Origin of the sequence: Motilimonas sp. 1_MG-2023 (genome assembly GCF_030547455.1) — a bacterium.
GTDB lineage: Bacteria > Pseudomonadota > Gammaproteobacteria > Enterobacterales > CBDFNC01 > Motilimonas.
The window spans coordinates 1-57,671 of the sequence record NZ_JAUOPX010000005.1; the positions used below are offsets into that span (position 1 = coordinate 1).

Genomic DNA, 57,671 nt, shown 5'->3' on the forward strand with positions numbered 1-57,671 from the left:
TCAATAACACGGCTCGCAAAAGAGGTACTAAGGCGGCGGGACCACCGAAGAAGTAGCGCGGATATAGAGTGGGCAATCTACGAATACATACGGGGATCCATCAAACAGCGATGCTTAAATTATGAGGGGATCCGTCAGCGCCGCAATAAGCGGACAAAAATAGAGGGTTAAAATGTGTAGCGAAGGTAAGCGTAACAAACTGTTTTTGTTCAGTTTAAATGCCTTGTTAGCAGCTTGATGCAATCGCAGTGACAAGCTTTTTAATGCGTTTATAAGAGTTTGGTAAATTTTGATTACTAAGCTCTCGAAGTGTATCGAGCATTTTATCTAATTTTTTTGCAGCCTTGTTCCTTTCTTCAAGGATAAACTGTCTATTGCTTTGCTGATCTGTAAGGCTCAAAAGTTCAGACATTTTCTCGACAGCTTTATCCGAGCATAGTAAGTCCATTTCTAAATTGTATTTCATACAAACTAGGTTGTTTTTTTCGAATACGTCTAGCGCTTTACTGTGGTTTGACTTCATGCAACTTAGAATTGTGTCTCTGTCACTTTTAGCTGGTATCAACTCTTTTAAGATAATTCCAGATTTATACTCGTATCGATACTTGGGTAGCCCCTGACCATCTCTACTAAGATTAAGCTCATCGTTCAAATAAGGTATGAAATAATCTTTGTCAAGAATGGCCAAGTAGGGAATTTCTAGTTTTTTCACTATATGGAATGGATAAGATAGATTTCTTACCCCGTCAATATTAATCAAGCTAATCCCATATAGGTCTAAATCAATTCCTGCACGTTCAGCAAGAACCTTAACAACCTCGGCATCATTTTTACTTTCCACGAAAATTACATGATTCGCATAGAAAAAATCACTATTCCGATATAAGTGAAACTGATAGTACTTGAACTCTTCTAAGTCATAGTCTTCAAAAAAAGTCGAAGGTAATTTAAGTAATTTTGATTTAAATCCCCTCGTGGAATCGGGCACTTTTCGTACTAATGCAATATTCAAGTGATCAATATTGTCAATTAGAACCGTAGAATGTGTGGTTAGAATTACCTGAGCCACATCATCATCATCTGATGATCGGCTAATGGAGTTAATAAGTTCACGCTGAGCTTGAGGGTGTAAATTAGTTTCAGGCTCTTCCAAACCAAGTATGATATTTTGGTGTCTAAGATTTGCTAGAACTCTATGGAGAGCGATAATAGTTAGACTTTGCAACCCTGTGCCACAATCGTCTAAATAATGATCAAGCCCCAATTCATCGATGTGCATCTCAATGCCATTTAAGAATGACATAAAATTCGAATTCTGATTAAAACTTAGGGAAAAGTTAAATGTATGCCGAAGCGAGTAGTAACCTTCAACTTCTTTGGCGATTCTCTTTAAAGCACCATTTTCAAGATACTCAGCTGCTTTTCTGAATTTTGGAGTTAGTGTGTCTCTTCTGTGTGTTTCTGCTTTGAGATATTCTTCAACTAGGTTTTTAATTAGTGCGTTTTCTTCCCACTTCAGCTGATCAGGATTTCTATTTGGCGGGATATATATAAACGCTATATTTTCTTTTATCTGCTGGATTAACTCGTCAGGTGCAGCAATAAACTTGCCTTCGCTACGATATTTGTAAGATATCCTTCGATTTGAAGACGAATAGGTTTGCTGGACTTCAAGAACATCACCATCTCTGTAAGGTTCAAACTTATCTCCTAGGCTTCCAAAGGTTACTGCAATTTTGGGGATGGACTTAGTGGTATACGCATGCTTTCCTTGAATGTATGAATGCTCCTCACTCTCAGGGTTAAAAAATGCATTTAACGCACGAATTACTGCAGATTTACCACTATTATTTTGTCCTACTACAGCATTAATATCGCTGAAACACATCGAACATTGATCGATTGACCTAAATTTCTTTATATCAATTTTTGTAATTTCCAAATTCCATACATCCTTACTGTAAAGTAGTTGTGGCTGCTAACAGCTTATTAGATCCCAAAGTGGGGTGATAAAACGCCCCAAAACGGCGGATAAAACATATCCACAATATTCACATATAGTAAACGAGAGATTATTAACCTTGTTGTGATCTCGCGGTTATTCTCCGACAAAACGGCGAGTAATAATGTTATGCGACAGGCGTAAATGGTTGCTTTTATGCCCAGTCAAATTTAGAGCAAATAATGTCATCAACCAACACAGATATTAGCTTGTTGTTTGTTAATGTATTCGTTTAAGAAAGCACCACTAAACGCTCAAAAAATATTCATGGGTTTGCCCTGATTATTAAGCAGGGCCCTCATGGATATGAATTAATAATAATTCAGCGAGTAAATGAATATGACGGAGGTTATAAATAACCTCAATTCTGTTTATGTCTCACACAGCTAAATAAAGTATGTTTTACGGCAAAATTTCGTTTTCAAGGATGAAAACGCAAAGCGTATAGGGACATATTCACCGCGTTTTTGCTGGAAAGCATACTATTTTCGCTTATCCAAGATTCGGGTTAAATAGCGCCAGACGGCAGCCAAAGTACATATTATATGGGTGTGAAATCCGCCTAGTTGTGCGTTAACAAAATACAGACTGAAACACGGTATTAAAACGCCTTCGATAACCCCTTAAGCTTAACGGTATACGATTCGCCATCCTCTCGCCCGGCGATTTGCACAAAATAACTTAGGCTTGGTTTCGTTCCAGCAAGCCAAATGTCGATCGGTGTGCTGTCGGTTATGTCTAATCGGTAGTGTTGGGTTTCGATTGTAGTTTGGTTGATGCTGTGGGCTTCAGTACCGATGAATTGAATGTTGGCACTGAATAACGTCATGTTTTCTGTATCAAATATATTCATTTTTTTAGGCAAACTATAGGCATGTTGCTGCCAATAATAGGGTAAAGCCGCAAAGCTGGAGTCAAAGTCACTCTTACTTAAGCGACTATTTTTAGCGACATTGTTTTGCTCTGCTAATAAGACTTCGCCTAGCATAATGACGTGCCCAGCATTAGGTACTAACGTTGTTACGGCTTGCTTGACTATTTCAACGGCTTCCGCTTCTTCTTTTTGTTGTTCGGTGGTGACCTCGGAGTGAATGGCGAGGTATTCGTTGTTGGATAGTTCAATTTTTGTCCATACCGTTTCGTCGTTATGTCTGAGATGGTTATCTGATTTAATCAAGGTGCCATCAAGTTGATAGTTTTCTGATAGGGTGCTTCGTATATTGTCATCTGCCCAAAGGCCTGAAGTTGTTATTTCTGACTGTTGTTTTAATCGATAGCCGTTTTGTTCTGCCTGAAATGTCGACTTCATACTGCCGACCAACTTCTCTCCTAGTGTTATTTCATAGTTCCATTGCTGGGTTGGCTGTGTTAGCTGAGTTTGGGGCGTCACGTTGTGACTATAAACCGTTAGCGTAAAGATAGTAACCAAGCTGAGTTTGCGACTTTTGTAGTGGTTGGCGTTGCCCATTTTTGTGCAGCCCTTTTGATGTAGTATGGTTTTGGTTGCGCGTTGCTGTATTTTAGATCTTGGCAAAACCGGAGTGGTTAAACGTGTCCCAAATTGCTCAACGTGGCCGTGCTCACTGGATTGTAATGGCGCTCTCGGCAATACTGATGCCATATCTATGGTGATAGGCAGGCATCTTTGGCTGATTAATTAATGCATTTTTACAAGCTAAAACTCGACTTAGTCATTGCCCTTACTCTTTTCAGGGTTGGGCTCAGTGGGGGCTATGTTAGACTGGGCAAAAATTTCTTAGGAGCAACATCATGATGGATCAATTTGGCCATATTTCAGTGCCTGAAACCGCAGAAAAAATTAAACAAGGTGAGGTGGTCATTGCTGACATTCGCGATCCTGAATCGTTTAAAAGCGGCCACATTGAAGGCGCGTTTCACTTAACTAATGAGCGCTTAGGTGCTTTTGTTGAGCAGGTTGATTTTGAAACCCCAGTGATAGTGGTTTGTTATCATGGCAATTCAAGCCAAGGTGCGGCGCAATTTTTACTGAATCAAGGCTATGATGAAGTGTATAGCATGGATGGTGGTATGGACATTTGGCGTCGTAGCTTTGATGTTGTAGCCGAGTAATTGCATTAGGCATGTAAAATAGCACTGGTTACGAATGTCTTTTTAACTTGAGTTAGAACTAAGGTGGCTCAATGTTCTGTACATTGGCTGGTGTATAAAAATCATGATTGAGGAGTCTCTTTGATAGAGCTGATTGTATTAGACAACGCGCGTTTGGCTCAAGCCTACGTTGATTACATGCAAACTCAAGGGGTTGCTTGCCAATTGCGTAAAGATGAAACCTCGGTGGCGATTGATGTTGCTGAGGATGACTATGAAGCTGCGCTGGCAGAGCTCCGCTTGTTTGTACAAAACCCTACCGCGGATAAATATTTAAAAGCCAGTTGGGAAGTAGGGCAAGCCGATAACCAAGATTTGGGTTACCAAGGCGGCGGGTTATTAATTTTGCGTGATTTTTTGTTTCACGCAGGCCCGTTTACTTTGCTTATTTTTGCTCTGTGTACTTTAGTATATGTCCTGACGATGACGGGATTTTTTCGTCCAGTCTATGAGTCGTTACAATTTTTCCGCCATACCAGCGATTTTCATTCCATGGAAATTTGGCGTTTCTTCAGCCCTAGCTTGCTGCACTTTAGCGTGCTACATATCGTATTTAACTTACTGTGGTGGTGGCATTTAGGTGGCTTGATAGAGAAAAATAAGGGCTCAGCTAAACTCTTGTTGTTATTTTTAGTGGCTTCTATCATTCCAAATAGTGTGCAATTTTTTCTAGACGGTCCCAATTTTGGCGGCTTATCGGGAGTGGTGTATGCACTGGCTGGTTACGTATGGCTAACGGGAGTACGCGATCCAAAAGGTGGCTTAGGTTTGCCGCAACCTTTGATGATTTTTATGATCGCATGGTTGGTGCTTGGCTTTTTCGATGTGCTAGGCCCACCCGTTGCTAATATGGTGCACTTTTTTGGTTTAGCGATTGGCTTGGCACAAGCGGCTTGGGATACACGAAACCGTAACATCTCAGCGGTACCGTAGATCCTTCCATAGTATTACTGATAAAAAGAGAAAGTTAGCTGCTTTCTCTTTTTTTATGTAAAAAATTAATCTAATCGACTTTTGATTTATTCCATGGTGGTACTATGTTTGGTCTACCCCCTTTAATTGGAGTATCTTCATGGCCCGTATCATCACCTTTGGTGAGATTTTAATTGATTGGATCCCTCTTGAATTCCGCCCCTTCGGTGGTTTGGATATTCCCGTCAAAGGTCAGTTTCCTGGTGGCGCACCGGCTAATGTTGCGGTGGCTGTGGCGCGTTTAGGCCAGATGGCTCAGTTTGTTGGCGCAGTTGGCCAAGATGACGCAGGTGAATTTCTCCGTCAGTCACTGCAAAAAATGGATGTGAATACCGACCATTTATTGACTGATCCTGAGCATGCGACGCCAATGGCCTTTGTTTCGTTAGATGAAAAGGGCGAACGTTCTTTTTCATTTGCACGCGAAAACACCGCTGATTTGAATTTTGATCCTGATTACTTTGCCCAAGGCGTGTTTACCGGCGAGGGTATTTTCCATATTTGTTCTAATACCTTAACCCATGAAGGTTTATTCCAAACGACATTGATGGGGTTGCAACAGGCGCAACAAGCTAATTTTCTGACCAGCTTTGATGTCAATTTGCGCTTGCCACTATGGCGCGATCCTTCACGGATTAAGGCGAGAGTGCTTGATTGTATTTCTTATTGCGACATTGTGAAGTTAAGCCAAGATGAGCTGGAATATTTAGCGGCTGAGGAGCCAACGCAAGCATTTATTGAAGACTTGCTTACTTTGGGGCCAAGCTTGGTTTTAGTCACCGATGCTGACAAACCAGTTTCTTTATACATGGCAGACAAAACCTTAACTCAAGTAACACCGAAAGTGACAGTAATGGACACCACGGGTGCCGGTGATGCGTTTATGGGGGCTTGGTTATATGCCATGTTGGCACAAAATGTGTGTAATCCCGCCGCATTAGAACAAGCGCTTAATCATGATGATGTCTGGCAATTTGCGCTGAAAACCGCGGTGACAGGAGGTGGCTTTGCGGTGACACACCAAGGAGCATGGAGCGCCTTACCTACTTTAAGTGATATTCAAGGGCTCTAATGAATCCATTTTTGGGGAATGATGAACATGACTATTCAGTTTCGCGATCCAAGTTTTATTCAGCAACACATTCAGCAGCTTACCAATTTTTATCAGCAGCATGCCATTGACCCGCAAGGGGGGTTTTATCAAACCTTATTGCCCAGTGGCGAGCATCAACAAGGGCCAGTAAAGCAGCTGGTCAGTTCAACCCGTTTAACCTGGGTATTTGCTACTTGTGGCAGTCAATTCAAGCAAGAAAGCTGGTTAGCTAGTGCGAAACATGGCTTAGATTATGTGAAAAACCAGCACTTTGATGCTGAGCGTGGCGCGTATAACTGGGTAATGGACGGCGCGGCTCCCATTGAGCAAGAGAACTATTGTTACGGCTTAGCGTTTGTGTTGCTAATGTATGCTGGTGCGCTCAAAGCGGGATTAGATGGAGCAAAGCAAGGGCTGAATGATACCTTTGAATTACTTGAGCAGCGCTTTTGGCAACCTGATAGCGGTTTGTATGCCGATCAAGCGAGTGCTGATTGGCAAAATTACAGCGATTACCGTGGTCAAAATGCCAATATGCACGCTTGTGAGGCGATGATTGCCGCCTTTGAGGCGTCTGGTGAGCAAAAGTATTTAGACCGCGCCTTATTAATTGCCGAGAATATTTGTATTCGTCAAACCCAAAGCACAGATGGCTTAATTTGGGAGCATTACAGTCAAAACTGGCAGGTGGATTGGCAGTATAATAAGGATGACCCAAAAAACTTGTACCGCCCTTGGGGATTCCAGCCGGGACACTTAACCGAGTGGGCTAAGTTATTGCTACTGATTTATCGCCACCAAGCTCAGCCTTGGCTGATGATCCGGGCTGAAGCGTTATTTAATGCGGCGTGGACCAAAGCATGGGATAAAGATCGCGGCGGTTTATATTATGGCTTTGATCCGCAAGGGAATATTTGCGACGACGATAAATATTTTTGGGTACAAGCGGAATCAATGGTGGCGGCCGCTCTGTTAGCTAAAACCACGGGTAAGGAAGTGTATTGGCAATGTTATGATCAGTTATGGCAGTACTGTTGGACCCACTTCTGCAATCAGCAGCATCAGCCTTGGTGGCGTTTACTGAGTGCCGATAATCAAGTGCTAGACCCAACTATCGCCCGGCCCGGTGCCAAAATTGACTACCATACCATTGGCGCTTGCTTAGAAATTTTGCATGTTTTAACTAGCGAGTAGGAGCAGAAGCCATGCTGCGATAAAGTCTCACGCTATCGATATGGTGAGGCTTTATCTTGTTATTTTGGGCCGGTGATTATTGGTAAAGGTATTTGGTAAAGATAATATTACTGACTCCTTTAATCCCCGCTTCTTGTACTAATAGCTTGTTTACCTCTTGTAGGCAGGCATCTCGAATTTCATTTCGACCGGTTAACGATTTAATTTTTTGCTCATCTTGACGACCAAAAATTTCGATCATGGCATCGCGCAGTAAGGGGTCATGGTGTTCGATAGCGGCTAAATCACTGGCGTGTTCGAGTTGGAATTCTACCGCCACACGTACATAGCCGATACGCTTGCCGGGTTTGATATAGTTAGTGATAATGTCAGGCTCAAAGGCGTAGTAGGCAATGCCATCACTCTTCTTGGCTTCTTCTTCAGCTAAGCTGGGGGCGCTCAAAAAAAGTAATACCAATAAGGAGATGAGTCCTTTTTTCATTATTAGATCCCAGTAGATATTTATAAAACAAATAGATGGCAGCAGTTTAGGGTAAAGTATTGCCGCTGTTAAGTATTAGCATAGAAGAATTTAGTTTCACGGGTTACAATTTGTTGTCATTACTGACAGATATTTTGATTTTGCCCTTATTTTATCAAGCGCGACAAGGATGCCTTTTGCCTGCACTATCTCATTTCCAGCATTTTCAACAGGCTTTTCCTTTAGGAGTGGATGCGAGCTGGCAGGTTGTTGAGCATCACCCTGAATTAGGCGGTAGCTTGCATTCTTGGTTAACTGACACCGGTTCGTTAACTGAGCGGCTAGTGGCCAGTTGTCAGCAATTTAGTGTGCGCTTGATCGGTCAAGACTTTTTACCTGTGAGTGAGGTAGAGCGACAAGCGTTAGCGGATTCAAAATACTTCAACCCTAGCGCTAACATTCAGTATTTAGTGCGAGAAGTGTTACTTTGTTGTGACCAACAGCCTTGGGTGTTTGCTCGTACTGTTATTCCTGCGTCGACTTTAACCGGAGAAGAGCGGCAATTGGCCGAGCTAGGCGAACAACCATTGGGCGCTACCTTGTTTAATGCAGCGAGCATGACACGGCAAAATTTAGTGGTGGCAGCATTTTCTAGTAGCACTCAGGTGTCACGCGTTGCTCAGCAAGGTTTTGATGACGCAGGCGTTACTACTCTTTGGGGGCGGCGTTCTTTATTTCATTTATCAAATAAACCTTTGCTGGTTCATGAAATTTTTTTACCTGCAGCGCAGGCTTATCAACAAAATGACTAAATCATGAGTATTTCCTTTCTTAGTGCTGAAAAACTTCAGTCTTATGCTCGGCTGACGCGCCTTGATCGTCCGATTGGCAGTTTATTATTATTATGGCCAACGGGTTGGGCGTTGTGGTCTGCTGCCCAGGGGATCCCAGATGGCTGGGTTCTAGCTGTATTTACACTTGGTGTATTTTTAATGCGCTCTGCAGGTTGTGTGATTAACGATTTCGCCGACCGTAAAGTGGACGGTCATGTGAGCCGAACTCAACATCGACCGATGCCGTCGGGCTTAGTCACCAGTAAAGAAGCCCTTACTTTGTTTGGTTTACTTGCTTTAACTGCCTTTGCGCTGGTACTTACGCTAAATACGAAAACGATATTGTTGTCGTTTGCGGCATTAACTTTGGCCTTTTGTTATCCGTTTATGAAGCGTTTCACTCACCTGCCACAATTGGTGCTGGGGTTAGCATTTAGCTGGGCGATTCCGATGGCTTATGCCGCGCAAACTAACGCTTTACCGGCTGAGCTTTGGTTGTTGTTTTTAGCCAATGTGACTTGGACCATTGCCTACGACACTATGTATGCCATGGTGGATCGGGAGGATGATTTAAAAATTGGCATTAAATCGACAGCGATCTTATTTGGTCGTTTCGACAAATTGATAACAGGATTGCTGCAAGTATCCACCTTGTTATTGCTGCTGGTTTTTGCACTTGTTACCCAAGCAGGAGCGAGTTTTTATTGGGGCTTGTTGGTAGCAGCGGCTTTGTTTGCCTATCAGCAACGTTTGATAAGTGGTCGCCAAGGGCCAGATTGCTTTCGCGCATTTTTAAACAACAATTACGTTGGCCTAGCTATTTTTGTCGGCATTGTGGTGGATTGGTTGCTGCGCTAATGTTGTCGTGGGTATCGGCTTAGTGCTGCAGATACGAAATTGAATCTCTTCATAAAATTTATGCTCTGGATAAGCAAGGGGGATAGGAATATATTCACGGTATTTTGGTCGTTGAATATATCCCTCGGCTGAGCCAGATTTCTATCAAACTAGTGGCATGGATCAGTTTGATCTTGATTGGCAATGGTGTCCTCTATCGTGCTCAACACTTCATCTGATAATAGGTTGCGAGTGAGCTGGTGTAGCTGATGCAAGGCTGGTTTATTTACCTGATCTTGGTGATCAATATATTGCTGCGATTGCAGCTGCTCGATAAATATTTGTAACACCTTTACATCGAAAAACTCGGGGGCACGAATGCCGTGCAGCTGAGCTAAGCGCTCTGCTATTTGCGTGCTTTGCTGCGCTAAGGTTTTCAATTCAACGGGTTGATCGCGTTGCAACAGTGTTAGCACGATATGATAGCGTTGAATGGTCTCATCGATAATGTTAGCGAGTAAACGGATCTGCGTTTTGTGCTGATTGACACTGAAGTAGCGTTCGGTATTTGCATTCATTTCACATTCCAACCAGCCTTGTTGCACTAAGTGCGCTAAATATTTCTGGCCTTGCTGCCACATTTCGTCTGCATCCCATGGTAGGAATAGCTCTGCTTTGATCAAAGGGTAGAGTTGTTTTAGGTCGCTTTCTAGCTGCTCTAATGTGGTGCCTTCATCATGTTGCACTAAGCTGGCAATCAGTGCCGGCAGGGCAAATAAATGAATAATATTATTTCGATAGAAGGTGAGCAGCATACTTTGATCGGGCTCAATACTAATGATTTCACCTAAACAATCCTGATAAACGCGGAACTTATCCATGCTGAGTGCTGCTTGTAATACCGACTCAGCATTCCCTTGTGGCAGGCTGACAAGCGGGCTGAATTCAACGTTGTTCAACAAAGATAAGTAGCTGGTTAGTTGCGTCAATAGCTGCTCGCGGCTTAGGGTATGTCTTTTACTGGCTAATAAAACTAAGCTACATAATGGCAATGCATTGACCGCGGCGGCGCGGTTAATTCCGGTCATGACTTCACGTCCGAGCTGATTAATGGTTGCGGGAAACAACGCGGACTCGGTGAGGTTATTCTCACCTCGCCAGTCTTGATGGGCGCGATCTAAAAACTGGTTAAGTAAAATCGGCTCGCCAAAGTTAACAAAGCCTTGGCCAAAATTACGCAACTTGTTGGTAATTGATAGCACCTGCCAGAACGATTCTTTTTGTTTTTTCTGCCCTTGCAGCTCTTTCATGTAAGTACTTACTTCCATGACATGGTCGTAACCTAAACAAACTGGGATCAAGGCAATCGGGCGATTAGGTGTGTTTTGCATCGCTTCGATCGTCATGCCCAGCATGCCCGTTTTGGCGGGTAACAATCGCCCTGTGCGGCTACGACCACCTTCGGTAAAGAACTCTAGTGAGTATCCCTTGCTGAATAGGTAACTTAAGTAAGCCTTAAATACGCTGGCATACAAAGGATTGCCTTTAAAAGTACGGCGGATAAAAAATGCGCCGCCACGGCGAAATATAGGCCCTGCAGGGAAAAAGTTTAAGTTCACGCCGGCAGCAATATGAGGCGGCGTCATGCCTTGCTGGTAAATAATTGACGACAGCAGTAGATAATCCATATGGCTACGATGGCAAGGTAAAAAGACAATCTCATAGCCTTTGTGCGCCAAGTTGCGCACGGTTTCGGCGTTGTTGACCATTATGCCTTGGTAAATTCTGTTCCATACCCAAGTGAGTACTTTGTCACCGAGCCGGACGAGTGGGTAGGAAAAATCTGATGCTATTTCATCAAGGTAGCGGGTGGCTTTCTTTTCGGCTTCAGCAAGAGAGATATTTTGCTCTTGGCTCGCTTTGACGATGGCTTGATGGATCACATCGGAGGCGAGTAAATCTTGGCGCATTTTGTTTCGTTGTGGCAATTTAGGCCCCTTGGCTGCCAGCTTCTGCCTTGTAAAATGGGTGTAAGCTATTTTTTCTAGCTTAGTGGCCAAGTTGGGATCATCGCCATAGTCGCGGTATAAACGCTGTAATGAAAGAGGCTTGCTAAAACGGATTAAGCTATCACGACCACGAAACAAAATAGTGAAGGCCTTATTTATCCAATTTGGTGAGCTAGCACGTAAAATAGAAAACCAAGGTTTGTGGCCTTCATAGCCAGGTGCGCGGCCCCAAAACAGAGTGACGGGCACTAGTTGTACGTCAATATCATCGTTGTTTTGATGTAGGTCGAGTAAGATTTTGAATTGGTCTTCATAAGCTTTGCGCGGCGTTTTAGAGAACAAGCGCTTGGGTTTATTTAAGCAAACATAACGGTTAATGTTTTGTTGGTTGATGGCTAACGGTGTTAGAGGGTCGGGCAAATTGAGCTTTTGGCAAGTTCGCTGCAGTGTCAGCAAGTCACTGGAAGAGAGGGTTTTCAATGCGTAAACAATGGGTTTATCTACATCTATTTGCAAGTCAGTTTGCGGGCAGCTAGGCACGGTTTTACTGGCAACCAGGTGCTTTAGAAAAAAGCGTTGTAAAAAATTCATCGAATGCCCTTAGCCTTAATTGCTGATTAATAGATAAATTGTTAGCACCTGTCGCTTGCTTGTCATATCTTATGGCCAAGCTACGCGAGTTAGATGGCGCTAAAATACACTAAAAGTAGCGGCAATTTATGAAAAAAAGGACATAAAAATGGAAAAAAATACCGGGTTAAAGCGAATTTTTATGGCAGGTATTTATTCTCTTCAGGGTTTTCAGCATGCTTTTAAACATGAGGCGGCATTTCGCCAAGAGTTGTTGTTAGCAGTGATATTTATTCCCCTTGCTTGTTGGTTGGATGTTGAACAAGTAGAGCGTATTTTAATGATTGCTTGTTTGCTGCTGGTGATCATTGTGGAATTGTTAAACTCAGCGGTTGAAGCTGTGGTTGACCGCGTTGGTTTAGAAAAGCACGAGCTAGCGGGACGTGCTAAAGACTTAGGCTCCGCAGCGGTGTTTGTGGCGTTAACGCTTACAGTATATGTATGGGCTGATATTTTACTGTTTTAATTATTGTATGTTGTTGATTTAACAATGGCTTTTCATTAATTCATTTTTAAAGCTCCAGGTCTGACCTATTGCCAGCCTGCTTTGACTACACTTGACGAGTACTTTATTGCTTCGGAGTCTCGTCATGCCACCTTCGCTTACCATTGTTATCCCCACTCATAATCGGCCCCAATTGTTACCTCAGGCTGTCGAAAGTGCTATTGGTAGCTACGCATCGCCAAGTGAAATTCTAGTTATTGATGATGCTTCAGAGCCCGCAGTAAATGAGGTGGCATTACAACAGCGCCTTGGCTCGCAGGTGAAAGTTCATCGCAATGAAACCAGTATTGGTATTTATCGCGTGCGTCAAAAAGGCTGTGAATTGGCATCAGGGCAGTACATTTACCAATTAGATGATGATGATCGTTTAGCTGCTGGTTCACTCGATATAGCAATGGCGGCCCTAAGAGCGCATAAACTGGATTTGTTGTATCTGAACGTAACAGGTTTTGGTGAGCGTGGTGACTACTTCAATCGTAATCAAGGGGTGGCACTTGAACGTTTTATGGCGCTAGCACAGCCAATGGAGCTGGCTCCTGAACTAGATTATTTAACAAATGCTTGCTCTGCATTGTTACAATTAGCCCCTTCCGCATTACAGCATCCGTTAGCTAAAAAACAACTGTGGTTAGAGGTCAACCATGTTCGAAACTTAGCGCACCAAGCAGCTTATGATGGTCGCGATACGATTGACTGTGCGCGCGAAGCTCGTTTGTTAGATGAGCTTAATGATTGTGAATTTGCTTTGTACGCTAGCTGTTTAGTAAAACTTGGGTTCCATCGGGCTCGGTCTTATCTCGCGCGGTGTGAAGGCCAGCGGTATTTTTCGAGTGGGCAGTCTAATCATCAACAACTTGAAGCCAATTTAATGCTTAAGAAGCGTTTTTATGGGATTTGTTGCAAGTTGTCGAGCCTCAAAGATGTCAGAAAACAAGCTAAGTCAGCATTAGCCCAAGTCTATTTTAATGCAGCTTGGGATGCTCTAAAGCAGCATGGAGACAAAAGTGCAGCATTTAACTATTTACTGTTAAGTGCTCAATTGGTACCACAGCTAAAGGTGTTTAAATTTGCCTTAACTATTTTTTGGTCGCCTAAACGCCGTAACAAAGCCAGGTTTTATGGTTAGTCGCTAAAAGAGCTCAGCACCGAATTACAAGGTAGGCTTGCCCGCTTTGATTTAACTGTATATACTCACAGTTAACTGTATATAAAAACAGGCTGTAATCATGAAACCATTAACACCGCGCCAAGCAGAAATTCTGGAATTAATTAAAGATAACATTGCCGATACTGGGCTGCCGCCAACGCGAGCGGAAATAGCCAAACAGTTAGGCTTTAAAAGTGCTAACTCAGCTGAAGAGCATTTGAAGGCCTTGGCCAAAAAAGGCGTGATTGAAATGATGCCTGGAACCTCTCGTGGTATTCGTTTGGTAGAAGCAGAGCCTGCTGCCAATGAAGATGAAGGGCTACCCCTTATTGGCCGAGTTGCTGCAGGTGAGCCCATATTGGCGCAAGAGCATGTTGAGTGTAATTACAAAGTGGATCCGAACTTATTTCACCCCAGTGCTGATTTCTTGTTACGCGTTAGTGGTATGAGTATGAAAGACATTGGGATTATGGACGGTGATTTACTTGCAGTGCATAAAACCAAAGATGTGCACAACGGCCAAGTGATCGTGGCTCGGGTTGAAGATGAAGTAACAGTAAAACGTTTTCAGCGTGATGGACGACAAGTGCTGCTACACCCCGAAAATGAAGAGTTCAATACCATTAAGGTTGATTTAGCCAGTGAGCATTTCGATGTTGAAGGTATCGCAGTTGGCGTTATTCGCAACGCAGATTGGATGTAACCTGTTGTTACCTAGTTAACCCGAATTCAAGCCGCCTTATTCAAGGCGGTCATTTTTTACTTCTTCGCCTGTTTGCTTTTTTCTGATTAGCCCCCTTTACAATAAATTTTTCTTGCCAACATTGGACGACTCTCATTTTACTGCTACGCGCTTAATTCTTACCACAAAAAATTAACATAAATTTTACAAATGGTTAAAAGCTGCTTTACTTGTCTTAGGTGAACGTAGCGGGGAGCTTAGCTTTACCTACTTGGGGAAGAGGCCAACTTTGTTGGCCTCGACCGTTGGCGGTGACAGAGGAGAGGTCATGTGAGCCAGCTAGATCGTTCAATGTTTAAAATTCTATTGTTCATCCGCTCAGTTTGTAAATGTTGTTGCTTGGTTTTAATAGTGAGCTTTTCAAACTCATTGTTAGCCAAATCAATGCCGTTTAACTTAACTGAAGGCGTGACCGATATCAGTCAGCAAGTTTACGACTTGCACATGACTATTTTTATTATCTGCTGTGTGATTGGCCTAGTGGTTTTTGCTGCAATGTTTTGGGCTATCTTTAATCACCGTAAAGATAAAGGCGCGCAAGCGGCGCAATTTCATGAGAATACCAAAGTCGAAATTATTTGGACCGCCATCCCTTTTGCGATCCTGATTGGTATGGCGATCCCTGCCACGAAAACCTTAATTGCGATGGAAGACCCCAGTGATGCGGATTTAACCATTCAAGTGACGGGCTCACAGTGGAAGTGGCACTATAAATATTTTGGCCACGATGTTGAATACTATAGTTTACTGGCCAGCCGCCAAGATCAAATTCATAACCAAAAACAAAAGCGCGAAAACTACCTACTTGAAGTGGACTATCCATTGGTTTTGCCTGTTGGCCAAAAGGTGCGCTTTTTGGTGACTTCAGAAGATGTGATTCATTCTTGGTGGGTGCCTGCCTTTGCCGTGAAAAAAGACGCTAATCCCGGCTTTATTAATGAAGCGTGGACTCGGATTAATGAGCCCGGCATTTATCGCGGTCAATGTGCTGAGTTGTGCGGAAAAGATCATGGGTTTATGCCTATTGTGGTGATCGCGAAACCCGTTGAAGAGTTTGAAGTTTGGTTAGCTGAGCAAGAACAAAAAGCTGTAGCAGCCAAAGCCGAAGAGCAAGCCATGTTGGCCATGAGTATGGACATGGATGAAATGATGCAACTAGGTGAGCAAGTTTATAACAAGCATTGCGCCGCATGCCATCAAGCGAGTGGTGAAGGTTTGGCTGGCGTATTTCCCTCCCTTAAAGGTAGTCAAATTGCTACCCAAGACATGTTAGGCCACATCAACATTGTGGTGCATGGTAAGCCAGGCACCGCGATGCAAGCGTTTGGTAAACAATTAACGTTAAAAGAATTAGCTGCCGTGATTGGCTACGAGCGAAATGCTTGGGGAAACAATACCGGCGACGTGATCCAACCCGCGCAAGTAAAAGCGGTGATGCAGCAGAAGGACCTATAACATGAGTACAGGATCCGCTTCTAACCCGCTCGTTTCAGATGCCGACGAGCATATTCATGAAGGGCACGACCATAAGCCTAAGGGTTTTTTAGCACGTTGGGTTTACACCACAAACCATAAAGACATTGGCAGCTTGTATCTGCTGTTTAGCTTTGCCATGTTTTTGACTGGCGGTGCGATGGCGATGGTGATCCGTGCTGAGCTATTTCAACCTGGATTGCAATTGCTTGAGCCAAATTTCTTTAATCAAATGACCACAGTGCACGGTTTAATTATGGTGTTTGGTGCGGTAATGCCAGCTTTCGTTGGTTTAGCCAACTGGATGATCCCGGTGATGATAGGCGCGCCAGACATGGCATTGCCACGAATGAATAACTGGAGTTTTTGGATTTTACCTTTTGCCTTTAGCTTAATGCTAATGACCTTATTTATGGAAGGTGGCGGTCCCAATTTTGGTTGGACTTTTTATGCCCCATTATCGACCAAATACAGCCCTGATAGCACCGCGTTATTCGTGTTTGCGGTTCATTTGATGGGGATTAGCTCAATTATGGGGGCCATTAATGTCATTGTTACCATAGTCAACTTACGTGCGCCGGGCATGACTATGATGAAGTTACCGCTATTTGTTTGGACGTGGTTGATCACTGCTTTCTTGTTGATTGCAGTCATGCCTGTGTTGGCTGGAGTGGTGACCATGGTGCTGACAGATAAATATTTTGGTACCAGCTTTTTTGATGCCGCCGGCGGCGGCGATCCGGTGATGTTTCAGCATATTTTTTGGTTTTTTGGTCACCCTGAAGTGTACATTATGATTTTGCCGTCATTTGGCATCATCTCAGCCATTGTCCCTACTTTTTCACGTAAGCCTTTGTTTGGTTACGCTTCTATGGTGTATGCCACCGCGTCTATCGCGGGATTAAGCTTTTTAGTGTGGGCCCATCACATGTTTACCACTGGGATGCCGGTCGCTGCTGAACTGTTCTTTATGTATTGCACTATGCTGATTTCCATTCCGACTGGGGTGAAGGTATTTAACTGGGTTGCAACGATGTGGCGCGGCTCTCTCACCTTTGAAGTGCCAATGCTGTTTGCCATTGCTTTTATTGTGCTGTTTACCATCGGTGGTTTTTCTGGGTTGATGTTGGCGATCACGCCAGTGGATTTTCAATATCACGATACCTATTTTGTGGTGGCACATTTTCATTATGTTTTAGTGTCGGGCGCGATTTTTTCCATTATGGCCGCGAGTTATTACTGGCTACCGAAATGGACGGGTTATATGTATGACGAAGGGTTAGCTAAGTGGCATTTTTGGTGCTCGTTAATTTCAGTCAATGTGCTGTTTTTCCCGATGCACTTTCTAGGCTTAGCGGGTATGCCAAGACGGATCCCCGATTATGCACTGCAGTTTGCTAATGTGAATGCGGTGGTTAGTCTCGGTGGCTTTGCCTTTGGTTTATCGCAACTGATTTTCTTAGTGGTGGTGATTAAGTGTATGCGTGGCAAAGGTGAGCGCGCCGCCGCCAAACCTTGGGAAGGCGCTGAAGGTTTAGAGTGGGAAATGCCTTCTCCTGCGCCTTATCATACTCATACCACACCACCTGAGATTAAATAACATGGCCAGCTCACGGCGTTTAGTTGGTGGATTATGCCTTGTCGTTTTTGGCATGTTTGGTTTTGGCTTTGCGTTGGTGCCTTTGTATCAGGTGTTTTGTGATTTAACTGGGCTGAACGGTAAAACCAGTAATATTGTGAATGCGCAAGCTCAAAGTAGCCAAGGCGTTGATCTTGAACGTATTGTCACAGTCGAGTTTGTCACTTACATCAGCAAGGGTATGCAATGGCAGCTCACGCCTAAGGTTGAGCAATTAAAAGTTAATCCCGGTCAGATGTACGAAATGGAATTTATCGCCACGAATCTCAGCTCGAAGGACCAAGTTGGACAAGCGGTGCCTTCGGTATCACCTGGGCAAGGCGCTAATTATTTAAATAAGACCGAGTGTTTTTGCTTTAATCAGCAACCCCTTGCTGCGGGCGAGACTGCCACTTTGCCGCTGCGGTTTTTTGTCGATACCGAGTTGCCGCAAGATATCAGCACTCTTACCTTGTCTTATACCTTATACGAACTGCCTCAGCCGCAGCAAAAAGGCTAAAGGAGCACGGTTATGTCTAGCACTTCTTCTGAGCAACATTCCACTGAAAAAACCGAAGCTTATTATGTGCCAAGCCAAAGTATTTGGCCGATTGTTGGGGCGGTTGGGTTGTTTTTGATGGCGTTCGGGGCCGCGCGCTGGATTGGCGGTGGTGGCGACCAATATAGTTGGGTGCTTTTCCTCGGCAGTGTGGTCATTATTTTCATGCTGTTTGGTTGGTTTGGTAATGTCATTACTGAGTCGATGTCGGGTATGTACAGTGCACAAATGGACCGCTCATTTCGTCAAGGCATGAGTTGGTTTATCTTTTCAGAAATCATGTTCTTTTTGGCTTTTTTTGGGGCCTTATTTTATGCTCGTACGATTGCTGTACCGTGGTTGGGCGGAGCAGGGAATAATGCCATGACACATGAAGTGCTTTGGCCGCAGTTTCAAGCTCACTGGCCGCTGGTTACTACCCCCGGCGGCATTACAACGACGGCGATGCCTTGGCAAGGGTTGCCATTAGCCAATACAATTATTCTATTAATTTCTTCAGTTACTTTGCATTTTGCTCATATCAATTTAGAGCGAGGCCTGCGCACGCAAGTGAAATTAGGACTTGGCCTCACGGTGTTATTAGGCTGCATTTTCTTGTTTTTACAAGCAGAAGAATACATTCATGCGTACCAAGAAATGGGCCTTACTTTAAGCTCAGGTTTATACGGTAATACCTTCTTTTTACTCACTGGATTTCATGGCCTACACGTTACCTTAGGTACCATTATTTTGTTTGTGCTGTTTTGTCGTGTACTCAAGGGGCACTTTACTCCGGCGCAGCATTTTGGCTTTCAGGCGGGCAGTTGGTATTGGCATTTTGTCGATGTGGTTTGGCTGTGTTTATTTGTCTTTGTTTATATTCTTTAAATTAAACTTGGCTTATTGCCAAGGGGCTGGGTTTGGTGTGATCAGCCCTAATGCGATGGCAATGAAGATAATCAATAACACCAAGGCTGAGCCGAACAAACGACGACCTAGGTAGCGAGTTAGCAGACTTTTATCGGGCTGCTTTAACAAAGTAGGTAAGGCTAATGCGAGATTAATCAGTACCGCAAGTACCACGCCAATAATCACAATTTTTATCACCATAGGGAGCCTTATGCGCTGGAGAAGGATCTCTTTCTTAGTTTTAAACTTGGCTCTAATTGGCTTAATGATCAAGGCGGGGTTTTGGCAATTGGATCGCGCCACGCAAAAACAGGCTATTTTAGATCGCGGAGCACAAACGCAAGCCTTGGCTGATACAGATGCGTTATGGCAGCAAAGTGCCGAAGAACTGAGCTTAAAAACGGTTCAGCTGATTGGCGAGTTAGATGTTTCGAAAATATGGCTGCTGGATAACAAAGTGCACCAAGGCGAGGTGGGCTACGAAGTGTTACTGGCGCTAACGCCAAGTGATAGTGAAAAGCGTGATAAGCGCATTTTGGTTAATTTGGGTTGGGTCTCTGGTTTGGGTGATCGCCAGCGCTGGCCTGATTTATCTCGATTAGAAGCTTGGCAGGGCACGGTGGCGGTTGCTGGGTTGTTACATCAACCAAATTTGGGTTTTCAGTTAGGTGATGAGCCATTAAGCGATACTTGGCCGCAGCGGTTACAAGGGCTAGATATGGATAAGTTAGCTGTGTTTTATCAGCAGCAAGGCTGGTCTTTGTCACCGGCGGTGTTACGGGTCGGCCCTGATCAAGATATTGGTTTTGTTAAAGAATGGCCCTTAATCACCATGACGCCAGCGAAACATATAGGTTATGCCTGGCAATGGTTTTTAATGGCTTTAGTGTCTACTGGATTGTTTTTCTGGTTTTATCAGCGAGGTGGTTTATATGAGAAAAAATAAAACCTTACTGCTGTTGTTATTAGTGTTTGTATTGCCTTTTGGCGTGGCGAAACTAGTACTTAATCAGCACTGGTATCAGGCGGGAAAGCTTAATAAAGGCGAGTTTTTACCTGAGCAAGTGATGTTGTTAGTGAGTGATAATCGCCAATGGTTACTGCTACACCCGAAAACCGATCAAGAGGCAAACTTATTACCTAAGTTAATCAGCTCATTAGGGCGTGAACAGCATCGTGTGCGTAGTGTTTCTATGGCGCAGCTTAGTGAATCAGAGCAAGCTAAATTGAGTACCGACTATTGGTATATTTGTGACCCTACCGGGCTGGTGTTACTGCGTTATGTGATCCCATCGCAGCAGAGTGAGCAATTACAGGTGGCTAAGGCATTGCAAACGGACTTACGCAAGTTATTGAAAATGTCTCGAGTGGGTTAAACGTTAGGCGAGAAGCATGGATGAGGGTGATTGATGGCCATTTTTAAGTTGAAATATCTTTCTATTATCGCGCTAGTGCTGGCTTTTTTGGTGGTTGGTATGGGCGCTTATACGCGTTTAACGGAAGCGGGTTTAGGTTGTCCTGATTGGCCCGGCTGCTATGGCCACCATAGTGTGCCTAATTCACCTGACGAAATAGCAAAGGCCGCTGCGGCTTTTCCTGACGTTCCCCTTGAGCCCCATAAAGCATGGAATGAAATGATCCATCGTTATTTAGCGGGAAGTTTAGGGTTACTCATCTTTGCTTTTGCATTACATGCCCTTTTTAGTCGGGTGGATCGCTTATTGTGTGTGAGCTTGTTATTGGCCGTTATTTTTCAAGCTGCGCTAGGGATGTGGACTGTGACCATGAATTTGATGCCTTTAATAGTGATGGGGCATTTGCTCGGTGGTTTCTTTATTCTGGCGTTGTTGTTTCTCTTCACCATTAAACAGTGGCCGATGCCAAGGACGAAAATTCAATGGCGGCAGGGCTTGTCTCGCTTTGCTTGGATAGGATTGGCCGTTCTTCTGTGTCAAATCGCTTTAGGTGGTTGGACTTCATCAAATTATGCGGCTGTGGTGTGCACGCAATTACCGCTATGTGAAGGCAACTGGTGGCAAAACTATAACCTAGCTGCTGCGCTTCACGTTCCAGAAGCTGACACTTATCAATATGGGGTATTAGATTATGGTGCGCGCACTACTATCCATGTTAGTCACCGCATTTGGGCGGCGGTGACCGCGCTGTGTTTAGTTGCGCTGGCCATTACTTGGCTATTACGTAGTCGAGACAGTTTAAGTCGAGGCTTGGCTTGGGGACTATTAGTGGCGGTGAGTGTTCAGTTTGCCTTAGGGATTAGTAATGTGGTGTTGCAATTACCTATTGCTATTGCGGTGGCACATAATTTAGTGGCGGCGTGTTTAGTGTTATTACTGGTGAGCTTGTTACTGCGCTTGTATCAAGCCAAGCAAGAGCAAGGAGGTCGACATGGCTAAATTATTAAGTGTTTCCGGTGCGTTAGACACATCTGTGAGCAGTACCTGGCGCAGCTATTATCAGCTAACGAAGCCAAAGGTTATTTATTTGTTGATGCTGACTGCGTTGGTGGGAATGTGTTTGGCTGTTGAAAGTTGGCTTCCTCCGCTGCAGGCGACTTTTTCACTACTGGGTATAGGTTTAGTTTGTGCGTCTGCTGCGGCGATTAATCAGATTTTAGATCGCAACATCGATGACAAAATGGCGCGCACTCAAGGTCGGCCTTTACCTAAGGGGCGCGTGTCGGTGCTTAATGCGAGTCTGTTCGCGGGTATATTAGCGCTAATGGGTTTTGTCATGCTGCTACTGGCCGCCAATTTATTAACAGCTATTTTAACCTTTGCTAGCATGTTAGGTTATGCGGTGGTCTATACCTTATTTTTAAAACGCGCCACACCGCAAAATATCGTGATAGGTGGTTTAGCGGGGGCAATGCCGCCATTATTGGGCTGGACAGCCATGACAGGGCAGTTTGATGGCAATGCGCTGTTGTTGGTGATGATTATTTTTACTTGGACACCGCCCCATTTTTGGGCGTTAGCTATTCATCGTCGTGATGATTATGCCAAAGCTAATATTCCTATGTTGCCGGTCACTCATGGCGTTGAATTTACCAAAACCTGCGTGTTGCTTTATACCTTGTTACTTTGTGCCGTTGCGCTATTACCTTGTTTAACTGGGTTGTCGTCATGGCTTTATGGGGTGGTAGTGATGGGGCTTAATCTGCGCTTTATGCAGCATGCTTGGCGATTAAAATTTAAGCCACAGCCCAATAGTGCAATAAATACCTTTAAATTTTCGATTGTTCACCTCATGATCCTGTTTTTAGCTTTGTTGTTGGATCATTGGTTGTTATGAAATCTAAATCATCATGGATATTGATTGCGCTGCTAGCCTTGCTGGCTGGAAGCTGGGCAGGGGTACAAATTATTAATCGCGCACCTGCAGTGAAAGCGGTGTATTACCAGCCGGCTAAGGTGTTAGCGGACTTTACTTTAGTGCGGGACCAAAGTGAGTTTACCAAAAAAGATTTACTCGGGCGTTGGAGTCTAGTGTTTATTGGCTATACCTTTTGCCCTGATATTTGTCCAACGACTCTCGCCGACTTAAATCGTATTTACCCTCAGCTTAAGGCTAACCCGGCAAAGGCTGATGTGCAGGTGGTGTTTTTATCGGTTGACCCTAACCGTGATACGCCAAAAAATTTGACCGAATATACTCACTATTTTAATGATGAGTTTGTTGGTGTAACAGCTGCTCATAAAGTGTTGTTTCCACTGACTCGTGCGCTAGGGATGGTTTATAGCATCGTCGAAGAGGGCACAGAAGGAGCGTATTTAGTTGATCACAGTGCATCGATTGCGTTACTTAATCCAGAAGGAGAGTTACAGGCGGTATTTCGGCCAGAGTTTGAGCCTGGTAGCATACCTGCTGTTGATATGGATCAGTTAGTGTCTGACTTTTATGTTATTTCTGACCGTTAGTTTAAGCAACCGTTCTTAATGTTAACGCTAGCAATAGTGATGCTTACTCAGAGGTTTTATCCTTCTCTGGCCTAGGCCATTTAGTTTGAACATATTTTGTTAGATCTATCAATATAGTCTAATATCGATTTAGGCGGTTAATTATACATCTTTGTTATTTTTAATTGATAGGTAGAGCAGCAACCCCTAGTTTGTTTCTTGGGTTTTGTTTTTCATCTAAGTCTAAGGTGAGCGAATGACTGAAAAGATCAGTTTGATGTTGGATACGCATTTTAATAGTTTTGTTGCGCGTCAAGTAGCGACAGGGCGTTATGCTTCTGAGAAAGATGTGATACTGGCAGGGCTAAAGGCATTAGAGCATGCTGAAGCAAAAGCCAATGCGCTGCGTTTTATGATGAATAATGGTTGTGAGAACGCCTTAATTGAATATTCATTTGAACAGTTGATTGCTGAATTTGACGATTTCGCTGCTTGATGGCGAGAAAGCGACACTCAGCAAGTTTTTTCTCTTCGATGCGTTTACCAGAGCCTGCTTTTACCTGCTTCATTCAAGTGAATGAAGCAGGTAATGTATTTTAAGGCACCTGAAATCTGCAATAGAATTTATTAAAGCTATTCCAACTCACTTTACGTTATTAACGGTTTAGTTTAACCGGGGTGATCATCGACACGGGGTTGAACTAGCATAGGCCCAAATTTTAATGTGAATATAGCGAAGGCAAAACACCATAAGCCACCAGCCAACCAAAGCAATTCATTCATCCATTGTGGCCAAAGTAAAACAGCAAAGGTGCGCACCAATGCTGCACTAGCGATGGCAAGAAAGGCCCAGGTCATATTCGGTCCTTGATAGATATTACGACCAGTATGGCCCATGGTAACCCGAGTGATCATAGCCAAAATAACCCCCGCAATACTGCCTATGGCGATTAAATGTAATGATACGTGCCAAAATCCCGGAAACAGATTAAGCCCCAGCACCAATAAACTAAGAGGAATAAAGGCATAGCCTAAATGTAATGACCACAGTAGGGGCTCGTGTAAGGTTTTAAGGCCTTGCCAGCGATATAGACGAATAAATTGAAAGGTGGCGGCAAACACGAATAAGGGCGGCGACCAGAGAGCATTTAAGCTTGGTATAAAGCTTAAAATAAAAAGCACAATGAATGGAATGTTCGCCGCGCTTTCTAGCCAAAAAAAGCTTCTGGGTTTGTCTATGCCTAGTTTTGTTGCGGTAAAGAAAGGAATCACTCGAGCACCCATGATTGATAATAATAAGGCAAACCACCAAATCATACTCTGCCACAGTGCTGAACTGGTAAATGACAATTGAAGCCCCAATATAGGTTGGCCGTTAATGCTGATGTAACTTAATGCATTAACCACTAAAGCAAGTAGCAACAGCGGCACGAAAAATAGGTTTTTCCAGCGTTTCATTTTTATCACACGTTTAGCTACTGCAATGGCGCAACTTAAGATAAATAGAGACTCAATGATTAAGATGATAATCAATGGTGTCGGGGTCCAAAATAATAGCCGCGGTAACAGCCATAGACTAAACAAACCCGCTAAAGCCCAACTGTGCGTACCTCGGATCCCAGTCCAGTTTTGCACCGCCGTTAATACAAAGCCCATCACTATCGCCATGGCAAAACCAAATAATAGTTCATGAACGTGCCACCATAGGGCGGGGACTACGAGTAGATCGGGTTGACCATGACTACGCAGCCATAGCCACACAGGAATACATAAAATTGCGTATAAGCTGGCAAATAGAAAGAATGGCCGAAAGCCAAGTCGAAATATTGGTAGTACTCTGTCTTCTTTCGCTCTATCGACAATATTAAGCATCAGGGCTCCTTGAATTATGAGATATGTTCTTGATGATAATCTGTACTCCCACCGCGATGCTTGCTTTACGTTAATAAGCGGCTAATTAAATACAATTTTACCCTTTATAGGTAGTGTTTAGCGGATGGTTTGTTACACTTCGCGCGAATTGTTCAAGGTGTAAAATGATGAAATCCCCCGTCTGGTTATCTGATCCTAGTTATCGTAAGCGTTTGTTTGCACTGGCGTTGCCGATGATGCTGTCAAATGTCACTGTTCCTCTGTTGGGCTTGGTGGATGCCGCTGTGCTAGGTCATCTCGATCATAGTTACTACCTAGCTGGCGTTTCGGTAGGGGCAATGCTGATCACCTTGGCATTTTGGTTGCTGGGTTTTTTACGCATGTCGACAACGGGGCTGGTGGCACAGGCTTTTGGGCGTAACGATGCCATGGCGATCAAACAAGTACTGCTGCAATCTTTGGTGTTGGCTGGGGCTTTGTCCGTGTTATTGCTAGTGCTGCAAAGTGTTATCTTAAACTTAGGGCTAATGTTGGCGGCGCCAAGTGAGCAAGTGGCGTTTTATGCACAGCAGTATTTTTCCATTCGCATTTGGAGTGCACCGGCAGCGTTAGCGAATTATGTCATCTTAGGTTGGCTACTCGGGATGCAAAATGCACGGGCGCCAATGTGGTTATTAATCATCACTAACCTCGTTAATATTTTGCTCGATCTATGGTTTGTTTTAGGTTTAGGTTGGCAAGTGCAAGGTGCGGCGGCAGCGTCAGTCATAGCTGATTATTTTGGTTTTGGGCTGGGCTTATATTTTGTGTTTCACGCCATTAAGCCACATTGGCAGCCAGGTGATTTGTCAGCATTAATGAAAAAGATTTGGGTCAAGGTAAACTTTTTCCGTCTGATTGCTCTCAACCGAGATATTTTTTTACGTACCTTATGTGTGCAAATTTGTTTCTCATTTATGACCTTTTACGGCGCGCGTTTAGGTGATGATATTGTGGCTGCCAATGCAGTGTTACTAAACTTCTTACTTTTTATTTCTTTTGCCCTAGACGGTTTAGCTTATGCCATTGAAGCGCAGATAGGTAAAGCGGTGGGACGACGTGACTCCGTTGAATTTAAGCGCTGCGTCAATGTGACTTTCTTTTACGCGTTACTATTTGCCATGTTGTTAATGGTTATTTTCGCTCTGTTTGGTGCCCATATTATCGCTTTAATTACCGATATTCCCAGCATTCAAACAACTGCAAATAATTACCTTATTTGGTTGGTATTTATTCCATTGACCTCAGTTTGGTGTTTTATTTTAGATGGTATTTTCATTGGTGCGACTCAAGCCAAAGCAATGCGAAACAGTATGGTGTTTGCAACACTGTGCTGTTTTTTTCCAGTGTGGTGGTTGGCAAAAGACTTTGGCAATCACAGCTTATGGATGGCAATGAATGCCTTTATGCTAGGTCGCGGGCTAAGTCTAGGTTATCTCTATTGTAGAATGCAGCGTAATAATCGTTTTTGGTCATTTAATGATATAGGTTGATTGAAATATCACTGATCTCCGTTACACTTGTGGTGATATTAATTTGACCTTGAGTGAAACTGTGAATGCGCTGAGAAAATGGCTCGGTTTAACTGGGCTAGCGGCAATATTAATAGGCTGTGGTAGCAAAGATATTGCTTATTATGAGACACACGTTGATGAAGCAAAGGGAAAACTGGTTGAGTGTAGTTATAATAATTTCTCCGCCAGTATGATACCGAGCGAACTTACTGACTTAATCTTCCAAGATAAAGAGTGTGAAGCGGCGAGAACAGCACGTCTTGCCGAAAAGCGTATTAAGCAGCAACAGTTACAACAACGAGATGATGGCCAGCGTCGCAATGAATACGAACTTCAAAAAGCTCAATTATTAGCGATGAGTTACTTGGCCTTTACTGAAATTGAAAGTACTTGTGGTTGGGCTGATGTGAGTCTGATTTGTCAAGTGGCTCGTGATCTCCAAGACGATATGTTAGCCAACGAAGTAGCACGCCTGAAGCAAACTTATAGTGGGGTTGCGTTAGTTCAATTTAAAGCGGATGCGTGTCGTGGCGGCGCAACTTATGTTCAGGCTGCATGTAATGTGGCTGAAATTGCCCTTGGTCAGCAGCAAACCCAGCGCGTGTCCTATTATTTAGCCAATCAATCTGCATTTAAACAAGAGTACAACGCTTGTAGAATTGAGTTATTAGCTAATGATGCTGACGCCATTGCGCAATATATGAATGGCGACCATCGATGTGCACTTGTTGCTAAAGCTGCTAACCTGATAGGTTTACATGATTTTTCACAGCCGCTTTAACCGTCGTTAAGTTAAACTGCGCCTGGATAACCTAGTTGACGCCAGCCTTCATAAACAAATACCGACACCGCATTAGATAAATTCATTGAGCGACTATTGGGGCTCATTGGGATCCGCAGCTTTTGCTCAACGGGTAAGCTATCTAAAATTTCAGGTGGTAGGCCACGGGTTTCAGGGCCAAATAATAAAATATCACCATCTTTAAACTCACTATCACTATGAAAAGTTGTGGTTTTGGTGGTGCATGCAAACAGGCGTTTGTTGCCAACATAAGCTAGAAAATCTTCGTAATTGGCATGACGTGTAACATGAGTCATCTCATGATAATCAAGACCAGCACGGCGAACCTTTTTATCATCAAGATCAAATCCCAGCGGCTCTATTAGGTGCAATTTACAGCCAGTGTTGGCGCATAAACGAATGATATTTCCAGTATTCGGCGGGATTTCTGGTTGGTACAGGGCGACTTCTAACATGATGGTTACTCAATCAAGAACGAAACCGCAAGCATATCAAATAAATTCTACTTTTGCGGTATGATAGCGGCTGGTATTTACTGGTGGGATAGATATGAAAGACTTTAAATGGGTAGCACCGATTGTTATTTTAGTGAGTGCACTACCAATTACCTTGAATTTTGTGATTAATGGCTATTTTGAAAAACTAGATAATAAGCTAGCGGCCGAGAAGAAGCAGCGTGAAATTGCGCAGTACTATGAAAAAAAGGCGCGTATTGAATCGCGCCGTTTTGCGGAAAATATGTTTCCCGGCCTGGTTACACCTGGTTTGCTCCATCTTGAGAGCGTTAACTAACCAAATGCATTGACTATCGGGGTTTTTAACCGAACAGTAGCCAAATGATAGTGCCCACCACCATAAGCTTAATTTTGGTTTTCCAGGAAGCCTTGTAGATCATTTGTGCCAAAGCAATCGGCATAAATAGTCCAATGAAAATATAATCTTTAGTGCTTAATTTAGTATCTTCTTCTGCTTCGGATTGTGGGTTTTGTTCTGGCGCACTTTCTGCGTATTCTTGCTCCACTGGGCCGGTGACTTTTCTCGCTTGTTTTTGCGCCGCTTGTTGCTTTGGTGTCAACTCGAGTACTGGTTCGGGTTTTTCTGCTGGTTGCCACCAGTTTTCTCTTGGTGCTTCACCTAAGCCTGCCTTCACGCGCATCAAGCGTTTATTTAACTGAGTCACCTTGCTGGAGCGCGTTTTAACGCCATATTTTCGTTTAATATGTACTAATTGCTTTTGTAACGGGATGCCTTTTTGAGCGTCCAGCATGGCAACAAAGTTGGCGTAGCCTTCTAAGCTAGGAAACAATGCCCCTGGGCCCCATGATTTACCCTCGGGCCCGTATAAGTCTATTTGGTGTAAAATGGCGCGAAAGCGTTTTAGAGTTTTGCGATCCACCGATGCTTTTTCATTAACCACGACACCAGTGACTTCCTGTTTTTGATGGCGGCGCATGACCTTAGTTTTATCTGGATGTAATAAAAACCCTTCACTTGTAACAATTTGTTTTACTCGCCATAGCAAAGACTGCACTTTATTTGGTTCGTCGCTGGAAAAACTGAGATCGTCGGCATATCGGGTATAGGCAAAGCCTAGTTTTTCTGCCATACCTGCTAGTCTAGCGTCCAAACGTCGGCACAAAATATTAGTGATGGCGGGGCTACAAGGCGCGCCTTGTGGCAAAGTTCTTGGCCCTTGGTCAATATGCCAAACTTGGCCGTCCATCGCCACCGCCTCGGTGTCCGGCTCGGTGGCCAATAAGGCAAACAGGGTGGCCAACTCTTCGCTGTATCCTTGTTTGCAAAATAGTCCCTTCACTCGAGCGTAACTGATACTAGGGAAAAAGTCTTTCAGGTCAAAGTTGACGACTACACCTTTGTTTATATGTGGTTGGGCATTGCTAAGTATGCTGCGCCCAGGTACAAAACCATGCGCGGCAGAGTGTAACTTGACGGGGGCGAGTACATTCTCTAGTAGCCAATATTGCGCTCGTTTTAGCCTAGGCATGGGGGCTGAAATATGCCGTTTACCACCTGTTTTCTTTTCAATGGCAAACTTTTTATAGTGGCTGGTTTGCGATACCTCTTTCTGGTAGCACAGAAACCTTAGCTCTCCGATACTGATACCCATTCCTTGGGCTAATGCTTGACTATCAGCAAAATAGGGCAGGCCTTGACTGGTTAATTTACTCTTATCGCTGATTTTTTCGCTTAAGCCCGCAGAAAATTTTTCACCCAAATAAGTAATTTCTTTTTGTTGTTTTTGATACCAATTGAGGGCATTTTCATAGCGAGTTTTATTTCTTGTCTGGCGCACTTGTTCGCGCTTTTCTAACGCGGCTTTTTTACGCTCTTGGTGTAGGTACGCCAGCGCTTTTTCTGGATCACTATATAATTCATCCTGTGAACTTAACTCTCTCAGCTGAGCCATTAACTGAGCGCGTTTTTCAACAAATTCCTGAGTTAAATTGGGCTGTTCTTCGTCATTACGCCAAAAGCCTAAGCGTTTCATTTCGTCAAGTATGTATTCTTCTTTACTCGACTTTCGTATTTTATCGTAAATTTCTTGGCGGGTTAATTTTGTGCTTGATTCAGACATTACAAAAGCCTCCGGCGCGACCAATTTGGCTTAAGCGCTGGGTAAAAACATAAATAAGAAGCATTGATAAGAAGGGAAATAGCAACGCGGTGAAAGTTTCCTTCGAAGAGTTCTCAGTGCTAAGGCAATCAACTCGATGCCGTACGCCCCCTATATCACTCATTGGCTTCTTTGAAGCCATACTGCAATAGTGATATAGGGGGCTGTACGGCCCAGTTAAGATTGCATTAGCTACGCGTGGGTAGTCTTTGTGCCAGAATGGCGAAACACCATTCGAGATGCAAGGTTCTACAACCGCGTTGCTATGTAAATTGATTATATCTTTCAATTGTTTATCAATACAATATAATCTTGTGATCCAGTGCATGCTTTGCATATCAAAGGCTCCCATTCGACGTTTGCTGTCTAAGGGCTAGCATATGTTCACAGGGACCTTGGCGTAGTTTATTGCGATGCCAAAAGTGACAGTTACATTGGCCATCAACCAGTCTGTGATCTAAGTCGAGAGAAATAAAACTTTGGTGCTCGACCGCATTATCTAACACCTGACCGGCGATGTAGCGGCCGTTCTCGTTGAATTGGTCTTTCTGGATACTCACTAGGCCCGCATTAACAAAATTCAACGCTTTTTCTTCCCGCTCATTGTTAAATCTTAATTGCTCAAGTGGAATCGGCTCGTGGCATAAGTGGCGGATGCGGTAAACATCGAGCTCCATATCGTAAAGCACCTGACCATGCTGGCTGTATTGCGCTAAGGCTGATTTCACGGTATTGAGATCTAAACCCAGTTGTAAGGCAAGGCGGTTAGCACTTTGCTGCTGGCTCTCAAATAAGGCTTGGTAGACCTTTGCGCTGGTTTGACTATCAACCTCTGCTCTACTTGCCAACAGGTCAAAGTTTGCCATTTTCGACCAATCGTTGGCGCTCCAACCTGATAACCCTAAGGTAAAGCTCATCCCCCCTAGATCGGCAATGTAAAAAGAAGGCATGCCATCACCTAATAGACAAACTTCGAAATGACTGGCGATGGGTAATAAACGCTCTAGAATATGTAGGCGTCTGCGCCCCCATACTCGGATACTTCTTGGTTCATCACCTTGATAAATGGAGCGTGGACAGAGTATTTCTTCCCCCCAAGGTTCCAATATTACTTTGATGGCTTGCCCCGGCGTCAATTCAAAGCGCATCGCTCTGGGGCCAACTCTTTCTTTTTTGGTGCGTAGTTTAAAGCAGATGTTGTACAAATCCATGGGTTGCATTTTAAGGCGTACCATAGGCAAGGTCATTGCTGAGCTAACTTGCAAAAAGCCTCTCACCCAAGAGTCGGGTAAGTCGATTTTTTTCTCAGCAAAATCTTGTTGACCAGACGTTGCTACTTTAAAGCCATCTGGATCTATTTTGAGTTGAGTGTCCCGGTAGTCGCGTATTTTTTGAAATTCGTTATACAGCCCCTCTGAATAGTCGATATTGGTGGTACCAAATTCAGTGTCACTGATGTTTTTAAATACCTCATAGCTGCAACTTAACTTGCCATAGCTGGACTCATCTTCAGAAAAACACTCAAAAAAAACTTGGTCAGGATGCACAGTGATCACTGGGTCTAACACATACCAAGCGTCGATGTCGTGCTTGTAAAGGTATTTAAAATATTGATTTTGAGCTTGGTAAAAAGGCGCCATGATTTTACTAGCCACTTTATTCATGGCCGCCAGCTCATCACGAACTTGGTTGAGTTGTTGTTTTACTTTGCCCTGCTTACTCACCAAATCAGCCAGTAGCGTTTGTTCTTGCTCGGTGAGCCAGCGCTGATATTCATCGCGATTTTTTGGTGTAAAGCGCATATCGGAAATCACCACTTGGTGCAGCGCAGACATGGCTTCACGGAACGCCAGCTTGTTTTTTAACTCGCCAACAAAAAATGTCGGCGGGCGTAGGGTGTCGGGTGAAAAAGACACTTGAGTATGTTGGCTATTGCTGGCTACCTGACTTGTGCCCATATAACGATAATTTACTTGCATTTTTTATCCTTAAACAGGCGAATTGGATGATGTGGTGACGGTATTACCAAGCACTGAGATAGGGAGTGCCAAGTTGGGGTCTATTTTTCTTAATTGCAGCATAGCTTTGAGCAGCACCGCTTTGTCTTTTTGTACTTGCGTCAACGATAAACGAGTGAAAAGCGTGGCGACCATATTTAATACCGCCGTCGAGCATTGCGCTTGCTGCTGCAAAAATGCCATTACTCTGTCTTTGGCCAAGCGTCCTCTGTTTACTCGGGTTAGCACACTGGTAAAGTAGGGCTGCAACTTGAGTAGGGTCGCCTCATCATTAGCGGCGTACTCGCTAAGTAAGTTGGTGACAAAAAGCTCTACGTTTTCACTCGGGTGCTGACTCAGTTTGATTAGGTAGTTTTTACCTTGGCTTTGCTCAAAAAAGGTCTGCAGTAGCTCTCGACCAAAAGTTTGAACCGATGGATTGTTGCTATCGCAGACGGTGACAATTAAATCTGGTGACCAATGGTTTTGGTCCATTTCATTGCGGCAAAATGCAAATATGAAGGCTTGTACTTCTGGCCAATTACTTTCCAATAGGCTTAGAAAGTCCCCTTGGCTAGTTAAAAGCAATGATTTGTGAACCGATAAGTAGTTAATACAATACTGACGTATTGCTTGAGTAGGGCTTTGTGCCAGTTGTAGCCATTGCTTTAAGTGGTATGGCCAAGGCGCTGAGTTTAAATCACGGCTGTTAAGAGCAGTGACGGCAAGTAATTGAGCTTGGCTTGATTTAGCATTGAGCAATAGCCAGAGTTGATCTGCTGTAATTGTCGCCAGTTGCGGTTGCAGATTAAGGGTTATAAAGTTCTTTAGTTCAAGCTGTTGCTCATCCCCTAACTGATTACTGGCTAATTTTTGCAATATACCCTCGAAGATAGCTGCGGCATTTTTATTATTAGCGATAATCAGTTTCAGCAATAACTCTAAAGCTACCTCGCGCTCTTCGGGTGCGCCAGTAAAGCTAAGTTCAAGTAAGTTATCCAGTTGTGCGATGAGTTCGTGCGCATTTTGCTTTTTAAGTAGCAATAGGGCTCTGGCTCTGACGCCTACGTTTTCCGATTGATGTAAAGCGGCTAGCAGCTCAGGTGGAATATCGACATAGGAAATCGGGTGCTCAACTAATAGGCGGCAAGCGAAAACTTGCTGCGCTTCATGTTTTGCCATTGCCAACGGTTTGAGTATCGTGAAATCAAGGTGCTGTATTCCTTTGTTCATGCAGCGGATCAGCACAATGGCAAGCCACTTGGCATGACGTCGAGTCAAAGCATCATAGGGCTCCAAGCGGGTGCACAGTGAACTTACTATTTCTGTCTGCTCTACTTGGTTGAAGTCGGTTGGCTGTAACGTCTCTGCCAGCCACAGGTTAAGTTCCGCTTGTTCAATCATTAATAATGAACAGAGAAAGTCGAGCTGTGTAAGAAGACTTGGCTGTTGTTTCAATGCTGCTAAGGCGAAATGTTGAGCCTCAGCCATATTGCAGCCGATTAAAGCCAGAATCAGCTTTGGCTCTAATGGTCTGGTCTTAATTAAACTGAAAGCAAACTGCTGGCACTCGGGATAAGGGCGATTCAGTAAAGTGATTAATAGGTCTGTGCTTAACTGCTCACCAAAAGCGTGATTGTCAGCTAAGGCGGTGCTGGCAAAGGCCAAAACTGGTTGACATGTACTATTTTGCAACAGGGTGAGTAGGGCGTCGGGGGCCTGATCCCATTGCTCAGGAAAGGCTTCCCCTCGTCCAGAGAATACTTGCTCGGGATGATAGCGCCAGCTTAAACCATTTTTGCTTTTACTAAAACTTGGATGATTGAGCCTGAGCAGGCCATTAAATGTTAAATATTGAGCAAATTCTTCATAGTGATTAACGGCGATTAATTGGCGTTGCCAGTTATCGTCATATTGAAAGATTTCAGACGTTTTCGCATTGTCACTATCGCTGTCATTAAATGCCAACAGAACTTGGGTGGCCATCACGACGAATGAGGGACTTTGGCTGATGCCCAACTGTTTGAGAACTCGCCAGCTGCGACGGCGTAGATAATTTCTTGTTGCCTTAGAGTAAGCTAAACGAGAGTTTGCTTTTTTAAGTTCTTCCTGGACATTAATACGACCATGGCGTGGATGGTAATAATAGCTCCAGTCTGCTGTAAAGTAATGCTTTTGCGTTTCAAAGCGATAGCTTAGTTGAGCAAATACGTCGGCATCTAATCTAAATTCAGACATTTTGAATAGGTAGCGCAGGCCCTTGAAGGTACCAGGCGCTAAGGGAATATCTTTTAACACACTCACTAGAGCGGAGTGAGTCGCACGGCAATATTGAGCTTGTAGGTAACAGTGTTTCAATAATGCGTTGGCATCGCCATGTTTGCTAGCTTGGTCCAATTCAATAGTTAAACTTTCGACGCTTTGTAGCAAAGGGTTATTAGCTACGCCAGCATCGCGTATTAAACTGAGGGCGGTGTTTTCGTCGCTTAAGGCGAGGCTCGCTTCAAGGGCTAAGGCGGCGAGATTTGGGTTTTTATGGCTTAAATAGGGGGTAATATTCGCTAGTTGGCTCTGATCGCCAATCCTGCCTATTGCCCACAGCAGGGAATAGTCTAGTTGCCAGTGATGACTACCAAGCAAAGTAACCAGATACTGAGCCACTTCACTGGATTGTTCTGGCGCTAAACGCCAAATTTGTCTGGCTTTTTGTTTAGGGTCTGACTCTTGCTGGATGCGCGAAAATAGGCTTGAAATGTGTTCTTGCTCTGTGACTTCGAGTCTCTCAAGTTGGTCGTGAGCGACAGCATCTTGGCGATGCACATAACCTTTATTGGTTTTTGATACCACCACACTACTATAGGTTTTTTCTGCTCTTTCGCGTTCAATAGGTAAGGGGGTTTTGGAGCCCTCTCGCAAGGTTTGTCCGCTACGGCCATAACGAAAATTCACTAAAAATCGGCGCTCAGAGGCGCTGTTTAGCTCTACTAAGTCGACTTCATAAACCTTATCAGAATTAGCTTGCTGGTAAACTAATCGGGCTTTTTTAATCAGCTTCATTATAATGACCTTGCTGCTAGAGAATCAAAACGAAGTCAAGATAGCATGTTTTTAAATGAATTTAATATTGAAAAACAGGGCTTTATTATCTAGTTCACAAATGTAGGAACTATCCAGCGGGGTGGAGGAACAAAATGCTAGCTGAGCTAAAACTAAGATGGGATAAAACATTGTCTGGTTATGGGGATGCTCTTTTGTTGGCAACTGGATTTGAGCGTCTGATCCAGCATTATCAAGAGCCGCACCGTTACTATCATAACTTAACTCATATTGACGCTTGTTTAACCCAACTTGAGCAAATCGAAAATCAACTCGATGATCCTTTAAGTCTGGCGCTAGCCATTTGGTTTCATGATGTTATTTATGACCCGCGCAAGAGTAATAATGAAGAAGCGAGTGCTGATTTAGCCTGTGCTTATTTGACTCAATGTGGCTGTGCGCAAGAGATAATTGCCAAGGTGCGCCATTTGATCTTATTAACGCAGCACCCCAGTCAGCCAGTAACGAAAGACGAAGAAATACTGATTGATGTCGATTTATCAATTTTAGGTGCCGAGCCTAAAGTGTATGATCAATATGAGCAGGCGATACGGCAGGAGTATCAGCATGTGCCAAGCATATTATATAAAATAGGCCGTAAAAAATTGCTGCGTTCTTTTTTGGCTCGGCCCCAAATATACCTTTCAGCATCATTCTATTGTGAGCGAGAACAAATCGCGCGAGCGAACCTGCAACGCGCGATAGATAATTTATAGCCAAGTTGAAATCTGCTTAACGGCCATATTTGGTTAGAGTGGTAAGCTTAAGGTCACTTTTAGCCCTGAGTTTACATTTTCCGCCATCACACTGCCGCCGTGTTTATGCATGGCATTGTCACAAATCGCCAGCCCTAAACCTGTGCCGCCTGATTCTCGATCGCGTGCTTGGGAAACTCGATAGAAGGGCCTGAATATCTGCCCTAGTTCTGTTTCGGGGACACCGGGGCCATCATCTTGAATACTGATTTCTAGCTTGTCTCGATGTTGGGTAATGGTTAGGTTAATGCTGGTGTCGGCATAGCTGATGGCGTTGCGGATCACGTTTTCAATGGCGCTGGATAAGAGCGCGGGGTACGCTTGTAACTCCAGTGCGGGCGGTGTGTCATAGGTAAAGGTTTTTCCTGTCTGTTCGGCCTCAAATTGGGCGTCGTCTAACAGCGCTTCTAATAAACTATCCAGTCGAATTGTTTGTATTTCCTGTGGCTGAAATTGACTACGTGACAAGCCTAATAGATCGCTGATCATTTGTTCGAGTCGGTCTGCCTCAATATCAATGCGGCCTAATTCACTTGACTCGCCCTGATGCTTGCGGGTGATCGCTAACGCCAAGCGTAAACGTGTTAAGGGTGAACGTAATTCATGGGAGATATCACTCAATAACCGCTGCTGACTTGAGATCATCGTTTTGAGAGATAACACCATACGATCCATGCTATTGGCGAGCTGGCCGATTTCGTCTCGACGCGATAGTTGGGGAATGCTGGTTTCCAATTCGCCTTTGGCAATTTTATGGGAAGCACTTTGTAACTGGCGTAGTGGCGATGTGAGGTGCCAAGCTAACAGTAAGCAAATAGGCGTACTGACCAGTAATGAGATAAAAATAAGTAAGCCGGGGTTGTCTAACAACCATCGCAGCATGATACGGTCACTTTGCCCACGCATGTTTTTATGGGCGTACAATAATAGCGGCTGGCCATTGTAAATAAATTGTACCGGACCCAATACAATACCGTCATGGCGTTGCCACATTTGTGGCCGAGTGATGCTCTCACTTTCGATAGCAAAGCGGCGTACAGCCTTGGGGGCTTCATTGTTGACAAAGCTTCCATCTTGTTCGAGAGCATAGAATTTAAAACCACTTTTATGACGAAAAGTTTTTAGTGCATAACCTAGTCCGCGCTCAGGATGACGACCTAAGCGAATAACTAAGTTTTGACTGGTTTTGTTTAACAGCTCAATGCCAAACGAATCTACGGGTTGTAAATGACTTTCATCGAGACGTGGCAACGTCACTAGGATGGCGACTAAAAGCAGGATCAGTAGCCAAAACCCAGCAAAAATTTTAAAAAATAAGCTGTTTATCGGTAGCGTCATATTAAGCCTCGCCGCCTTCTAGCCAGATATAGCCTCGCCCGCGCAGGGTGCGTACGCGATCTTGACCATCCAGGCGCTCAGGTAATTTGCGGCGTAAATTACTCAGGTGCATGTCAATACTGCGGTCAAAGGGCATCAGTTTTTTACCGAGCACTCGCTCGCTCAAATCGGCTTTAGATATCACTTGGCCAGGGTGCTCGATAAACTCTTGCAGCAGTAAAAATTCGGTACCGGTTAGGTCGATATTTTGTTGCTGGCAAATAGCCGTTTGTTTGCCGGGATAAACTTCAATATCGAGGTGGCTAATACATGTGGCGTTGAGCTGACTACTTGGCTCAGGTGCTTTGTTGGCGGTGCGGCGTAAAATCGCCTTGATACGAGCAACTAGCTCGCGGTCACTAAAGGGTTTAGCTAAGTAATCATCGGCGCCCATTTCCAGCCCAAGGACACGGTCTATTTCTTCGCCTTTGGCGGTTAACATTAGCACTGGCTGCTGGCTGGTTTGGCGCAGCTGTTTTAAGGTGTCAAAGCCATTTAATTTCGGCATCATGACATCAAGTAAAATAAGGTCGTAACTTTGTCGCAATGCTTTTTCTAAGCCTGCCTCTCCGTCATGGGCGAGTTCGGTCTCAAATCCCTCAAGACTTAGAAACTCTTTTAGCAGTGCCGCCAGCTCGCGATCATCGTCGATCAATAACAGTCGATACATGGTTTCTCTCCTATCTATGATGTATACCCAATCAACTTGAAGATGCATGTTTCAGAGCGCCACCGTGTTTTCAATACTAGGCATGCTAATGCAGGAATGTAGGCACCTTTCAAATTAGCATAACAACGTAGTGGAAACACGGCGGCGCTCCCAAAGGGCAAGTTTTACACGCGTTTATGCTGTGTTATTGATTTTGATAAGGGGAAGCCATTACCTGTAATCAATGCCTTGCCTAAACGCGTGTAAAATCTTGCTGAAATCAAGCCTCTCCAGGTTGATTGGGTATAAAGCATACCTTGCTTGCATTTAACCGCCTGTTGCCTTTACTTACTTTTACACTCTAATGACGTTACTTTTCGTTGCATTGATTACACTTATCATCGTCAATTAAATGAGGAAACAAATATGAAAAAGTGGATTAAGATTGCAGCATTAAGCCTAGCGCTACCGTTAAGTTTATCTGTTAATGCGAAGGCGATGGACGGTATGCAAGGGCACCGCGGTGGTATGAAAAACATTATTTCACAGCTTGATTTAACGCAACAGCAAAAGCAAGACGTGAATAACATTATGCAGCAGGCTAAAGGCAATATGGACAGACAAAGCCGTCAAACACAGCGGGCTGAACATCAAGCCGAACGCTTGGCTTTATTAAGCAACGAAACATTTGATGAAGAAAAAGCGCGTGCGATGATCGCTAGCCACCAACAACAAATGTCGGAACGAAAGCTGGCGATGCTGAAAATTCAACATCAAGTTTATCAAGTACTCACGCCTGAACAGCGCGTTAAATTTGCCGAGTTAATGACGCAAGGGAAAGGACGTGGCAGTAAGCGTCAATAAGGGTATAATTTTGCGCAACTTGGTTTAACGAACTTGGATTATTGTGCAGCACTCTGAATATTCAAAACTAGTCACTATCGCAGGGTGGGCGGCCGCAGGGACGGCCACTTTACTGATCATTACGAAACTGGTTGCTTGGTTTTTTACCGATTCAACCAGTATCTTAGCCTCGCTTACAGACTCTTTAATGGATGTCGCAGCATCAATCATTAACCTTATTGCAATTAAAGTGGCGTTAACGCCTGCCGATGAAGAGCATAAATTTGGTCATGGTAAGGCCGAAAGTTTAGCTGGATTAGCACAAGCTGCATTTATTTCAGGTAGCGCTTGTTTACTCATTTTGGGTGGTTTTAATGCCCTAATAAAAGGACACCCTGTACAAGATCCAGGGTTTGGTATCTGGGTCATGGTATTTTCTATTGTGGTGACCTTGCTGTTAGTGGCATTTCAAACCATGGTGGTGCGTAAAACGGGTAGTGTTGCGATTAAAGCTGATTCTTTGCATTACAAATCAGATATCTTTATGAATGCTGCAGTGTTAATTGCGTTGGCTCTTGCCGCTATTGGTTTTAACTGGGCTGATGGGGTTTTTGCCATGGGCGTGGGGGGCTATATTCTTTATGGCGCTTGGCAAATAGGTAAAGAGTCGGTGGATGCATTGATGGATAAAAGACTCTCACCAGAGGATGAGGCCAAGGTGATTGCATTGGCTTATGACAACCCGCAAGTGCTCGGTGTACATGATTTAAGAACGCGCCAGTCTGGAAGTACTAAGTTTATTCAGTTACATTTGGAACTAGAAGATCATTTATCCCTTTATGATGCTCATGAAGTGGCCGACAAATTGGAAGCGCAACTTGATAAAGCGTTTATCCAAGCCGATATTATTATCCACCTTGATCCTATCTCTGTGGTTAAGCCGGGCAACCGCTTGGCTCGTGCCTAGTCGCTGCTGGTTCATCAAGGCAACATAGTTAATTTAAACAAGGTAGGTACATGGACGCACTGCAACAGCAAACGTGGCAACGGATCCGCGACGAAGCAACGCAAATGGCACAAGACGAGCCAATGTTGGCGAGCTTTTTCTACTCCACTATTTTAAACCACGACACGCTCTTGGCCGCGTTAAGCTTTCAATTGGCTAATCGGTTGGACAGTCCCACCATGCCGGCCATCTTAATTCGTGAAATTATAGAGTCAGCATTTACTTCTGATGTCTCCATTCTTAATTCTGTTATGGCCGATATCATTGCCGTACAAGAGCGCGATCCGGCGGTGGAATATTTCTCAACACCATTGCTTTATTTAAAAGGTTTTCATGCTATTCAAGGGCATCGTGTTGCCCATTGGCTATGGCATCAAAACCGCCGCCCAATGGCCATGTATATTCAAAGCCAAATTGCGGTCGTGTTTGGTGTTGATGTGCACCCAGCGGCGCGTATCGGCAAAGGTATTATGTTTGATCATGCCACTGGTATTGTGGTGGGTGAAACGGCGGTGATAGAAGATGATGTGTCGATTTTACAAAGTGTGACTTTAGGCGGAACGGGTAAAGAATGCGGTGATCGTCACCCTAAAATCCGCGAAGGAGTGATGATAGGAGCGGGCGCTAAAGTGCTTGGTAATATCGAAGTTGGTAAAGGCGCGAAAGTAGGTGCAGGAAGCGTAGTACTAAGAGATGTGCCACCTCATACCACAGTTACTGGGGTACCGGCTAAGGTGGTCGGCGTTCCAGGTTGCGAAAAACCTTCATTAGATATGAGTCAAAACCTATAATTCCTGTCTAAATCTAAGCGACTTCAATATTTATGCCTGTGTCATTTCATATTGAAGTCGTAAGGTGAGCAAAGGACTCGGCTGGTTTTATGCTTTGACAAATTCAAAGCGAGGGATCTCTTCCCCGGCAATAACGACATTTTCAATAAACATTTCATAAGGCCTAACCCATAATTCGGCTTCGCCGTACAGTGGACGATATAACACCATCCATTGTTCGGTTTCACTATGAATGGCAAGGTCTATTACTTGGTACTGGCTGCCTTTATAATGTTGATAGGTGCCCGTTTTGAGTATAGGTTTCATTTTATTCCTTAATTCGCTTTATCTTGAAGTCAGCTTGGGACTATTTTATCCTAGTTTTTTTAACGCAAGGCCTTGCAAGGCTTGAATAACCTTAATCTAAAGCTTATGCTCAGTCACATTAAGCGATGGGTGTCATTCTCAAGGATTTAAAAATATGTCTTTCGAAGTATTAGAACAGTTAGAAGCTAAAGTGCAAAGTGCCGTTGATACCATTTCAATTTTGCAAATGGAAATTGAAGAGTTAAAGCAAACCAATGTTAGCTTGAGTGAGCAAAATGAACAGCTACAAGGTGAGCACCAGCTATGGCAAGATCGTTTGCGCACGCTACTAGGTAAAATGGATCAAATGGAGCAAGCTAACTAAGTTAGTCGCTTTATTTGCACCTTTAACAGGGTGCTAACAAAAAGCCCAAACTGTTGCGCAGTTTGGGCTTTTTGTTAGGGATTAATTTGGTATTTACTCGATATCTAATGGCTCAGGCGAAAGAATAATGCCCGTGCTATCGGCATATAGGTGATCTTCAGGTAAGAAGCTAACTCCGCCAAAATTAACCGGTACATCGACTTCGCCAATTAAGGTGTCATCTGCGCCGACAGGGATAGAAGCCAATGCTTGAATACCCACTTCAAATTCTTCTATGGCATCAACGTCGCGTACAGCGCCGTAAACCACTAAACCTTCCCACTCATTTTCTGCGGCTAGCTCAGCTAAATCGGCATCAATTAAAGCGCGGCGCAATGAACCACCGCCATCAATAAGTAATACTTTACCGATGCCAGATTCTTGCAGTGCCTGGCGTATTAAGCCATTAGACTCAAAGCACTTGATGGTTGTGATTTCGCCGCCAAAAGAATGTCTACCACCAAAATTGGCAAACATAGGTTCCACTACATCAATGGTATCGGCATAGGTGTCGCAAAGCTCTGAAGTATTGTATTCCATTGTATTTCACCTTACTAAAATGACAGTGGTGGCGACCAAACTAATTGAATTACTTTGTTTTGTCTCCGCGTAAATCCCACTCAGTATATACCCAAAGCCAGTTCCGGTGCGAGTATCTCAGTGAATTTATTAGCTAAAACTTTATCTCATAGAAATGACAGTTTAAGGTCACTGCGACTGGGGTTTATTGGTCTTTTGTTATTTTTACAACCAACGCAGCTCTGTTTGATTCAATTAGTACTCCCGCACCTTAGATGGGAAGGGCTGTAAAATTGATGAATGTGTTATTGCTCACATTTTCATTTTAGTGGCTATACTTTAAACAGTGTCAACCCGAACTAATGGATAAAGCAATGAAACAGGATCTCGAAAAAGTGAATTCATCGGTCACTGATAGCCGTCGTAAGTTTCTAATTCGTGGTGGTAAAATGGGGGTGGGTTTGCCACTCATGTCCAGCTTTTTCAGTCGCTCTGCAATGGGTTCGGGTACTTGCTTTACTGCCAGCACCGCCCACTCCCTTGCTCCTTCTACGGCTCGTAAGCCCGATAATTGCATCGCTTCAGGCCGAAGCCCAGGTTATTACAAGTCTCATGTTGAAGCAAAACCGGGTGATGAGTGGAATTTAGGTTGGCCAAAATATTCAACCGTGTCAGTTTACAGTGGTGCGGAAAATAAAATACCTATGACCAACGGAAGTCCTGGGCCTAATGGCTTAAAAGGCTCGGGCATGATTACGAAAGAGGCTCGAGAATGGTTTGAAGGTCGGCTGGCTGATGCCGCCCCCTTGCAGTCCGTGACGCCGTTAACGCTATTAGGTGAAATTAGTTGTTTTAGTGGTTCAGGGCTGGCCTCACTCCCGATCATGGAAGTGCTTTGGCAGCATGAGGGAACAGAAGAATTTATCGGTATCGCTACCTACTTTAATGTGGTTCATGTACTGAATAATCCGGGCTTAGAGTATCCCATCGACTATGACTTTGCTTGTGAATTAATCGAGGCAATGATTGCAGGTAATGATGATGATTATAACTTGCCAGATTTTGCCCATGGCTCGATTAAGGACTTTTTAGACGCGCTTTATGTCTGAATTATTACCCGCGCAATGGGTCTACCATGTTGTAGAGCCATTGGATTGGCGCTTATTTGGCGATGAGCTAGTGGTGTTTAATCCCATGGACAATGGTTTACATATTATGCCGGCAGGTCTTTTGCCTTTGTTAAGTTGCTTTGCTTCATCCAATGGCGTTTCTGCTGCTGCGCTACTTGAAACGTACCGGTCTTTACATTTACCTGACAACAGCCCTGCCAGTTTAGATGAAGTATTAAATAGGTGGCTGGCCCTTAATTTAATTAGCTGTCGTGCGTTACATTAAACGACTAAATATTTGTATAGCCTTGAAGATGAGTGGTTGAGCGATAGACGGATAATTGCAAAATAAATTTACAGATTATTTGAACATTTAGGTGGCAAGGATGCTGAAATTAGCTGCATACCCAGAGCAAGTGCGAGCCGCATTAAAGCAACAAGGTTTGTTCTTGTCGCTGCCGCCTTTTGTTATTCAAGTTCGCTGTTCCAGTAATGCCTTAGCTGACTACTTTACCCGCATTTATGCTAATCATGAATTTTTCCCTCAGCCACAGGTGGCTAGCTTTAATATTGAATTAAAGCATGAGCGTGGTTTACGACGTTGGCTCAAACCACAAATTCGCTTTTATCAAAATGAGCATGCGCCGTTTTATTCGATGCCTGAATCCCATGCGCCAATATTGTGGGAATGGGGGCTTAATTATTGTATTGCCGCCAAGTATCACGCTTGCTTGACCATACACGCCGCAGTAGTGGCTAAAAATGGTGAGGCTTTAGTGATACCTGCGCCGCCAGGCTCAGGCAAGAGCACCTTGTGCGCCTTGCTGTGTAGCCATGGTTGGCAATTGTTATCTGATGAATTTGCCTTGATTGATTTGTCATCGCAGCAAGTGCAAGCGTTGCCACGGCCAATTAGCTTAAAAAACCAATCAATTGATGTGTTGCGAGAGTATGTTGAAAAAACGCAAAGTCATGGCCGTTTCTCGGCTGAGTTTTTAGGCACGAGTAAAGGGCGAGTCGCCTTGTATTCAGTGCCAAGTGAGCAGCTGGCCCAAAATCAGCAAAGCTATCCAATTAAGCGAGTACTCTTCCCTCGCTATTGCCAAGGCCTGCATTGTGAAGTGACGCCCATTTCTCCCGCGCAATGTTTAATGCAGTTGGCCGACAATAGCTTTAATTTTGCGGTACTGGGTCAAGCCGCATTTATCTGTTTAGCTGAGGTGGTTGCATCCAGTCATGCTTACAGCGTTGATTATGGAAACTTTAATACTTTGCTCGCGCAATTGGACACCTTGCCATGAGTGCTGTAACGGACAAATATCACGATCCACTAATGTGCTTATTACGTACGCCAGATTTAGCTCAGGGCTTCACGCCTGAACAATGGAATTTGGCATTAGGTCAAGCCGAACAGGCGCAATTGATGGGCGTTTTAGCCAGTCAGTATCAGTCATCTTTAAGCCGTTTGCCTGAGATTGTTCAGCAGCGTTTGGCATGGGCCAATAGCTTGGTTGAGCATCAACAACGTTCGGTCAAAATGGCTTTGTTGCAGCTATTTGATGCTCTTGGTATGTATTCTCCTATGTTACTGAAAGGGGCTGCCTATCAAGTGGCGGGTACGCCCAATGTGGCAGGGCGAATGATGGCGGATATCGATATTCTAATCCCCAAGCAGCACCTACAAAAAGCAGAGCAAAGCCTGTGGCTTCATGGCTGGGATAATCGCGGTAAAACACCCTACGACGAGAAATATTATCGTGCTTGGATGCATGAGTTACCGCCTTTTGTGCACCAAAAAACAGGTATTGTGCTCGATCTTCATCATCACTGGTTGCCCAGTAGTTGTCGTTGGCAATTTGACATTAATGAGGTATTTAAAAAAGCTAGCTTCTGCGCGGGCTCACCATTTTTAATCCCTGATATTAAAGATCTCTGTATCCACAGTGCTATCCATTTACTAACCAGTGGAGAGGGAGATAAAGGTTGGCGAGATTTACGGGATCTGTATTTGTTAAGTGAATTGACGCAGCGAGAACATTTACTTGCGCGCGCGGAACAGTTCGGGTTATTTAAACCTGTGACAAAGGTATTGCTACTGGCTGAGCAGTTATTTGGTCAAGAGCCGGCTTCACCCACGGTTTCATGGTCGCTAAAAGCCATGTTGCCGGCGCATTCTAGTTATCAATCTTGGCAAACCAGTGGGGCAAAAATGCGCTTTTATTGCCAAGCACATTTGTTGCGTATGCCCCTGCCTTTATTGTTACCCCATTTGATGCGTAAAGCGGCAGCGCGCTATGCAAAAGCTTAGCTGTTTTACACCGGCCAAGGTCAACATGTGCCACCACGATAGCAGACAAGAGAGGCGAAGACAGCTTATGCCTAAGGTGCTGATATGGCATTTTTGAGTTATCTGTCAGCGGGACTGGCCTACTTATTTTTTGCTGCTTTATTACTGGCAGCCAAGGTGAAATCGAACTCGGGTAAGTTACTACTACTGGTATGTTTTGTTGGCGTACTTTGGTCGCTGCAAGTATTACTGTATTTTGAGCTGACTTGGGGTGAGTTGACCGATTTTTTATTACTTGATGGTTTGCGCAGCGTCAGTTGGTTGATATTTATTATTTGTTTGATGGAGCCTGAGGCGCCCATTGGTAAGCAACTCATGCGCTCGTCGTGGTTTTGGCTTAGCTTGGTTATATTAGCAGGTTTAACCTACAACCTATTGCTTAACCCACTCATGTCTCCGTTATGGAGCTATTACTTAAATATTTTTTTAGTGGTGCAAGTGTTAGTGCATTTAGAGCGGGTCTATCGGCACCTGACCATGGAACATCGCTGGCGATTAAAGCCGTTAGTATTGTATCTAGGCTTAATTTTTGGCTTTGATTTCTTCTTTTATGCACAAGCTGCGTTATTTGCTGAGTTTGATACTGAATTTTGGCAAGCGCGCGGTTTTGTGCATTTCCTCACTTTGCCTATGTTGGTTATTGCTACCCGTAGAACCACGCATTGGTCGGCGCGGATTTATGTATCACGAGATGTGGTTTTTCATAGTAGCTTGATGATGCTAGCAGGTTTGTATTTATTATTGATGGCGTTAGTTGGCTACTATATCAAATACATGGGAGGCGAATGGGGCCGCGCGATACAGTTGTTGTTTGCTGTAGTTGCTTTGCTCATGTTGGCCGTGGTGTTTTTCTCGGAATCCTTTCGGCAAAAGGTAAAGGTCTTTATTGCGAAGCACTTTTTTGCCAATCGTTATGAATATCGCGACGAATGGCTATCGTTAACCCAAGATTTAATGGAGCAAACAGAGCAAAGTTCGCCTTATCAACATGCTTTAACCATTATGCTTAAGCGACTGAGTGCTGATACTGGTTTCATTTATCAAACCCAAGGTAAACAGGTGACTAAAATGGCGCAAAGTGATTCAGCTCGAGCGCTACCAAGTAATGCAGTCGCGCCTTTGGTCGAGTATTTTAAGCAGCATAATTGGCTCATTGACTTAGTTGAGCTACGTAACTCGCCGCAACGTTATCCTGATTTAGTGGTGCCGCCTGCTTTGATCAATCAGAGCCAAGTTTGGTTAGTGGTACCCGCTTTCTACCAACAGGAGTTGATTGGTATTATGTTAATTGGCCCTTCGCGAGCGCTGCGTCAGTTAAATTGGGAAGACCGTGACTATATTAAAGTGATTGCTAAGCAGTTGGCTCATTACTTGGTGCTGCATCAAGCGCACAGTGAGCTAGCAGAGGCAAAGCAGTTTCAAGCTTTTAACCAGATGTCAGCGTTTTTGGTACATGACTTAAAAAATACCTTAGCTCAACTTTCTTTAATTGTTTCCAATGCTGAAAAGCATAAAACGAATCCAGAGTTTATTGATGACAGCTTGCTCACCATCGACAACGCAGTGCAGCGGATTTCTCGGGTGGTTGAGCACTTCCGTCCGAATGAACATCAACCGAGTTGTTTAGCTGCAGTATCTTTAAGGGAGTTATTAAAGCGAGTATGTCATGAGCGGTCGCATGTGATGCCGGTGCCGTCATTGCTGGTTGAGCATGATGTTACCTTATATACCGATGCCACACGGCTGCAAGAAGTATTGCTTCATCTGGTGCAAAACGCGCAAGAGGCTACCAGTGAGCAGGGCGAGGTAAGTTTAAGCTTACAGGTAAGCGACAGCATGGTTGATATTCATATACAAGATACGGGCTGTGGCATGGATGATGACTTTATTCGCCAGCGACTTTTTACCCCCTTTGACACCACTAAAGGTAATGCAGGGATGGGGATCGGCGTTTATGAGGCTCGGCAGTTTGCTATGGTTAATCAAGGGCAGCTAACTGTGTCTAGCGAGGTGGGCGTTGGAAGCCACTTTACTTTGTCTTTACCACTGCCTGAGCAAACGAATCAATAAGGAGTCGCAATGAGTACAGATAAGCCTTTACTGCTGGTGGTAGAAGATGACTTAGGCATTCAAAAGCAGCTGAAATGGAGTTTAGACGAATTTGAACTGGTCTTTGCGCAAGATAGAGCCAGTGCCATTAAGCAGTTGCGCCGTTATGAACCAAAAGTGGTGACACTTGATCTAGGCCTGCCGCCTGACAGTGCCAATGCTACCGAAGGTTTAGCGACCCTATCAGAAATTTTAACCCTTAGTCCTTTGACGAAAGTGATAGTGGTAACGGGCAGTGATGATAAAGCCCATGCTATCGAAGCGGTTCGATTGGGCGCTTACGACTTTTATCATAAGCCTATTGCTGCTGACACGTTAAACATTATTCTCCATCGGGCATACTGGCTTTATGAGTTAGAAGAGGCTAATCAACAGTTTAGTCAGATAAATGTGCGTTTGGCTCGAATCATTGGTGATAGTCCTGAAATTCAAAAACTGTGTCGTGTGGTTGAAAAAATAGCGCCGACCGAGTTGACGACTTTGATTCTAGGCGAAAGTGGCACCGGTAAAGAGGTGTTTGCTCGTGCGATCCACGAGTGTAGTTTGCGCCATGATGCGCCTTTTGTTGCGATTAATTGTGCCTCGATTCCTGACAATTTATTGGAAAGTGAATTATTTGGTTACGAGCGAGGAGCCTTTACTGGCGCCCATAAAAAAACACCCGGTAAAATAGAATGCGCGCAAGGCGGTACGTTATTTCTGGACGAAATTGGTGATATGCCGTTAGCTCTACAAGCAAAAATGCTACGTTTTTTACAAGAGCGTGTGATTGAGCCTGTTGGTAGTCGTCAAGAAATTGAAGTTGATGTACGAGTGGTGTGCGCGACCAATAAAGATGTGTTGGCAATGGCTCAGCAGCAGCTATTTCGTGAAGATTTGTATTACCGTGTCAGTGAAATGACCTTGACCTTACCACCGTTAAGGGAGCGGGGAGGGGACGTGTTGCTGTTAGCGCGGGCCTTTTTAGTTAACATAAATAAAGAACTTGGCTGTCATGTTAAGGGTTTTGATGATAAAGCCCTACAGGCTTTATACCATTACCATTGGCCAGGTAATATTCGTGAACTACAGAATAAAATTAAGTCTGCTGTGATCATGGCTGAAACGTCGCGTATTAGCGACAGTGACCTGTTGTTATGTCAACCTAGGGAAGCTGCGATAACTTTGTTTAACTTACGTGAGGTACGTGAGGAGGCTGAAAGCCATGCTATTGTCGAGGCCTTGAGCTACAGCGGTCACAATATTTCCAAAACCGCGGAATTGCTAGGCGTCACTCGGCCAACCTTATATGCTTTGATGGAAAAATATGCCTTGTCTAGCAATAAAGACAATTCTGATGTGTCGGCAGCTACTTCTTCGAGTTGAACTCAGATACGATTGATTATATACAAAAAAGCCGGCGAGAGCCGGCTTGTAAATTCAATGAAATAAAGATTAGTCGTTTACTAATTTCATTTCTTGAATAATTTCATGTGCGATTTCAGGTGTGGTTGAAACAGGTTTAGTGTGACGATCTGCTTTCAATTGGCCTTTGCGATGAGTTAACGCGGCATCAAGTTTTTTAACGGCGTTAGCGATAGCAGGATAAAGGGTTTCTGCTGTACCACGAGCGGATATTTGTGCCCCTTCATAAGTCGTGCTGACTTCTAGATTAGATTCCGCGTGTTGCTCGGAAACAATAACGTTTAGTGTAATGATGCTGGGAAAATGTGAAGCGATCTTGGCAAACTTTTCTTCTAAATGCGTGATGATGTTATCAGTGATTTTAGTGTTGTGGCCTGTAACATTTATTTTCATATGAAGTCCCTCTTCACTGTGATAGTTGGTTACTTGATACTTCTAGTAACACATTGTTTTTAGGGTCGCTTTCAGTTTATTAAATAAGAAAAAACCTAAAGGTAAAAATAATTAAACTGATAGGTACTTATCTATATAAGGCTTTGGCGGCCGACTTTCAAGGTACAGTTTGAGCTAAATGGTTAAGTTGACGAAATAGTTGTGAACCAATGTGCAATTTTTATTACAACTTGCAATCAATGATCTCATAGTTGAGAGATTGCTCGGTTAATTTACTGACATTGTCAAAACCGGCGGCTGTGGCTTTATTATTATCTTGGCTGGCTATTTCATGAAGGTGGATCCCGGTGCCACCAGCCCCGCACATAGAAATAACGGCTAAGTCCGTAATGTGTGCGCAATGAGATGTGATAACGTTTATTCCGACTTCTGTTAGAAGGTTTCTTGTCATATCTAAGCTCATCGCAGGCGTTTCACATTGAACATAGCCATCAGAGATATAAACTAAGGAGGTGGAACTCGGTGTGGTATTGCAAGCGCTCACCGATAAGGTTGCAAAAATGACTGCGAAAGAAGTGATTATTTTGCTCAATGACGAATCCTTATTGGTTTAACTGTATAAGGTTTGCTGCACAAATTTGATTCATTGCGGTCTTGTTAATAATCTAAGGCAAGACCGACACTGTCTCTGACAACAAGCTCAGGTTTCAATATAATATCCTTGCCTACTTTAGTCGGGTCTGCCATGACTTCAAACAATAAATCGGTCGCTGTTTCACCTAATGCTGAAATTGGCTGACGCACTGTGGTGAGGGCTGGGTAAGTATGTTTCGCATGAAAGTTATCATCATAACCAATCACTGAAATATCTTCAGGCACCCTAACTCTTGCTTCGCGAAGCGCGAGTAATACTCCTGCTGCTATGTCATCGTCCCCCGCACATATGGCGGTAAAGTTACAGTTAAATCCTAGCAGCTTTTTGACTTCTGTGTAGCCAAAATCCTCGCTAAACTCGCCGTGAATAATTTCATAGTTAGATTGATCAACTCCGGCCTCGTCCATCGCTTTGATAAAACCGAGTTTTCTTTTTACTGCATCAGGGTATCGGGTGAGACCGGCTAGCATTAATATTTTTTTATGGCCGTGCTCTAGTAGGTGTTGCGCGGCTAAATAGCCGCCGTATTCGTTATCAACCAGTACTGAGTTATTCGATAAAGCAGGTGCAGAGATACCCAAAGTGACGATGGGGGTTTGGTTGTAGTTGAGTTTACTGATTGTTTCTGGGGTGGGATTGTTCTCTAGATAGACAATTAAGCCATCACACTGATGGGCTTTAAATGACAAAATAGCGTTAGCTTCTGTCACTTTGTCACCGAAACTACTAGTGGTTAAAATTTCCTTTTCCTTGCCCACTAAGCGGCGTTGAACACCACCCAGTAGCATTGCGTAATAGGGGCTTGATATATCAATCAACACGACGCCTATCATGCCTGATTTATTACTTTTTAAACCTTGGGCAAAACCATTGGGATGAAAATTAAGCTCTGAAATAGCTTGCTCAACGATAGAGCGTGTTTTTTGAGAGACACTACTGCCCGGGTTTAATACGCGAGAAACGGTTGATTTTGATACGCCAGCACGCTTTGCTACATCAGATATGGATGTCATAGACCTAAACAATTTGTTTTTTATTGATTTTATTAACACTAAGAAGAAATTCAACACCCAGGAGCCTAAAGCGTGAAACAAGTGGCTTAGGTGTAGAGGTTGATATTCGAGTTTGTGTTTTTCTTCACATTCAAGCCTTGTTTGATAGCTTGGTTTGGGTATTTTTTTCTTTTAACACTTTATCCAGATAACGCAGTAATTTGAGTTTCTCCATCATGGTTTTATCTAAATACTGAAATACTTCTTCTAAGTGTTCACGTAAAACCCTTGCTTGGGTCAAATCATCTTCGCGCAGGCTTTGCTGTGATGAAGGTGTTGTACTATTTGTGACGTTCGGTAGGGTTGCATACTCTTGTTCTTGAATAAATTCTTCATTGACCGTATTGATCGCTTCCTCATTGATATAGTTAGCTTCTTCTAAGAAAGTGAATAACATTAAGCGATCACAAAACAAGTTAATGATCCGTGGGATCCCTCGGGTATATTGATGGATCAATGGGAAGCAATTTGGGGAAAAAGCGGGATTATTCTGCCAACCAACATGCTTCAATCGATGTTCTATATAGTGTCGACATTCTTCCGAGGTTAAGGGGGGCAGGTGACAAGAAGCAATAATGCGCTGGCGAAATTGCTCCATATTCGCACCTTTAAGTGTGTCCCTTAACTCTTCCTGACCCAATAAAAAGCTTTGTAATAACGGCCGATTGTCTTGTTGAATATTTGACAGCATACGGAGTTCTTCAATTGATTCTGCAGGCAAGTTTTGTGCCTCATCAACTAACAATAATGTGCGCTTTCCTTGTTGAAAATTATGGCTTAAATAGCCTTCAATGCCTTGTAGTAGTCCTGCTTTATCGGTATCTGTTGGTAGGTTAAGGTGAAAACCTGAAGCGATTAATTTAAGTAAGTCCATCGGGTTTAAGCTAGTTGTAACCAGCTGTATCGCTTCCACCTGCTGGCTGTTAAGGTTGGAAATTAAATGCTTAGCTAAGGTTGATTTACCTGTTCCAATTGAGCCTGAGATGACAATAAATCCTTCACCTTGATCAAGACCGTATTGCAGGTAAGACATGGCGCGTTTGTGTTCTTTACTGGCAAAGAAAAACTCAGGATCAGGCGTTAGCTGAAACGGTTTTGCACTCAGGGCAAAAAACTCTTCGTACATGACGCCTCCTTAAAATACGACTTGATAGCTTAATTTGATATTATTTTCGTTGTAGCCGTTTTGCTTGCTGTCCCTATCGGTATAAGTATAGCCAAGGACAATCAGCGAGCGTCTGCCCAAGGTGTGGCTTAGACTGAGTCCATGTCGCAGCTCTTTGTCTATTTGGCTGGCTTGGTCTTGATCTAAGTAGCGCTGTTCTGTACTCAATTGAAGACTGGTTTTTTGCCCAACTCGCCACGCCCACGCTAGCTGTGCCCCATAATCATCTGTATCAGGTGTGCTAGTAAAATAATCACGTTGTACGTAAAACAAAGTGAGCGTAAAAGTATGTTTACGTACCTGTAGCGCGCTACTTAACTTGCCATCACGAGTAAGATACAACTCATTATTTGCCGAAGGCAGCGCGGTAAAAATATTGATCACTTGCTGATCTGGGCCAACTACAGGGTTGGTCAAGCTTGAAAATTCACAATCACTTAAGTTATTAATCGAGCCTGCAGGGCAAATGAGAGAGCCGGCATTAGTGCTCTGCGAAGCGAGTTCACTGGCAAATGACTCAATCGATTCTCGATAGGTAACTTGGCTGCGGATCTTACGTACATTATGGAACAAGCTGAAATCATAAGAGTCACCATAGAAACGCTTGCCATAAGCCGCAGCTAGCCCCGTTCTCGTACTTGGCGTCCAATTCAGCTGGGCTGCCCAGTAGTCTTTATTGGTATTCTTTAAGCTAAAATTGTAGCTAACATCTATATAACTTCGGTCGCTGGGCGAAAAGCGAATACCCGGTCCCCATGCTGCACTATCAAGATTATCGCCCTGCGGAACACTATTTTCCTCCCAGTAGCCATTGATAAATACCCCCCATTTATCAATTAGGCCGTAGCCAATTCTTGCATCTGCTGATTGCGTTAGGCTACGTCGCTTTTGGTCTGGTTTTTGATAACCCAAATTATATTTCATGTTCCAAAAACTACGTTTAAAGTCGGTTCCATCTTGGGTAAAAAATGCCAGATTATAACCTAGCGTATCATCACTGGATTTTTGGTCGATATAATACACACTAGTGTTAAAATCGAATTCAGCCTGATTGCCAATCGGCTGAGTCCAATCCATACCTAGCTGATAATTACCAACGGTGTCGAGATTGTTTGAGTTGCCTACATAGTCAGTTAGCAAACCATTATTGATATCAACCAGTTGTTGGTTCGCGGTGATGTTGCTAGAAATAACAATCCGGTCATGCCATGTTTTTACTTCCCCGAGTAGCAAGAGATCATGAAATGCTTCGCTACTATTTTCAGAGTCGATATAATATTGACCGTTGAAGTCATAACGTGTTCTCACACTAGCGTTATTACCTTCAGCGGTTAAACCAAAACCTGGTTTGATCGACAAAATAACATCATCTTGGGCTGCTAATGCATTACGACTAACGTTGTCAGAATATTCAGAACTGGCTTCAATAGATGCACTGCTTTGCCAATTGGCGGCAGAGGCGAAAGGCGTAAGTGCCAATGCATATAAGAAAATTAAACAATTATTGGTTTTCGGCATATTGGTATCCATACCCTGCGTAAAGGTTTTTTGTTTGTACCGATTTATTAAGTACTAAACCGATGGCTCGGTCTTGGTTGAGTAAGCTAATTGCGGATTCAAGGCTGTGAAGTGGCGTTTTATTTTCCTCAACAACGACAAGCTGCTGTCCGACAAAACTGGTCAGCGCTTGTGTTTCATTGATGCCGAGTAAAGGAGGGGCATCAAAAATAATCACCCTATCGGAATAGCGTTCTGCTAACTCATTGGCCAAACTTTCCATTCGTTCACTGGCGAGTAGCTCACTGGTTAAATGGTGTTTTCTCCCTGCGGGCATAAGGCGTAAGTTTGGGATATTAGTGTTGTAGATAATTTCTTTTAATGAAGAGGTTTTTCCTAATAGATAATCAATTAGCCCTGCTTGAACTTGAACCCCAAACTCATTACAGACCGAGGGATTAAGGACATCAGCATCAACTAACAACACTGTTTTTTCTTGCTCCATTGCAATACTTAGTGCGAGGTTCATAGCGGTGAAGGTTTTGCCCTCATTACTCAAGGTGCTGGTAACCAAGACCAAATTTGAATGGGTTAAGGTATCCTTTAAAGGGCCAAATGCGGTTTTAAGCACTCTTCTTTTAACAAATCTAAATTCTTCATGGGTATTACTTCGCTCGTTGCTATCAACGAGATAGCCTTGTTGTTTCAGCTTATAAAGATCAAATGTTAAGCTTTGTAGTTCGGAAGAATGATGTGCTTTATCAACAGCAGGCGTGGCATGACTCTCTGGCTTTGTTTGTTTGACCGGAGCAGGGCTAATAGCTGTTTCAGTGCTCTGAACAGCAGCGCTTTTGTTCAAATTTCTATCTGATTCAATGTCAACGGACTGAGTCGCCTCATGCTGATGTTCCGCGATTGTTTCAGCCGCGCGTTGCTTCTTTTTAGCGAGTGCTTTTTCAATAATACTCATATGTTTCCCTACTTAAGTCGCGGCAACTAAGGTTTTGAAATGTTGAACAAAAGGATGATTACTGGTTTGAGTGACAAGTAATCCGCCATAGATGCAGAGTAAAGCGATAATGACCAGAGTAAAGGCTAGGTTGTGGCGACGTTTTACTTGGCGCATTTTCTCTATGTTTGAATGTGAAATAGCACCGAGTACGGGGACTTTAGTCATTGCTGCTAGTTCTTGAGGTCCAGTAATAATTGGCTTGATTTGGCTAATTGCAAAGGCGACAAAAATGCCTAAGCCAAGCCCGAGTAACGTCACGATAGAAAGAAAAATAATACGGTTGGGGCCAGCGGGATCGTTTTCCACTCGAGGAGGTTCAATCACTTTGAATTCAACGCCTTCTGTCGATTGCCCAGCCTTTTGCGACATGATGGCTGATTCACGTCGTTCTAATAATTGATTGTATTGGCCTTTGGTAATGTCATAACCTCGGGTGAGGGCGGCTAAATCGGCTTCTACTTTGGGCACTAAATGTACTTTTTCTTGCAGTTTAGTGACCTTATCTTGGTAGTTTTCTACTCTCACCGTAAGTGAAGCGATTTCATTTTCTAGTTGACTAACATTGAGCCGCAATGACTGTATGAAAGGTGATTCACTATTTTCTGCAGGCCGATTTTGCTGATAATTAATCGATGCGAGTTCGGCGCGCTCTTGTTTTTGTTTTTTTACCAGATCGTCAATTTGTCTCTTTAGTTCGATGATATCTGGGTGTTTATCGGTGTAGCGTAGATTCATTTCATCGAGCATTTGGTTCAGCTGGTTTAGGCGCGAATCATATTGGGTAACAATGCTTGGGTTATAAACAGCTTGGCTTTGTACTTGTGGCGCGGGAAGTGACTCTTCATCTTCTAGTTGAATGCGAGCAGAAAAAAGCCTTGTTTGTGCTTCTTTTAATTGTAACTGAGTGTTCTCTAGCTGAGTCTCTTCCGCTTTGAGCATATCGTAATATGAGTTTCCCTTTCCTGGAAGCAAATCGGCATACTGTCGCTTAAACTCAGTTAAAGCCGCGTCATCTGCTGTCATGCGTTTTTCAAAGTCTTTAATTTGTTGATTTAAAAAACGTTGCGCGTTGTCGGTATCAGTACGAGTTTCGCCTAAGGTGTCTTCGACAAAGATGGTCAGCACAGACTGCACCACAGATTTTGCCGATTCAGGGTTAGGGTGTTGATAGCTAATGGTGAATATTTTTTCTCTCTTGGTGGTGCCAATCTTAATTTCTTTACTTAAGTTATCGACCAGTTGATCAAACTCTTCGGCGTTGTTGGTCAGTATGTCTAAGTCGGCCATGCGTGCTATTTTTTCTACGTTGGGCCGACTTAATAAGGTTTTCACCATTAAGTTAAGTTGTTGATCTTTAAAGGTCTCTACCGTTAACCCCCTTAATAAAGGTTTGAGTAGTGAATCTGTGTCAACATAAACACGTGCCGAGGCCTTATATTGATCCGGCATCTGCATCACATAGAGCCAACCAATAGGACAGATAATCCAAGCAATAATGATGATGAAGCGCCGCTTCATCCACACCCCTTTGATGTAGTAGAGCGCTTTTTCAATTAGCTCCTTCATTTATCGGCCTCCTGGCAAAGTTTTAAATCAATCAAAGATAGAGACTAAAACCAAGCTTCAGGAATAATTAAAATGTCTCCAGGCAGGATATTGGTATTGGCACTGACGTCTCCTTTGCGGATTAAATCATCAAGGCGTACACGGTATTGGGTCTGTTTTCCATCCTCAATACGAACCAAAGCAGTGTTGTTACCATCCGCAAATTCAGTTAAACCACCAACCGCAATCATGACATCAAGAACAGTCATATATTGACTATAATTTAAAGCTTTAGGCTCAGTTGCCTCGCCGACAATTCGAACTTGTTCACTATAAGGGCCGCTGAATCCTACCACTGTCACTGTTACTATGGGCTCTCGTAAATAAGTTGCTAATACTTCTTCAATTTCTCTTGCTAATTGTGTAGGAGTTTTACCGCTAACGGGAATATCCTCAACCAATGACGTTGTTATCATGCCATCAGGTCGAACGACAAAGCTGCCTGAGATTTCAGGATTTCGCCAAACAAATATATTTAAATTGTCACCTGGTCCAATAAGGTATTGATACTGGTCGGCTTGCGTGGTTTGTGAAGGGGTTAGAGTGGCCGAGCTGGCTAAGGGGGCGTTATTTTGGTTACTACAGCCGAACAAGCCAAAAATGATGAAAAAATATAGCCATACGGATTGCTTTAACATGCTGTCCATAGCTTTCTCTCTCTATGCAAGTGGATGGTGTCGAGGTTATAACCTCATCTTTTATCAGCATAGTTCATGATTTTATCTTCGCGCAAAAATTGCAGGTTGTAGTAGTTAAATATTTTATTAAGTTGTGGATTTATGGGAATAATTTCAGCATTAACTCAAATTGTTCGCTATTTGACCAATTATTGACCCCACGAGGTGGCTTAGTTCAACTATCTTTTAAGGAGTGTTTTGTCGGGCACAAGGACATCGCCTCATGAGTTCTTTCACATTTGCAAGTACAGGTAAAGCGAGTCGGCTTTTAGTTATTTCAGAGTTAACTATTGTTTATCTTGGCTTTTTGCTTGTTAGTGCAGGGTTCTATTGGTACGGCGATGAAGCGCAGAGTAATCAATTACAAGTACTCATTGAGGCTTTAGTCATTCCTTTTGTGATAATTATTCTAATGTTAAGTCTTGGTCTCTATAACCCTCGCCTGCGCTGTGATGGCGAGGGAGTAAGTCGGCGCTTAATCATTATCTGTAGTTTGGTATTATTATTAGCTTTATCTTTATCCGGCCTAAACGCTCTCAGTTCCTCCTTTCATGCCATCAGCCTGTCGATATTTACTTCTTTATTAATGTTAATGGGGTTTCGTTATGTTATCTCACAAAAGTTTGGTGAAGCATTCCGTCATAAGGTGCTCGTGATAGGTGCTGGGAAGCGAGCTGAGATTATCTGTCAGCGAATGCGCCGTGAAGCGGATAAAAAAGGCTTTACTATCGTTGGTTTTGTGCCTATGGCTGGAGATGACGAAATCGAGCTTGGAGATTTAAAAATGCCAATGGATTTAGATCAGCCTAACTTGCTCACTCAAATGGTCAAAGAACACGGAATCGATGAGATAGTGGTTGCTTGTGACGAGCGCCGTGGCCATCTCCCATTACAAGCTTTATTTTCCTGTAAGCTATATGGTGTTGAGGTGATGGATGTGCTGAATTTTATCGAACGTGAAACCGGTCAAATCGCGGTTAATCAGCTATATCCAAGCTGGTTGGTTTATTCTAATGGCTTTGTTCGTGCTGAC

General features: G+C 43.7%; 56 protein-coding genes (1 of these 56 running past the window's edge). 34 read left to right on the top strand and 22 right to left on the bottom strand.

Annotated features, from left to right (window positions below):
• Window positions 1-226: 226 nt before the first annotated feature.
• Both Q4519_RS03595 and Q4519_RS03600 read right to left on the bottom strand, forming a co-directional pair.
• Window positions 227-1,942, bottom strand: a complete 1,716-nt coding sequence (locus Q4519_RS03595) for an ATP-dependent endonuclease (protein ID WP_303509630.1) — start codon at window positions 1,940-1,942, stop codon at window positions 227-229.
• Between the two features lie 661 nt (window positions 1,943-2,603).
• A complete protein-coding gene (locus Q4519_RS03600; RefSeq protein WP_303509633.1) occupies window positions 2,604-3,623 on the bottom strand; it encodes a DUF6134 family protein in 1,020 nt (339 codons plus the stop codon).
• Window positions 3,624-3,775: 152 nt separating this feature from the next.
• Here Q4519_RS03600 and glpE point away from each other — a divergent pair, with 152 nt between their 5' ends.
• From glpE to Q4519_RS03620, 4 genes are all read left to right on the top strand, one after another.
• On the top strand, window positions 3,776-4,093 hold the full coding sequence (gene glpE / locus Q4519_RS03605; protein ID WP_232800917.1) for a thiosulfate sulfurtransferase GlpE: 318 nt from the start codon (window positions 3,776-3,778) through the stop codon (window positions 4,091-4,093).
• Between the two features lie 120 nt (window positions 4,094-4,213).
• Complete coding sequence (gene glpG, locus Q4519_RS03610; RefSeq protein ID WP_232800906.1) at window positions 4,214-5,065, top strand: rhomboid family intramembrane serine protease GlpG; 852 nt, start codon at window positions 4,214-4,216, stop codon at window positions 5,063-5,065.
• A 139-nt stretch (window positions 5,066-5,204) separates the two neighbouring features.
• The gene (locus Q4519_RS03615) at window positions 5,205-6,176 is read left to right on the top strand and encodes a carbohydrate kinase (RefSeq protein WP_303509644.1); all 972 of its coding nucleotides are present in this window, start codon (window positions 5,205-5,207) and stop codon (window positions 6,174-6,176) included.
• A 27-nt stretch (window positions 6,177-6,203) separates the two neighbouring features.
• Complete coding sequence (locus Q4519_RS03620; protein ID WP_303509646.1) at window positions 6,204-7,391, top strand: AGE family epimerase/isomerase; 1,188 nt, start codon at window positions 6,204-6,206, stop codon at window positions 7,389-7,391.
• Window positions 7,392-7,467: 76 nt separating this feature from the next.
• On the opposite strand, the gene Q4519_RS03625 is transcribed toward Q4519_RS03620, so the two are convergent.
• A complete protein-coding gene (locus tag Q4519_RS03625) occupies window positions 7,468-7,872 on the bottom strand; it encodes a flagellar basal body-associated protein FliL (RefSeq protein ID WP_232800903.1) in 405 nt (134 codons plus the stop codon).
• Between the two features lie 176 nt (window positions 7,873-8,048).
• Between Q4519_RS03625 and Q4519_RS03630 the strand changes: the two genes are divergently transcribed.
• On the top strand, window positions 8,049-8,663 hold the full coding sequence (locus Q4519_RS03630; protein WP_303509648.1) for a chorismate lyase: 615 nt from the start codon (window positions 8,049-8,051) through the stop codon (window positions 8,661-8,663).
• Between the two features lie 3 nt (window positions 8,664-8,666).
• Window positions 8,667-9,542 carry a 4-hydroxybenzoate octaprenyltransferase gene (gene ubiA, locus Q4519_RS03635; RefSeq protein ID WP_232800900.1) on the top strand — a complete coding sequence of 292 codons (876 nt, stop codon included), beginning with the start codon at window positions 8,667-8,669 and terminating at the stop codon, window positions 9,540-9,542.
• A 149-nt stretch (window positions 9,543-9,691) separates the two neighbouring features.
• On the opposite strand, the gene plsB is transcribed toward ubiA, so the two are convergent.
• Complete coding sequence (plsB, locus tag Q4519_RS03640) at window positions 9,692-12,121, bottom strand: glycerol-3-phosphate 1-O-acyltransferase PlsB (protein ID WP_303509652.1); 2,430 nt, start codon at window positions 12,119-12,121, stop codon at window positions 9,692-9,694.
• Between the two features lie 148 nt (window positions 12,122-12,269).
• On the opposite strand from plsB, the gene Q4519_RS03645 reads away from it, so the two are divergent.
• The 7 genes from Q4519_RS03645 to Q4519_RS03675 all read left to right on the top strand — a co-directional run bounded on the left by Q4519_RS03645 (window position 12,270) and on the right by Q4519_RS03675 (window position 19,071).
• The gene (locus Q4519_RS03645; protein ID WP_232800896.1) at window positions 12,270-12,626 is read left to right on the top strand and encodes a diacylglycerol kinase; all 357 of its coding nucleotides are present in this window, start codon (window positions 12,270-12,272) and stop codon (window positions 12,624-12,626) included.
• Window positions 12,627-12,750: 124 nt separating this feature from the next.
• On the top strand, window positions 12,751-13,791 hold the full coding sequence (locus tag Q4519_RS03650; RefSeq protein WP_303509656.1) for a glycosyltransferase family A protein: 1,041 nt from the start codon (window positions 12,751-12,753) through the stop codon (window positions 13,789-13,791).
• A gap of 100 nt (window positions 13,792-13,891) precedes the next feature.
• Entirely contained in the window at window positions 13,892-14,515 is a 624-nt protein-coding gene (gene lexA / locus Q4519_RS03655; RefSeq protein ID WP_232800892.1) for a transcriptional repressor LexA, read from the top strand.
• Window positions 14,516-14,938: 423 nt separating this feature from the next.
• On the top strand, window positions 14,939-16,009 hold the full coding sequence (gene coxB / locus Q4519_RS03660) for a cytochrome c oxidase subunit II (protein WP_303509929.1): 1,071 nt from the start codon (window positions 14,939-14,941) through the stop codon (window positions 16,007-16,009).
• 1 nt (window position 16,010) lies between these two features.
• Window positions 16,011-17,627, top strand: a complete 1,617-nt coding sequence (ctaD, locus tag Q4519_RS03665) for a cytochrome c oxidase subunit I (protein WP_232800889.1) — start codon at window positions 16,011-16,013, stop codon at window positions 17,625-17,627.
• A 1-nt stretch (window position 17,628) separates the two neighbouring features.
• Complete coding sequence (locus tag Q4519_RS03670; protein ID WP_303509660.1) at window positions 17,629-18,165, top strand: cytochrome c oxidase assembly protein; 537 nt, start codon at window positions 17,629-17,631, stop codon at window positions 18,163-18,165.
• 12 nt (window positions 18,166-18,177) lie between these two features.
• A complete protein-coding gene (locus Q4519_RS03675) occupies window positions 18,178-19,071 on the top strand; it encodes a cytochrome c oxidase subunit 3 (protein WP_232800885.1) in 894 nt (297 codons plus the stop codon).
• A gap of 12 nt (window positions 19,072-19,083) precedes the next feature.
• Here the strand turns inward: Q4519_RS03675 and Q4519_RS03680 are convergent, their stop codons facing one another.
• Window positions 19,084-19,293 carry a DUF2909 family protein gene (locus Q4519_RS03680; protein ID WP_303509663.1) on the bottom strand — a complete coding sequence of 70 codons (210 nt, stop codon included), beginning with the start codon at window positions 19,291-19,293 and terminating at the stop codon, window positions 19,084-19,086.
• A gap of 10 nt (window positions 19,294-19,303) precedes the next feature.
• On the opposite strand from Q4519_RS03680, the gene Q4519_RS03685 reads away from it, so the two are divergent.
• From Q4519_RS03685 to Q4519_RS03710, 6 genes are all read left to right on the top strand, one after another.
• Window positions 19,304-20,038, top strand: a complete 735-nt coding sequence (locus Q4519_RS03685) for an SURF1 family protein (RefSeq protein ID WP_303509666.1) — start codon at window positions 19,304-19,306, stop codon at window positions 20,036-20,038.
• Window positions 20,025-20,468: a hypothetical protein gene (locus Q4519_RS03690; protein WP_232800880.1), complete on the top strand. Its 444-nt coding sequence runs from the start codon at window positions 20,025-20,027 to the stop codon at window positions 20,466-20,468. Before Q4519_RS03685 ends, Q4519_RS03690 begins: the two co-directional genes overlap by 14 nt.
• 33 nt (window positions 20,469-20,501) lie before the next feature.
• Window positions 20,502-21,506, top strand: a complete 1,005-nt coding sequence (locus Q4519_RS03695; RefSeq protein WP_303509669.1) for a heme A synthase — start codon at window positions 20,502-20,504, stop codon at window positions 21,504-21,506.
• Entirely contained in the window at window positions 21,499-22,404 is a 906-nt protein-coding gene (gene cyoE / locus Q4519_RS03700) for a heme o synthase (RefSeq protein WP_232800875.1), read from the top strand. The genes Q4519_RS03695 and cyoE overlap by 8 nt, the downstream gene beginning before the upstream one ends.
• Window positions 22,401-23,030 (top strand): SCO family protein, encoded by a 630-nt coding sequence (locus tag Q4519_RS03705; RefSeq protein ID WP_232800873.1) that lies wholly within the window; start codon window positions 22,401-22,403, stop codon window positions 23,028-23,030. The genes cyoE and Q4519_RS03705 overlap by 4 nt, the downstream gene beginning before the upstream one ends.
• Window positions 23,031-23,265: 235 nt before the next feature.
• Window positions 23,266-23,505 (top strand): type II toxin-antitoxin system ParD family antitoxin, encoded by a 240-nt coding sequence (locus Q4519_RS03710; protein ID WP_232800871.1) that lies wholly within the window; start codon window positions 23,266-23,268, stop codon window positions 23,503-23,505.
• A 173-nt stretch (window positions 23,506-23,678) separates the two neighbouring features.
• On the opposite strand, the gene Q4519_RS03715 is transcribed toward Q4519_RS03710, so the two are convergent.
• Complete coding sequence (locus Q4519_RS03715; protein ID WP_303509678.1) at window positions 23,679-24,881, bottom strand: NnrS family protein; 1,203 nt, start codon at window positions 24,879-24,881, stop codon at window positions 23,679-23,681.
• A gap of 167 nt (window positions 24,882-25,048) precedes the next feature.
• Here Q4519_RS03715 and dinF point away from each other — a divergent pair, with 167 nt between their 5' ends.
• Both dinF and Q4519_RS03725 read left to right on the top strand, forming a co-directional pair.
• Entirely contained in the window at window positions 25,049-26,413 is a 1,365-nt protein-coding gene (gene dinF / locus Q4519_RS03720; RefSeq protein ID WP_303509681.1) for an MATE family efflux transporter DinF, read from the top strand.
• A gap of 43 nt (window positions 26,414-26,456) precedes the next feature.
• Window positions 26,457-27,215: a hypothetical protein gene (locus Q4519_RS03725; RefSeq protein ID WP_303509684.1), complete on the top strand. Its 759-nt coding sequence runs from the start codon at window positions 26,457-26,459 to the stop codon at window positions 27,213-27,215.
• An 11-nt stretch (window positions 27,216-27,226) separates the two neighbouring features.
• On the opposite strand, the gene trmL is transcribed toward Q4519_RS03725, so the two are convergent.
• Window positions 27,227-27,691 (bottom strand): tRNA (uridine(34)/cytosine(34)/5-carboxymethylaminomethyluridine(34)-2'-O)-methyltransferase TrmL, encoded by a 465-nt coding sequence (trmL, locus tag Q4519_RS03730; protein WP_303509687.1) that lies wholly within the window; start codon window positions 27,689-27,691, stop codon window positions 27,227-27,229.
• A 94-nt stretch (window positions 27,692-27,785) separates the two neighbouring features.
• Between trmL and Q4519_RS03735 the strand changes: the two genes are divergently transcribed.
• Window positions 27,786-28,028, top strand: coding sequence for a hypothetical protein (locus Q4519_RS03735; protein WP_232800861.1), 243 nt, complete (start codon window positions 27,786-27,788; stop codon window positions 28,026-28,028).
• A gap of 25 nt (window positions 28,029-28,053) precedes the next feature.
• Here Q4519_RS03735 and Q4519_RS03740 read toward each other — a convergent pair whose 3' ends face one another.
• From Q4519_RS03740 to Q4519_RS03750, 3 genes are all read right to left on the bottom strand, one after another.
• Window positions 28,054-29,832 (bottom strand): reverse transcriptase family protein, encoded by a 1,779-nt coding sequence (locus Q4519_RS03740; protein ID WP_303509691.1) that lies wholly within the window; start codon window positions 29,830-29,832, stop codon window positions 28,054-28,056.
• A gap of 377 nt (window positions 29,833-30,209) precedes the next feature.
• Window positions 30,210-31,850, bottom strand: coding sequence for an SWIM zinc finger family protein (locus Q4519_RS03745; RefSeq protein WP_232800857.1), 1,641 nt, complete (start codon window positions 31,848-31,850; stop codon window positions 30,210-30,212).
• Between the two features lie 9 nt (window positions 31,851-31,859).
• Entirely contained in the window at window positions 31,860-34,925 is a 3,066-nt protein-coding gene (locus Q4519_RS03750; RefSeq protein WP_303509694.1) for a hypothetical protein, read from the bottom strand.
• A 134-nt stretch (window positions 34,926-35,059) separates the two neighbouring features.
• Between Q4519_RS03750 and Q4519_RS03755 the strand changes: the two genes are divergently transcribed.
• Window positions 35,060-35,680 (top strand): hypothetical protein, encoded by a 621-nt coding sequence (locus Q4519_RS03755; RefSeq protein WP_303509695.1) that lies wholly within the window; start codon window positions 35,060-35,062, stop codon window positions 35,678-35,680.
• Between the two features lie 33 nt (window positions 35,681-35,713).
• Here Q4519_RS03755 and Q4519_RS03760 read toward each other — a convergent pair whose 3' ends face one another.
• The gene (locus Q4519_RS03760; protein ID WP_303509696.1) at window positions 35,714-37,057 is read right to left on the bottom strand and encodes an ATP-binding protein; all 1,344 of its coding nucleotides are present in this window, start codon (window positions 37,055-37,057) and stop codon (window positions 35,714-35,716) included.
• A gap of 1 nt (window position 37,058) precedes the next feature.
• On the bottom strand, window positions 37,059-37,766 hold the full coding sequence (locus Q4519_RS03765) for a response regulator (RefSeq protein ID WP_232800850.1): 708 nt from the start codon (window positions 37,764-37,766) through the stop codon (window positions 37,059-37,061).
• Window positions 37,767-38,171: 405 nt separating this feature from the next.
• Here Q4519_RS03765 and Q4519_RS03770 point away from each other — a divergent pair, with 405 nt between their 5' ends.
• From Q4519_RS03770 to cysE, 3 genes are read left to right on the top strand one after another with little or no spacing between them, the layout of a single operon-like run.
• Complete coding sequence (locus Q4519_RS03770; RefSeq protein ID WP_232800848.1) at window positions 38,172-38,609, top strand: Spy/CpxP family protein refolding chaperone; 438 nt, start codon at window positions 38,172-38,174, stop codon at window positions 38,607-38,609.
• 43 nt (window positions 38,610-38,652) lie between these two features.
• On the top strand, window positions 38,653-39,555 hold the full coding sequence (locus Q4519_RS03775; RefSeq protein WP_303509702.1) for a cation diffusion facilitator family transporter: 903 nt from the start codon (window positions 38,653-38,655) through the stop codon (window positions 39,553-39,555).
• Between the two features lie 50 nt (window positions 39,556-39,605).
• On the top strand, window positions 39,606-40,385 hold the full coding sequence (gene cysE / locus Q4519_RS03780) for a serine O-acetyltransferase (protein WP_232800844.1): 780 nt from the start codon (window positions 39,606-39,608) through the stop codon (window positions 40,383-40,385).
• Window positions 40,386-40,472: 87 nt separating this feature from the next.
• On the opposite strand, the gene Q4519_RS03785 is transcribed toward cysE, so the two are convergent.
• Window positions 40,473-40,691, bottom strand: a complete 219-nt coding sequence (locus tag Q4519_RS03785; protein ID WP_232800842.1) for a DUF1653 domain-containing protein — start codon at window positions 40,689-40,691, stop codon at window positions 40,473-40,475.
• A 154-nt stretch (window positions 40,692-40,845) separates the two neighbouring features.
• On the opposite strand from Q4519_RS03785, the gene Q4519_RS03790 reads away from it, so the two are divergent.
• Window positions 40,846-41,055 (top strand): cell division protein ZapB, encoded by a 210-nt coding sequence (locus Q4519_RS03790; RefSeq protein ID WP_232800840.1) that lies wholly within the window; start codon window positions 40,846-40,848, stop codon window positions 41,053-41,055.
• Between the two features lie 93 nt (window positions 41,056-41,148).
• On the opposite strand, the gene rraA is transcribed toward Q4519_RS03790, so the two are convergent.
• Window positions 41,149-41,634, bottom strand: a complete 486-nt coding sequence (rraA, locus tag Q4519_RS03795; protein WP_232800838.1) for a ribonuclease E activity regulator RraA — start codon at window positions 41,632-41,634, stop codon at window positions 41,149-41,151.
• Window positions 41,635-41,987: 353 nt separating this feature from the next.
• Between rraA and Q4519_RS03800 the strand changes: the two genes are divergently transcribed.
• The 6 genes from Q4519_RS03800 to prsR all read left to right on the top strand — a co-directional run bounded on the left by Q4519_RS03800 (window position 41,988) and on the right by prsR (window position 48,543).
• Window positions 41,988-42,722, top strand: coding sequence for a hypothetical protein (locus Q4519_RS03800; protein WP_232800837.1), 735 nt, complete (start codon window positions 41,988-41,990; stop codon window positions 42,720-42,722).
• Window positions 42,715-43,008, top strand: coding sequence for a hypothetical protein (locus Q4519_RS03805; protein ID WP_303509709.1), 294 nt, complete (start codon window positions 42,715-42,717; stop codon window positions 43,006-43,008). Before Q4519_RS03800 ends, Q4519_RS03805 begins: the two co-directional genes overlap by 8 nt.
• 100 nt (window positions 43,009-43,108) lie before the next feature.
• Window positions 43,109-44,023, top strand: coding sequence for an HprK-related kinase A (locus Q4519_RS03810; RefSeq protein WP_303509712.1), 915 nt, complete (start codon window positions 43,109-43,111; stop codon window positions 44,021-44,023).
• Window positions 44,020-45,030: a nucleotidyltransferase family protein gene (locus Q4519_RS03815; protein WP_303509713.1), complete on the top strand. Its 1,011-nt coding sequence runs from the start codon at window positions 44,020-44,022 to the stop codon at window positions 45,028-45,030. Before Q4519_RS03810 ends, Q4519_RS03815 begins: the two co-directional genes overlap by 4 nt.
• Before the next feature lie 84 nt (window positions 45,031-45,114).
• Entirely contained in the window at window positions 45,115-47,139 is a 2,025-nt protein-coding gene (prsK, locus tag Q4519_RS03820; RefSeq protein WP_303509715.1) for an XrtA/PEP-CTERM system histidine kinase PrsK, read from the top strand.
• 9 nt (window positions 47,140-47,148) lie between these two features.
• Window positions 47,149-48,543 carry a PEP-CTERM-box response regulator transcription factor gene (gene prsR, locus Q4519_RS03825; RefSeq protein ID WP_232800832.1) on the top strand — a complete coding sequence of 465 codons (1,395 nt, stop codon included), beginning with the start codon at window positions 47,149-47,151 and terminating at the stop codon, window positions 48,541-48,543.
• Window positions 48,544-48,612: 69 nt separating this feature from the next.
• Here prsR and raiA read toward each other — a convergent pair whose 3' ends face one another.
• The 8 genes from raiA to Q4519_RS03865 form a co-directional block, all read right to left on the bottom strand.
• On the bottom strand, window positions 48,613-48,975 hold the full coding sequence (gene raiA / locus Q4519_RS03830) for a ribosome-associated translation inhibitor RaiA (RefSeq protein ID WP_232800829.1): 363 nt from the start codon (window positions 48,973-48,975) through the stop codon (window positions 48,613-48,615).
• Window positions 48,976-49,198: 223 nt separating this feature from the next.
• Window positions 49,199-49,567: a hypothetical protein gene (locus tag Q4519_RS03835; RefSeq protein ID WP_303509718.1), complete on the bottom strand. Its 369-nt coding sequence runs from the start codon at window positions 49,565-49,567 to the stop codon at window positions 49,199-49,201.
• A gap of 65 nt (window positions 49,568-49,632) precedes the next feature.
• Window positions 49,633-50,643 carry a LacI family DNA-binding transcriptional regulator gene (locus tag Q4519_RS03840; protein WP_232800825.1) on the bottom strand — a complete coding sequence of 337 codons (1,011 nt, stop codon included), beginning with the start codon at window positions 50,641-50,643 and terminating at the stop codon, window positions 49,633-49,635.
• A gap of 130 nt (window positions 50,644-50,773) precedes the next feature.
• Window positions 50,774-51,808 (bottom strand): XrtA/PEP-CTERM system-associated ATPase, encoded by a 1,035-nt coding sequence (locus Q4519_RS03845; RefSeq protein WP_232800823.1) that lies wholly within the window; start codon window positions 51,806-51,808, stop codon window positions 50,774-50,776.
• Between the two features lie 9 nt (window positions 51,809-51,817).
• On the bottom strand, window positions 51,818-53,365 hold the full coding sequence (locus tag Q4519_RS03850) for a TIGR03016 family PEP-CTERM system-associated outer membrane protein (RefSeq protein WP_303509722.1): 1,548 nt from the start codon (window positions 53,363-53,365) through the stop codon (window positions 51,818-51,820).
• Window positions 53,349-54,314 carry an XrtA-associated tyrosine autokinase gene (locus Q4519_RS03855; protein ID WP_303509724.1) on the bottom strand — a complete coding sequence of 322 codons (966 nt, stop codon included), beginning with the start codon at window positions 54,312-54,314 and terminating at the stop codon, window positions 53,349-53,351. The genes Q4519_RS03850 and Q4519_RS03855 overlap by 17 nt, the downstream gene beginning before the upstream one ends.
• A gap of 12 nt (window positions 54,315-54,326) precedes the next feature.
• Window positions 54,327-55,922, bottom strand: coding sequence for an XrtA system polysaccharide chain length determinant (locus Q4519_RS03860; RefSeq protein ID WP_232800817.1), 1,596 nt, complete (start codon window positions 55,920-55,922; stop codon window positions 54,327-54,329).
• 44 nt (window positions 55,923-55,966) lie between these two features.
• Window positions 55,967-56,608: an XrtA/PEP-CTERM system exopolysaccharide export protein gene (locus Q4519_RS03865; RefSeq protein ID WP_232800815.1), complete on the bottom strand. Its 642-nt coding sequence runs from the start codon at window positions 56,606-56,608 to the stop codon at window positions 55,967-55,969.
• Window positions 56,609-56,861: 253 nt separating this feature from the next.
• On the opposite strand from Q4519_RS03865, the gene Q4519_RS03870 reads away from it, so the two are divergent.
• A protein-coding gene (locus Q4519_RS03870) for a TIGR03013 family XrtA/PEP-CTERM system glycosyltransferase (protein WP_232800813.1) crosses the window boundary here: on the top strand, window positions 56,862-57,671 show its 5' portion. It continues 588 nt past the right edge of the window; the window shows 810 of its 1,398 coding nt (coding positions 1-810); its start codon is at window positions 56,862-56,864; the stop codon falls past the right edge of the window.

Coding starts and splice junctions, on each gene's coding strand:
- Q4519_RS03600 (WP_303509633.1), bottom strand. CDS start 3,623: ATGGCATCAGTATTGCCGAGAGCGCCATTACAATCCAGTGAGCACGGC.
- glpE (WP_232800917.1), top strand. CDS start 3,776: ATGGATCAATTTGGCCATATTTCAGTGCCTGAAACCGCAGAAAAAATT.
- Q4519_RS03615 (WP_303509644.1), top strand. CDS start 5,205: ATGGCCCGTATCATCACCTTTGGTGAGATTTTAATTGATTGGATCCCT.
- Q4519_RS03620 (WP_303509646.1), top strand. CDS start 6,204: ATGACTATTCAGTTTCGCGATCCAAGTTTTATTCAGCAACACATTCAG.
- Q4519_RS03625 (WP_232800903.1), bottom strand. CDS start 7,872: ATGAAAAAAGGACTCATCTCCTTATTGGTATTACTTTTTTTGAGCGCC.
- ubiA (WP_232800900.1), top strand. CDS start 8,667: ATGAGTATTTCCTTTCTTAGTGCTGAAAAACTTCAGTCTTATGCTCGG.
- plsB (WP_303509652.1), bottom strand. CDS start 12,121: ATGAATTTTTTACAACGCTTTTTTCTAAAGCACCTGGTTGCCAGTAAA.
- Q4519_RS03645 (WP_232800896.1), top strand. CDS start 12,270: ATGGAAAAAAATACCGGGTTAAAGCGAATTTTTATGGCAGGTATTTAT.
- Q4519_RS03650 (WP_303509656.1), top strand. CDS start 12,751: ATGCCACCTTCGCTTACCATTGTTATCCCCACTCATAATCGGCCCCAA.
- lexA (WP_232800892.1), top strand. CDS start 13,892: ATGAAACCATTAACACCGCGCCAAGCAGAAATTCTGGAATTAATTAAA.
- coxB (WP_303509929.1), top strand. CDS start 14,939: ATGCCGTTTAACTTAACTGAAGGCGTGACCGATATCAGTCAGCAAGTT.
- ctaD (WP_232800889.1), top strand. CDS start 16,011: ATGAGTACAGGATCCGCTTCTAACCCGCTCGTTTCAGATGCCGACGAG.
- Q4519_RS03670 (WP_303509660.1), top strand. CDS start 17,629: ATGGCCAGCTCACGGCGTTTAGTTGGTGGATTATGCCTTGTCGTTTTT.
- Q4519_RS03675 (WP_232800885.1), top strand. CDS start 18,178: ATGTCTAGCACTTCTTCTGAGCAACATTCCACTGAAAAAACCGAAGCT.
- Q4519_RS03680 (WP_303509663.1), bottom strand. CDS start 19,293: ATGGTGATAAAAATTGTGATTATTGGCGTGGTACTTGCGGTACTGATT.
- Q4519_RS03685 (WP_303509666.1), top strand. CDS start 19,304: ATGCGCTGGAGAAGGATCTCTTTCTTAGTTTTAAACTTGGCTCTAATT.
- Q4519_RS03690 (WP_232800880.1), top strand. CDS start 20,025: ATGAGAAAAAATAAAACCTTACTGCTGTTGTTATTAGTGTTTGTATTG.
- Q4519_RS03695 (WP_303509669.1), top strand. CDS start 20,502: ATGGCCATTTTTAAGTTGAAATATCTTTCTATTATCGCGCTAGTGCTG.
- cyoE (WP_232800875.1), top strand. CDS start 21,499: ATGGCTAAATTATTAAGTGTTTCCGGTGCGTTAGACACATCTGTGAGC.
- Q4519_RS03705 (WP_232800873.1), top strand. CDS start 22,401: ATGAAATCTAAATCATCATGGATATTGATTGCGCTGCTAGCCTTGCTG.
- Q4519_RS03710 (WP_232800871.1), top strand. CDS start 23,266: ATGACTGAAAAGATCAGTTTGATGTTGGATACGCATTTTAATAGTTTT.
- Q4519_RS03715 (WP_303509678.1), bottom strand. CDS start 24,881: ATGCTTAATATTGTCGATAGAGCGAAAGAAGACAGAGTACTACCAATA.
- dinF (WP_303509681.1), top strand. CDS start 25,049: ATGAAATCCCCCGTCTGGTTATCTGATCCTAGTTATCGTAAGCGTTTG.
- trmL (WP_303509687.1), bottom strand. CDS start 27,691: ATGTTAGAAGTCGCCCTGTACCAACCAGAAATCCCGCCGAATACTGGA.
- Q4519_RS03735 (WP_232800861.1), top strand. CDS start 27,786: ATGAAAGACTTTAAATGGGTAGCACCGATTGTTATTTTAGTGAGTGCA.
- Q4519_RS03740 (WP_303509691.1), bottom strand. CDS start 29,832: ATGTCTGAATCAAGCACAAAATTAACCCGCCAAGAAATTTACGATAAA.
- Q4519_RS03745 (WP_232800857.1), bottom strand. CDS start 31,850: ATGCAAGTAAATTATCGTTATATGGGCACAAGTCAGGTAGCCAGCAAT.
- Q4519_RS03750 (WP_303509694.1), bottom strand. CDS start 34,925: ATGAAGCTGATTAAAAAAGCCCGATTAGTTTACCAGCAAGCTAATTCT.
- Q4519_RS03755 (WP_303509695.1), top strand. CDS start 35,060: ATGCTAGCTGAGCTAAAACTAAGATGGGATAAAACATTGTCTGGTTAT.
- Q4519_RS03760 (WP_303509696.1), bottom strand. CDS start 37,057: ATGACGCTACCGATAAACAGCTTATTTTTTAAAATTTTTGCTGGGTTT.
- Q4519_RS03765 (WP_232800850.1), bottom strand. CDS start 37,766: ATGTATCGACTGTTATTGATCGACGATGATCGCGAGCTGGCGGCACTG.
- Q4519_RS03770 (WP_232800848.1), top strand. CDS start 38,172: ATGAAAAAGTGGATTAAGATTGCAGCATTAAGCCTAGCGCTACCGTTA.
- cysE (WP_232800844.1), top strand. CDS start 39,606: ATGGACGCACTGCAACAGCAAACGTGGCAACGGATCCGCGACGAAGCA.
- Q4519_RS03785 (WP_232800842.1), bottom strand. CDS start 40,691: ATGAAACCTATACTCAAAACGGGCACCTATCAACATTATAAAGGCAGC.
- Q4519_RS03790 (WP_232800840.1), top strand. CDS start 40,846: ATGTCTTTCGAAGTATTAGAACAGTTAGAAGCTAAAGTGCAAAGTGCC.
- rraA (WP_232800838.1), bottom strand. CDS start 41,634: ATGGAATACAATACTTCAGAGCTTTGCGACACCTATGCCGATACCATT.
- Q4519_RS03800 (WP_232800837.1), top strand. CDS start 41,988: ATGAAACAGGATCTCGAAAAAGTGAATTCATCGGTCACTGATAGCCGT.
- Q4519_RS03805 (WP_303509709.1), top strand. CDS start 42,715: ATGTCTGAATTATTACCCGCGCAATGGGTCTACCATGTTGTAGAGCCA.
- Q4519_RS03810 (WP_303509712.1), top strand. CDS start 43,109: ATGCTGAAATTAGCTGCATACCCAGAGCAAGTGCGAGCCGCATTAAAG.
- Q4519_RS03815 (WP_303509713.1), top strand. CDS start 44,020: ATGAGTGCTGTAACGGACAAATATCACGATCCACTAATGTGCTTATTA.
- prsK (WP_303509715.1), top strand. CDS start 45,115: ATGGCATTTTTGAGTTATCTGTCAGCGGGACTGGCCTACTTATTTTTT.
- prsR (WP_232800832.1), top strand. CDS start 47,149: ATGAGTACAGATAAGCCTTTACTGCTGGTGGTAGAAGATGACTTAGGC.
- raiA (WP_232800829.1), bottom strand. CDS start 48,975: ATGAAAATAAATGTTACAGGCCACAACACTAAAATCACTGATAACATC.
- Q4519_RS03840 (WP_232800825.1), bottom strand. CDS start 50,643: ATGACATCCATATCTGATGTAGCAAAGCGTGCTGGCGTATCAAAATCA.
- Q4519_RS03845 (WP_232800823.1), bottom strand. CDS start 51,808: ATGTACGAAGAGTTTTTTGCCCTGAGTGCAAAACCGTTTCAGCTAACG.
- Q4519_RS03850 (WP_303509722.1), bottom strand. CDS start 53,365: ATGCCGAAAACCAATAATTGTTTAATTTTCTTATATGCATTGGCACTT.
- Q4519_RS03855 (WP_303509724.1), bottom strand. CDS start 54,314: ATGAGTATTATTGAAAAAGCACTCGCTAAAAAGAAGCAACGCGCGGCT.
- Q4519_RS03860 (WP_232800817.1), bottom strand. CDS start 55,922: ATGAAGGAGCTAATTGAAAAAGCGCTCTACTACATCAAAGGGGTGTGG.
- Q4519_RS03865 (WP_232800815.1), bottom strand. CDS start 56,608: ATGGACAGCATGTTAAAGCAATCCGTATGGCTATATTTTTTCATCATT.